The following is a 57,671-nucleotide window of genomic DNA, read 5'->3' as shown; positions in this document are numbered from 1 at the left end:
GATTATAATAATATTTTAATAACTATTGTTATTATAAACCAAATGATTTATAATATTCTTAGCGTAAACTTGGAGGTGCTGTATGACTACGGCAGAAATGATTAAAGAACTGTGTGAGCAAATGAATATAAGTGTTTCCGAACTTGCTAGACGTATTGGACAGACTCCACAGAATTTCAATAAGAAATTACAACGAGAAACGGTAACCTTAGATGAGTTGAAAGCGATTGCTGATGTGCTAGGTGTCAAGTTTGTGCAGGCTTTTATATTGCCTGATGGCAATGAAATAAAGATAGGTAATTAGGAGGTGTAATTTGTATTGAAAATCATAACAATAAATGATGTTGAGTATGCTGTATTTGCTGCTAATGAAGGTACTTCCAAACCACAACCTCATATCATAGAAACGAAATCTGGTACTATTCCAGAAGGAAAACAACTGAGTTTATTAAAAGAATATCTTAAGCAGAATGATATTTCCCCAATAAAAGGAGCAACAACATATTGGTGCATTGACAAGGTTCTTAAGCTTGATTCAAGTAAAGAAAAAACTATAAGTGAAACAATCCATAAACAAAAATACTTATCTTTAACTGAAGAAAATATTGAGAAACAGCATAAGTTTGTAGGTGCAAGCTCTAATTATGGGAAAGAAGGTCTAATAATACATGATGTTTTGAATGCATTTCCTCTTCATAATGATTTAAATACTATTGCGATGAAGATTGCGGTAATTGATGTAACAAATTCAACACATCTTTCTCAATATAAGAGCAGGTTGTCTTTATATGATTTGGCTAAAGTAATTCTGGAGATTCCAAATTTTGATGATCGGTTGGCAAAAGGAGATCCTCGTTGATAAATATTATCGCAAGGAACATTGGTGCAGTTAATATGTTCTCATTTGCATCCAAGTACTGTACATATCATAATGTGGAAGTGTGTGGGAGAGATGATTACTCCATCTTTGATGGTATCGTTAAAAATACTCTTCCACACTATATCCAAGGACTAACTACGAATAAGATTGATACGTGGCGAAGAAGTTTTGATTACGAGGCATTTAACGAATGTGTTGGAAAACTACTTGATGAAAATAATATACATATTCCTTTTAGAAGAAGAAAGTTAGATCACTTCTTGTGGTATGCGAATAGGTAGAATATAAGAAAAAGGCATCGTAAAAGTGATTCTGGATAAAATTAATGGGGGAGGAAATAATAGTGGGATTATTTGATTTTCTAAAGAAAAAACAAGGAAAGGTTAGTAAACACGTTGATTATCAACTGGCTTCTAGTCTATTTCGTACTGGTAAAGTTTTTGCTGAAAAATTGGAAGTGGACATATCAAATGTAGATGAGTTTCGTAAAACTTTTATCGCTTTTGATGTGGAAACAACTGGCCTAAATTCTTCTTCAGATAGAATTGTAGAGATTGGTGCGGTGCTATTTAAAGAAGGAGTTCCAATTCAATCATTCGGAACTCTTGTCAATCCAAAAGTTAGAATTGCAGCCTCAGCTTCGGCAATAAATAATATAACTAATGAAATGCTAAACTCTGCTCCAAATGAGCAGGAAGTTTACCCCCAGTTGGTAGAATTTTTAGGAGATGCACTAGATGGAAAAATCACTATGTGTGCACACAATGCAAGTTTCGATTTTGGATTTTTAAGTAACACATTTTCTAGACTTGGGTATGATGCTAAAATTAAGTATGTTGATACTCTGAGTCTCTCTAGAAAACATATAAAAGGCATTGTAAATCATAAGCAAGAGACTGTAGCGGAATATTTCGGATTAATAAATGACACTGCCCATAGAGCGGAATCAGATGCAGATATATGCGGAAAGATTTTTTGGGGTGTTTTAGATATTATTGAGGAGTCGTTGGAAGAACAAAAAAAGCAAATAGAAAAGATGACTCCAGACATAAAAGAACTTGAAGCTTGTGCTTTTATTCAAGATATTATTGAGAAAAAAGGATGCGACACCAGTTGGATCAGGTATCGAAAAAACAGTAATAATTATGTCGATGTAACTTGTCTATATACATTCTTAAAGTTTAAGTTTGCTAAGAAGGGAAATTACATCATTATTAGAAAAGATGCTACAAATGGAATTGATTTACCTATAGAACCTTGTACTGTAAGTGAAGGCGGTACAACAAATGTGCGAGTCTATTTTCGTAGCCCCTTTGACTTAACGCCTCTTTCAAATTATATTTTCAGTGCTTATAGCGATTGTTATAATTCTATGAATGAATATATGAGTGTTAGTAATTACACTAAAAAAGAAGCAGAGCAAAGCCTTAGTATGCTGAAATCTATTTCAAAATCAGCGATGAAAGAGTTATTATTCGATGCAAAAAATCGTGGATATGATGAGACTGAAGTTAACCTAAATATTGAAAAAGTGATATCTAGAGAAGATGTAATTATTAACGGGTTGCATAATCGAGTTTCATTAAACAAGATACGAAATATAGGGAATTGGGAGAAAGGATTTGATGCAGGTTATCCATATTGGGAACGTGGAGAAACTGCTAGGAAAAATGGCAAAGTAGATGAAGCTATTGCATTTTTTGATAAAGCTCGATATAACGGCTATGATGTTCCTGCGCTATATGATTCTTATGCTAAAGCTTATCGAAAAATTAAGGATTACGATAATGAAATTCTCATTCTTGATGAAGGAATTATGCGTAAAACACGGCACGATGTTGGTACTTTAGAGGCTCGTAGGGATAAGGCAATTAAGCTATTATTTGCTAAACAAGAGGCAGAGCGGATAGCTAAGGAAAAATCTGATTTTCTAAAAGCGAACAAAAAAGAGGATGCGATTAGTGAGCCTAGCAAGAAGCGTGGAAGACAGATTATTCAAATGACTGATGATGGAACAATAATAAAAGAATTCGATACTATAGCTTCTGCTGTAAAAGAAGTTGGCGTTAACTCAAAAAGTATTAGGGATGCTGCAAATGGAGTTCAAAAACATGCTGGAGGATACTGCTGGAAATACAAAGATTAGCAGATAATCTAAGATAACCTAGGATCTTCTTAATAGATACCCGTGGTGCTAGTTAATTTTAATATCCTAAAGAATATCTCAAAGTTCCTTCAAAACGTCGTTGTGCTCGACTTAATAGAACACTGTAAGCCAGTAATATGCTTTCAAATCTACTCTCTAGCACTTTAACAGAACGTGAGTTGAAATTTTGACAACCTAATTTTTCTAAGGAAGAAAAAACAGTCTCAACTATTTTTCTTTGTTTTCCAAGTAAGCTGTGGTCTAGTTTTTCTGATTTATCCATGTTTTTACGTGGCGGAACGGATATAGTAATGCCCATAAGGGCAAGCTTTTCATGGATTTTATGGCTAATATATCCTTTGTCCCCTAGGATATTGGGAAGATTCGCTTCTTCCGATAAAGTCTCTAACACTTTCACGTCATGGACACCTGGATTCGTGATTGAGTAAGTAATCGGAAAGCCAGTCTTAGTAACGATCATATGAATTTTAAGACCATAAAAATAAGATTTTTTTGTTGAGTTATAGCCAACTTTGGCTATTTGATTCAATAGTTTTGCTTGTCTATTTCTAACTAGTTTACATAATGGACTAGGAAAACTATCTATAATTCCGACTAGTTCACCTTTGGTGAGCTTCTTGATGAAAAAGTATCGAATAATCTTGATAGTGTAAGCTAAGTTTGAACTTAAGCGAGTGAATCGACTCCTACTAGGAAAGTCACCATTAGGAAATAAGACGGAACAAACCGCTCTATACGTGGCTCTTTGGCTAGTATAGCCATTAATTATGCCCCATATAACACAAGCAATAATCACTGTATCGCGTTGCTTCAGTTGATCAGTATTTCTTCGGTTTTTAATCTTATCTGGTACACAATTGTGGTATATGTTAGAAACAGTTCTCATAATTTCCTTGAATGTTATAAAAGTATCTGTATAATGTTCAGTATATTTTGATGAACGCATATGTAGTCCTCATTTCTTGGGAGTTTTGAGACTACTCTATGCGTTTTTTTGTTGATTTACCAACATGTTTAGACATTTTCCTCTAGGAAAAAATTAACTAGCACCACGGGTTAAATCTATATTTTGATATACAAATTACAGCTTCAGATACTAAGTTGCATAAACCTTTTCCGGACCCCATACAAAAGGCAATTGATGAATTGGGCATAAAAAATAAGAAACGATTTATATTGGTGATTCATTATATGACATGCAAAGTGCGAAAGCTTGTGGGATAGCATTTGGTTTAGCTAAATGGGGAGCCAAAAATATAGAAAATTTTCAAAGTGTAGATATAATTATTGATTCTCCTCAAGAAATACTTGATTTGTTAGAAAAATAGACAAAGAGCGTGAGATAAGGATAGGGTCTCACGCTCTTTGTTTTTCGCCATTTAAAGATTGAAATTTTTGCCATTTAAAAAGAAAAGTGACAGATAGGAATAAAAACTTATTAAATGTAGTTATGATCTGTTATATTTCATTTCTAATACTAGGTCTTCCACAAGCAGTGTTTCCTGAAGTGTTTTCTGGAGACTGGGGTATTGTCAGCTATTCTATATTAACATTGATTGCTATGGTTTTAGGTACTTCATTTTATAATGCCTTTGTAAGTAAGCATGTTGAGGAATATGAAGTATTAATGTACTTAAAAGAGAAAAAAACAAGTAATTAATATGAGAACACCACGCATAGTTTTTATTTTGAGATATCCTAGAATGAAACACATTAAGAACGAAAGCAAAGCAAAAGACGCCAGAACTTCTACTACCTTCTAAGTTTTTTCATATTTGTTTGTTATGCTATACATAGATCTGCATAATTAGACTTGCGCTGCCCGTTATTGAAGTTTCAGGCAGCGCTCTTTTTGGGGGATCGATAATGGAAGAAGAAAAAATATTTGAGAAACGCTGGCAGCTAGCATCAAGTGAACAAAGAGCAAGATACAATAATTTGATCACCTCCTACCCCACTGTTGACTAGACATATAAGGAAAAGAAATACTTACTTTGGCTGTGCCAGTTAGATATAGATACCTTTGAAACATTTGAAGTGATCCTAGATAAAATTAAACAGAATTGATCAGAAACAAGCGAAGCCTTCTCTCGGTTCGCTTGTTTTGCTATTTATTAGTTGGCTCAGGGCAACTCTAAGCTCGTTTGAAAGAAAACCGATGGATAATCCCCTTGTTTGTACCACTTTAGAATACATGGATGTACGTATTGCCATTGACTCCTATTAGTTACTGAAAAAAAATTTAAACAAGTTGAGTATTGCAGATAAATAGCTCCAGTGAGGTGAATAACTGCTCCACTCAAGGCAATAGATAGCTCCATCCAGGGCAACAAACTGCTCCACTTTCATATTTAATAGATGAATAACCTTCTGTATAATAGAAAGGCATACCTTTCGGTATGACAACTTATACAGGATGTTATTTTATAAAAACTAGTACTACTTGTTATATTATTAGTTATTGCTAGTCTTTATTCTTTTTTGTTTTTTAGTAATACACAAAATATCTCAACTACAGGAGATATCGCTTTTCACTTTTCTAGAATAAAAGGCTTGTCCTCAGTATTTTCTGGTCTAATAAATTTTACCACATTTAATAGTTATGGCGGAGGGGTCAATTTTTTTATCCGTATCTAACACTCTTTCCAGCCGTAATTTTTTACTGGATAACAAATAATTTGATTCTAAGTTACATTTTATACGTTTGGGTATTGAATATTTGTACAATTCTAGTGACCTATCAATATGGCCAAAGGTTCTTTAAGCGAATAGATGCAGCTTTCTTATTTAGCTGTTTGTATAGCTTTTATGGATATCGTTTAATTGATATATATCAGCGTTCTGCAATTTCAGAATCAATTGCGTTGACGATTATACCAGTTATCTTGTATTACACGTATAATCTTCTTTATGAAAGAAAGAACTGTGTGATTCCTTTAGCTATCAGTATGAGTTTGCTAATCTATACCCATGTTCTCTCCACTTTTATGAGTGTGATTGTTATTGGCTTCTTGTTTATCGGCTCTCTTTTCTCTAAGCGAAAAGAGAAAAAAGAAATGTCGGATCTGATATTAAATATGATAAAAGCTGTTGGTTGGACCATTCTTTTAACGGCTTACGTTTGGTATCCGATGTTACAACAAGTCCTACATCAAAAAATTAATCGTCCTTTTCGCACAAATCTTCAAGAAAGGGCATTGAATATTTCTGATAGTTTAATCGGTGCAGTAAATAATGATTTAGTTACGTTTACAATGGGAACAATTGGTGTGGTTTCATTGATTCTTCCACTTTTCTTTTTAAAAAAATTTACCAATAAAGAAAAGATTATTTATTTTTGTGCAGTGACCACTTGGTTTTTATCAACGAATCTTTTTCCATGGGAAATTTTACAAAAAACACCTATTCAAATCATTCAATTTCCGTGGAGAATCTTGGGTTTTCAAGTGCTTTTTGGTTCATTAATCTTAACCATAGTGTTTTTAAAGTGGAAAACAAGCAACAAAAAAAGTATGCGGAGCCTTGTAGGAATAGTTCTTATTATTTTTACTGTGACTGCAGCAACAGAAGCAAATTATTCGTATAAAATTCAGTCGTATAAAGGTCGTTTAGTTATGACCAAAAAAGATGTTACACGTTATACATCCTCAAGAACTGGAGGCCTATATGACTATGCACCATTAGATGCATTGAAATATAAAGATCATTTAAAGAAACATGAAGTAAAAGTTGGTGATCGATGGGAGAATGCATCTCATAAAGCATATAATTCCAAAATAGTCTATACAGTAGAAGATGCCGATGAGCAAAATATCACATTACCTGTATTCAATTATTGGGGAACAGTTGTGAAAGTAAATGGGAAAAAGAGCACTATAGAAAATGACAATGGTTTAGTGTCTATTAAAGGTACGGGAAAAAGAACTATAGTTGAGGTTTCATCTACGTATCCAACTACGATGATTCTATCTTTATTAATTAGTTCAATAACTTTTATATTCTTATTTACACGTTATTTAATAAGATGCTGCGGTTAAATGAAAATAGATTAGATAGATATTATAAATATGTTGATTCTATTTTCATAGCAATGGAGAAAATACATTAGCAATATATAAAAGAAGGTATCAAGAGTCACAGTGAATTTATTCCGAAAAGTGAAAGGAGTAAATATAAAATTTAATAAAAATATAGAACTAAATAGGAAAACGTAGACGTAATTTTCTACGTTTTCCTTTTCATATATATTAAATATTACGGAAAATTATACAAACTAATTTAGTGTTTTGTTTGTAATTCCTAATTTTGCTCCACTTTTAGATAATTTTTAGGTCTATTTAACTCATCAGACATTCTATGCTCATTTTCTCCAAATTTGTTTCAACTCTTTCGTACTTAATTTTGCGTATTTGAAAATTCTTCTTTTAGAGTACTTTTATTACGATACTAGTATGATATATATCTATAGCAAACAGTTAAAATCTTCCTAAAATAAGCGAATAGCATTCCTAAAACCTATAAAATTTTTAGATGAAGCGACAAGTGGACAATTAATAAACTACTTGAACATGAAATTATGGATCACCTTTCAAATTTAGAAAATGGAATTCTTATACTTATTGCGCAACATTTATTGATTACAAAATTATGTGACAAAAAGAACTAGTAGAAGAAGGAATAATGGCTTGATAATAAAGTACTACCTATTAAAGGTAGTACTTTATTTAATTTAGTATAAATTAACATACTACTATATTTTAGGTTTCATATTATATAAATTAATAATAAACTACCATTTGTTGGTAGTATAATTTAAAGGTAATAAGTTATTTTTTTATTACTATGTTTGGGTTTTATAGCAAGGAAAGTTTAATAAGAGTTTGGACCTAGCAAACAATATTAATGAGGTCATTAAATCTTATTATCTTTAATGATATAACGAAATATCTACAGACAAAATTATGATCTTGCGTAAAGTTATAAAATATTAATAAAAATATTTTATTAATGAAAAGCTTGATAGCACGGTTATTCATATGCTAATTCATTTCACTTTATAGTAAGGGGAGTTCTTAGTATATTGTTCAAACTTAAATTTCATATAATTTAATTATGTAAATTAGCTATTCTAAGAACTTCTACGGATAACTGCCCGTCTAAAATTTAAATAAGAGCTTAGAATCTTCATATAAGTAAGGTTAATTTTTTTGTACAAAAAAGTCGGAATATTCTGAGTTACTGAAATGATATAAAATCATAAACTAAACCCCTTGATTTTCTTCACTTTTAACAGAGTATATATATAAGTTCATGATTATGGTAAAATATATATATAATCATGAACTCAGAATATTTTTAAGAAGGGAAACAATAGTGAGCTATAATGTACAACCGTTAAGGACAAATGAAGAGATACAAGATTTTCAGTTTTGGCTAAGAAGAACAAGTAATCCAGAAAGAGATAGTTTTTTATTTTTGTTTGGAATCAATAATGGGTTACGTATGTCAGATATTATAGGATTAAAAGTTGGAGACATACGAGGTAAAAGTAAGCCTATTATTGTTGAACATAAAACAGGTAAGCGAAAACCGATTTTTATAGATAATTTGAGAGAAGAGATTTTATTATATACTGAAGGTAAAGAAGAAAATGATTGGTTATTTCCAAGTCGGCAACAAGGTCGACATATAACAAGGGATCGTGTCTATCAGATATATGCAGATATAGCAGAAAAATTAGGAAGAGATGATATAGGAACACATACATTAAGAAAAACTTTTGGGTATCACTACTACAAGAAAACTAGAGACATTGCTACCTTAATGTTTATTTTTAATCATAGCTCGCAAGCAATTACAAAAAGGTACATTGGTATAACTGAAGATGAAATAGGGGCATCGTTACGTGGTTTTAAATTGGGAGACTAATTGAGATATTAGGATATATTTTTTGTGTATAATGAAAACTTAGAAGGTGAGATTAATGAAGATAACTGAATTTTCGGAAGTATTTAAAACGTTTAGTAACATTTACAATAGAATACCAGAGATAGAACAAAATGTTGTAGTTGATAATGATTATTATATAGAGAATGATTTTAATAAACCAAGAAAATATGACAACCTATACAATTTTATACACAATAGAACAACAATAAATAACAACAGTAACACTCGAGTTTTGATTAATTCAGCATATTTTCATATTAAATATTTAAAGAAATATGAGTATGAATAAGTTGTATTAGATTATGGGCTAAATAGACAGTCATTTTTAATTTATGCAATAAATAACGGAAATTTGCCAAGCAATAAAAAGAACATAATTATTAAAACATATGCCTATCTAGAGGGGGGATCTAAAAAACTAATTAAGTCATGTAATATAGAGTATCAATTATCAATAGGAGAAATTAAATGTGTTTTCGAAGAAGATTTAGAACTTGACTTAAAAAAAATTTTTGCCAGCAATCATGATTATATAGGTTTGATTTATAAAATTATTGAGGATGATAAACAAACTGAGCTTAATATGTGCTATTTTGATAGAGAACAAGATTTTTTTTATTATGGTGGAATGGGTGGAGGATCTATTGTTCCAAAGATAAATTTAGTAGAGTTAGATGTAAATAATTACAGGGAATTATATGTTTTTAATAGTTTAGATTTTGAAATACCTATGAAACAGATGAAAAATATTGACATACATATACTGCCAAGTGAGTCGTGTCAAATAGAATATTCAATCGAATATTTTTACAAAGGTAAAAAAATAAAAAAATGTGACAAGTGTTTTGAATCAGCTGTGGTAAAGGTTCCTCAATTTAAACTAAATCCAGCTGCCTCGATACAATTTCAAGGACATGTATTTGATGTTTTAGCTAAAGATAACATAAAAAAATACAAAAAAGGTAATATATTCCATATGTCAACGGCACCTTTAAAATGTAGGAAAACGGCAATTTAAAATTGTTGGTTTTCCTACATTTTTGTATGCTCTTCTTATCACAAATGAAACGGATGCTCAAGGATGAAAAAAGACATACTTGAAGGAGTGATGATCTACGTAATCAATGAAATCAAACCCAATTATGCTGCGGCAAAACAATACGACTGCGACTACCGAACAGATAAGCATGCTTACGAAGAAGTTCAAGATAACTTAGATCGTAAAGATGAACAGACAAATTGAGTAAAAAAAGTTATGATAAAAGGTGAAATAATCGACTAAATAGAAAAGTATTATGTAATAATATAAACATAATAAAACAAAAATTATCCAAATCTAACATAGGAGGGTGGATATGGAAAATTCTCTATATTTAGTAACAGAACCTAACACTCAGCTGAAAGATTGTTACTTTAATTTTTGTGGGTATTCAAAAACAGAACCTAGACATAGTTTTGGACCAGCTATTCGAGAACAATACTTAATACACATAGTGCTAGAAGGTGAAGGCTATTATTCAATTAATGATCAAAAATATTTTCTGAAGAAAGGCCAAGGATTTGTTATCCCACCAGGAGTATCTACTTTTTATCAAGCAGATGAAAAAAATCCGTGGTCATATGTATGGTTGGGTTTAAGTGGCAATCTTGTAGAATACTATCTAAAAGAAATTGGTGTTGGAAAGAATCATCTTACCTTTAAAGTCGAAAATTTAAATTCATTTAAAGGATTAATTTTTGAAACTTTATCGTATGATCAGGACAATCTAGTCAGTGAATTGTCCAGACAAAAACAAGTTTATAAATTTTTAGAACTCCTCTTAAATTCAGCTAGTTATCTGAACGAAGGGATAATTACTAAAAAGATGAATCCTTTTGTTCGTCAAACAATTGAAATAATACGTGAGAATGCGTATCAAAAATTATCTGTTAAAGATATTGCTGTCAGTCTATCGATACACGAAAATTATTTATCACGATTGTTTAAGAATGATATGGGAATATCAATAAAAGAGTATATTAGTGAAATCAAAATTTCTATTGCAAACGATCTGTTATCATCAACTGAATATTCAATCCAGCAAATCAGTGACAAGATAGGATTCTCAACAGTACAATCTTTTTCTAAAGCCTTTAAGAAAGCAAATGGTGTTTCACCGGGAGTATATCGAAAACGTAGATTAGGTCTAGGAATCATTAATGGTGAATAAACTAAACATTTGATTTTGATAAATATTCGTTACTTTAAACGCTTACTATTTATGTGAGCGTTTTTTATAATGCAATAAAGAAACGGAGGAGAGCTTATGTATAAGGATAATGAAATGAATATTATTTATCGATCAGAAAACCAACAATTTCATTTGTTTAATCAGGAGATAAGTTACATTTTTAAGATATCGGAAGATGGTAAATTATTGCATTTATATTATGGTGAGAACTTACCAGATAATGACTATAGTCATCTAATTGAGATGCATCATCGGCCTATGACCACCTATAGAAATGAAAACGATTTGCTATATTCGTTAGAGCACTTAAAACAAGAATTTCCTGAATATGGTACAACAGATTTTAGACATCCTGCTATTTCATTACTACAGAAAAATGGCTCTCGCTTATCAGATTTTGTCTATCAAGGGTACGAAGTGGAAGAAGGAAAACCTAAACTAGAAGGTTTACCTGCTACCTATGTTGATAATAATGATGAAAGCAAAACATTGAAAGTTTATATTTTAGATTCAGTTACAAATGTTCAAGTAGAATTATTATATACAATTTATAGAGATTATCCTGTTATTACTCGTAGCGCGCGAGTTATGAATAAAGGAAAAGATATTCAAATAATCGAGAATATTAGCAGTTTGTCATTGGATTTACCCGATGCAAATTATGAATGGCAACAATTATCTGGTGCTTGGGGTAGAGAAAGAACTGTTAAGTCACGTACTTTACAACAAGGAATTCAATCAATCGAATCCACTCGAGGTATTTCAAGCCATCAACATAACCCATTCGTTACTTTAAAAAGAAAAAATACTGATGAAAATCAAGGAGAAGCTATTGGTGCAGCACTAGTTTACTCAGGAAACTTCTTAATTCAAGCAGAAGTAGATACATGGGATGTTACTAGACTACAAGTTGGCATCAATCCATTTGGATTTAATTGGAAACTTAATCCAGGAGAAACATTTACAGCACCAGAAGCGATTTTGGTTTATTCAACTAAGGGTTTAAATGCCATGAGTCAAACTTTTCATCAACTATTTAGAAAACGCTTAGCTCGTGGTAAGTGGCGAGAAAAAGACCGTCCTGTCTTAATTAATAATTGGGAAGCAACATATTTTGATTTTGACGAAGAAAAGTTGGTAAATATTGCTAAAAAAGCATTTGATGTTGGTATTGAATTATTTGTATTAGATGATGGCTGGTTTGGAGAAAGAGAAAACGATTGTGCAGGATTAGGAGATTGGCATGTAAATCCTAAAAGACTACCTAGAGGAATCGGCAGCCTTTCAGAAAAAATTCGTAGTTTTGGTATGAAATTTGGTTTATGGTTTGAACCTGAAATGGTGAATAAGGATAGTGATTTATATCGCACACATCCGAATTGGATTATTTCTACACCTAATCGAAAACCTAATCATGGTAGGAACCAATATGTATTAAATTTTGGGTTAGATGAGGTTGTTGAAAATATTTTCGATCAAATGTGTAAAATCATTGATGAATCAAACTTAGATTACATTAAGTGGGATATGAATCGTCCATTGACTGATGTATTTGACAGTCACTTGTCAGCAGATCAACAAGGAGAAGTATTCCACAGATATGTACTAGGCGTATATCGCTTATATGAAAAACTTATAACAAAATATCCTAACATACTATTTGAGTCTTGTTCATCAGGTGGTGGGCGCTTTGATCCGGGAATGCTGTATTATGCACCTCAAGCTTGGGCTAGTGATGATTCAGATGCAATTGAAAGGTTAAAAATTCAATATGGAACTAGTATGCTGTATCCAATTTCGTCTATTGGTGCTCATGTATCAATTGTTCCAAATCATCAAACAAACCGTATAACACCTATAAAAACTAGAGGAAATGTAGCCTTTTTTGGTGCATTCGGATATGAGCTCGACTTAAATGAATTAAGCGAAGGTGATGTAAGGATTGTAAAGGAACAAATAGCCTTTTATAAAAAATATAGAACCATAATTCATAATGGCACTTTTTATAGACTATTATCACCATTCGATGATGATAATCAAACCGCGTGGATGGTTGTTAGTCATGATAAGAAAACGGCTATTGTTGCTCATTATAAAACATTAAATGAGGTAAATGCTCCTTACCGCCGACTGAAATTAAAAGGGTTAGATAATGACGGACTTTATAATGTAGGACAAAATAGTTTGCGATCTGGAATGGAATTGATGAAGGCCGGACTAGTCTGTTCAGATGCATCTAGTGGACAAATAAATGATCAGAATCGACGTCCAGAAACATTTGATTTTGATTCCAAGATTTGGGTTATAACACAGGAGGAAAAGTAGAGATGAATAACCAAAAAAGCTTACTTCAAAAGGGAGCAATCTTAAGTATTTCATTAATGTTAACAAGCTCTCAAGCAATTAATGGTGTTATTCCACAAATGAAACAGTCTTTGGGGATATCACAAAGTCAAAGTGAACTTTTAGGAACTGCACCAAGTATAACTGTTATTTTGTTTATCTTATTATCTAGTTACTTTGCCAAAAGAATAGGAATGAAAAAGACAATAATTTTAGGTTTATTATTAGCTGGTATAGGAGGAATTATTCCAGTATTTACAGCTACCTTCCAAACCGTTCTTATTAGTCGAGTAATATTAGGTGCCGGTTTAGGATTATATAATTCATTGGCTGTGACATATATCAGCTCTTTATACTCTGGCAATACTAGAGCAACGCTATTAGGTATTAGAAATTCAATGGAAGCTTTAGGTCAGACAATCCTTATTTTTCTTGCTGGAGTTTTAGTGAACATTAATTGGACGGCTTCGTTTTTAGTCTATGCAATTGCGTTTCCTGTAGCTCTCTTATTCGCGCTAAAAGTTCCTGAAATTAGAGATGAAAATAGTGACATACCTGAAAATCATGTAAAAGAAAAGATGAATCCAATGGTTTTTGCCCTAGTTCTATTTGCAATCTTACTCGTAATGAATAGTATTGCTATTTCTGTACGATTTGCATCAATTGCAACTGAAATTAAAGGGGTAAACTTTAATGCTAGTAACTATTTAGCTCTAATGCCTATCTTAGGAATACTAGCAGGATTTATGTTTGGACCAATAAATAAGTGGATAGGAAAAGGAACCCTATACTTGGGAATTATATTCTTTATAATTTCAAATTTGTTAATTGCTGTGTCAAACGGTAATATGACGTTCCTGCTAACAGGTTTATTTTTATCAAGTATAACAGGATCATGGTGCTTCCCATTTATCTTTAGTAACTTAGATAAAGTCACTACAAAGAATACAATTAATTTTGCTACTTCATTGATTTTTATTGGCTGTAATATTGGTAATTTTATAGCTCCTATTGCTATGCAATTAGCACAATTTCTAACAAGAAGTACAAATTTGACTGCTCCATTTTTTGTATTCGCAGGAATATTTATTGTGATCCTATTTGTAACATTTTTTGCGACAAATAAAAAAAATACTAGAGTAATAACAAACTAGTAAAAAATTTTTCTCTATATTAAGGAAAGGTTAATAAATCGGTTAGTTAAAATATTGTTTATGATGGTACAAAAAGCATTCCGGTGGAGGAATGCTTTTTGTATATTTATAGTATACTGCCTAATAAAAGTGTTTGAAATACAAGTTTAGCTCACTCTCTACTAAACTATCCCATACATAAATTATGTTAGTAATTTGAAAATAGAGCCTATTGAAAACTCAACAGGCTTTTTTATATTTTTTTGTGTCTTGATTTAAATCAATGCAGATACTTCTTTCTTTTTTTAAAATAAAAATATAAAAAATGGGGAGTGATTTTGTATGACTGATTACAAAAAAATTTATGAAACATCAGCAACTAATACTGGTGGACGAGATGGGGTGAGCTATTTAAATGATGGATCATTTGAAGTGAAAATTTCTACCCCTAAAGAAATGGGTGGGTCTGGAAGTGGAGTTAATCCAGAGCAATTATTTGCGTTAGGATATAGTGCTTGCTTCCATGGTGCATTAGAAATTGTCAAGGCCCAACATAAAATTCACCATCTTTCACAAGTTACACATACTATTAAATTATATAAAAAACCAGATGATGCAGATTTTGTCAACGGCACCTTTAAAATGTAGGAAAACGGCAATTTAAAATTGTTGGTTTACCTACATTTTTGTATGCTCTTCTTATCCCAAATGAAATGGAGGCTCAGGGATGAGAAAAGACATACGCGAAGGAGTGATGATCTACGTGATCAATGAAATCAAACCCAATTATGCTGCACTAGCAAAACAATACGACTGCGACTACCGAACAGTTAAGCATGCTTACGAAGAAGCCCAAGTTAAAGAATCAAAACCTCCAGAACGTAAGAAGCGTCCAAGTAAGTTAGATCCTTACAGAGAAATCATCCAAGACAAAATCAAAGACCAATGCAGTGCTTACAGCATTTTCAAGTTTATTGAGCACAAAGGATTTGGAGGAAGCTACAGTTTAGTAAAGACCTATTGTCGCCAGATTAAGCAGGCGAAAGTACACAAGGCAACCGTCCGAGTCGAACATAGCCCTGGGCTTTCTGCTCAGGTTGACTGGAAGGAAGATATGCGACTAATCAGTAATCAGGGCGAAATTTTTGAGTTCAATATCTTTTTGTACGTCTTGCCATATTCCAAGAAAAAATATGTCACACTAACTTTCGACCGAAAACAAGACACACTCTTTGAGTGCTTAGATGATGCGTTTTATCAAACCGGTGGCGTTCCCAAAGAAATCTGGTTCGATAATATGAAGACAGTCGTTGACCATTCTCGTAGTCAGTTTTCCAAACCGCATTTCAACAAACGTTTTTATGCTTTCAGTAAGGATGCCGGCTTCACACCAATTGCCTGTCGGCCATTTCGTCCGCAAACAAAGGGCTGTGTCGAAGCTTTAGCCAGAACTGTTGACCGCCTACGGGTCTATAATCATGAATTTTATGATGCCGTTGAGCTGTGTCATTTAGTGAATAACCTTTGTGTTGAGTTAAATAACGAGGTTTCTCAATCAACTGATCAAACACCAGATGAACGTTGGCAGACGAACGAAAAAGAGCACCTGCATCCATACCAAAAAAACCTTTTGAATCCCTATTTTGAAGACTTTATTCGCCGTAAAGTCACCAAGGAAGCAATGGTCATTTTCCGTAAATGCAGGTACTCTGTGGCGCCTCGCTATATCGGTAAAGAAGTCGAAATCGAAATCGAACTCTCCGATAAAGAAGACCAAGTACAAATCTATTATAACGGAGAACTGATTCGGTCGCATCCATTAACGACAAAACAGCTGAACTACCACGAGGAAGACTATTTCCAAATCTTGAAATCCGATGTCATGAGTCACAAAGAAGACGATGAAATCAGAGCGTATACTCGTGAAAGTCTCAAGCAATATGATCTGGTGGAGGTTGCCGATGAAGAATAGCCATTACCAAGAACTGATGACCAACTTAGAGACTCTTGGTTTGAATCATATGTGGGAATATGTTCCTAACTACATCGAAGTGGCCAATCGAGAGGAGCTTTCTTTAACGGAAGCTCTTCTCGAGCTGACACGCAGAGAAGTTGATCATCAAAATAAGCAAAAAATGAATCGTGTGGTGGCACGCGCCCGCTTTCCCAAGAGAACCAGCCTGGAAGAGTTTGATTTTGCCTTCCAGCCAAGTATCAATAAGCGCGAAGTGCTAGACTTAAGGCACATGGGCTTTGTGGAAAAACATGAGAACTTGGTTTTTATCGGCAGTCCTGGTGTAGGCAAGACACATCTGACGATTGCATTGGGAATCGAAGCCTGTCGTCAAGGCTATCGGACACTATTCATCACCTGTCATGAGCTGCTTTTGCGTCTGCGAACAGCCTATGAAAAAGGTACCCTAGAGCGTGTTCTCAAACGATACGCTCGCTATGACGTCTTGATTATTGATGAGATTGGCTATCTTCCGATTCAAAAACAGGAAGCTGATTTATTCTTTCAGCTTCTTGCCATGCGCTATGAACACCGCTCTACGATCATTACGACGAACATTGTCTTATCTCGTTGGGGGGAGTTGTTCCAAAGTTCTGAGATCGCAGCTGCCATCCTTGACCGTTTAGTACATCACGTCAAGGTGTTCAAGATCACAGGCAAGTCTTATCGTATGAGAGACAAGATCTAAAGTGTCGATTGTCGACAATTACTATTGCCGAAAACCTACATTTTTATCCTGCCCAAAACCTACAATTTTAAGCTGCCCTTGACACATATTGATATACAAATATCTTCTAATTTAGAAGACATAAAAAAAGCCTTTAAAATTAAAACAATTGGCACTGCTCCTAATTTTAAATAACAAAAAAATTACTAGATAATCTAAAAACAGGATGGCATTATGAGAACAATAACTAAACTTCCTATATCACATATTTTGTAATTAGTGAAAAGCAAATTGACTACTATCATAAGTTAATGACTCTCATCTTAATATTTAAAATATATTCATATTTTTCTACTTTATCTAAATGCGATTTTCATATCTAATAATAGAAAAATAAACAATTAACAATAAAAAAGTCTTCATTTATTGTTAAAGGAAATAAGGATATTTCTCCTTTTATTATGTTATTATTGTTGAATGTTTTTTAATTATTTTTTTCGATTTTTCAATCTTTGTTTAAAAGATTTTATATCAATTATGCCGATTGGCGACTGGTAATTTAGTAATATAAAAATGATAATGAAGCTTGCCTTTAAAGTTGGGCTTTTATCTAATTTTAGAGACAGGCTTCATTATTATACTATTTTTTACTACATTTACAAAGCGTTCAAAGCATCAATTGTAGCTGCATTGTCTATATGAGTATATAAAGTTGTTGTATTTGTACTTGAATGTCCCAATTGTTGGGCAGTTAATACCAATGAATTTGTCTGTTGATAGAGTCTAGTAGCCAAAGTATGACGTAATTTATGTGGACTGACTTGGACTCTGAATCCTTTTGAATATTTTGCTACCATCCGTTCGATTGCAATACCGGATATACGCTTGGCTTCTCCTTGATAAATTGCTAGAAATAAAGCTTTTTCGTTTTCTGTTACTTTGTATCGTTCTTTCCGAATAGCTAGATAATTAGCTAAATATTCCATTGCAAATGCTGCTATATTTACTGCGTCTCTCTTATTTCCTTTTCTAGTTACTACCACATTATTCTTTTCTAAAGATAGGTCATCTAAATTAATATTTACAACCTCGGAGAGTCTTAATCCAGATCCTAAAATCAATGCATTGATCGCCAGGTCTCTTTCTACATCTCGTTGATAATAGATCAAAGCTCGTTTGCTCAAAGTTTTTTTATATTCATTGGCAATATAATCTAGATAATTTTGTGTATCTTCGTCTAGAAATAATTTTTTCTCGATTGCGTTTGCACGGGCAGCTAACGTAGTTTTATCTGTGATAGTTGCTACTTGATCCATAGGATTATTTTCTAAGTATGGTTTTCCTAAAGGATTATTGGAACTTTTCGAAAGATATTTAAATAGAACCTTTAATGCTGTGATATTTCTATTGATAGTAGAAGTAGATAGACCTAAGTTATTATTATCTTTGAGCTTAGTTTTTGTTGTCTCTTTTTTTACATTTTCCTTTGTGCGACGTTTCAAATGAGATTTGTACAAGTTTAGATCATAGGCAGTTAACTGTCTTATCGAGGTGATTGAAGTATCAGGAACGATAGACTCACTCAGAAGCCATTCATAAAAGAGCTTATAATTTTTTAGATATTCTAAAGTAGTTCGAGGTGATTGATCTTTATCCTCACGATCTTGAACAAAATCTTTTATATAATCGGGCATATGAAGTATGATTGTATCTATTTTTTGATATATTTCTGTATTTTTCATGTTATTCATCCTTTCGATAAGTAGGGGAGAGGAGTATCTCTATAATTGGACTATACCAATTATAGAGTGTTTTGTCAATTGGTATACTCTGAAATTTATTAATTTATTTCAAAAAAGCAGATAAATAGGTATAGATTTAATAATTTAAAATAAATGGTATACATGAATAGGAAAGGAAACAGAAGGAAGCAATCTTAATTTTTTAAATTGTCTAAATTATATAGAAAGAACAATCTTTCTATATAATTGCAAAGAAGGATTTTTATGATTATAACCGTAAACTACTAGCGGGCAGGACAATGGTTTTCTTTTATGTTTCTATGTTAGTTAACGAATAAGCTTGCTATAAACCTAATTTTTTGAAGTGAAGTTCAAATAAAATATAAAATTAAAACTATTTGAAGTTATCTTCAAATAATGTATAATAAGAGATATATTTGAATACTTCATTAGGAAGGATGGAACTGATGTTTCAAAGACCGTATTATTTATCAAAACTAATCGAATTTAAAGATACAGATTTTATCAAAATTATTACTGGAGTAAGACGTTCAGGAAAATCAGTTCTCTTAATGCTTTATAAAGAATATTTGATTAAAAATGGGATTGATAAAGATCATATAATATATATAAACTTTGAGAGTTTTAATTATCAGACAATTAACAATGAAAATATGTTGAGAGAGGCTCTGGCTGAATTAATACCTCACGATGATAACAAAATTTATTTTTTGTTTGATGAAATACAACTTGTTGAAGGGTGGCAACGCGTAATAAATGGATTACGTGTTAGCTTTAACAGCGATTTAGTAGCTACTGGCTCTAATGCAAATATGCTTTCTGGAGAAATAGCTACACTATTAAGTGGTAGATATATCGAAATTCCTATTTATCCATTATCCTTTAGTGAGTTTTTAATGTTCAAGAACATTGATAAGAACTCAAGATTCATTGATCAAGCATATGAAGAATATGAAAAATATGGTGGGTTTCCAAGTGTTGTTCTCGCTGATGAAAACATAAAAGATACAATCTTATCTGGCATATTTGATACAATTGTTTTAAACGATGTCGCATTACGCTCAGGTATAAAAGATCCTGCTGTTTTAAAAGCTATTATTCGTTTTTTAGCCGATAATGTTGGTCAGCTAGTCAATTCTTCTAAAATAGCTAACACACTTAAAAGTGAAGGAATAAAAACAAGTGTGCATACCGTCAATCGATATTTAGATATGTTAGAAAATGGTTACTTGTTTTATCGTGTACAACAATATGATATTAGAGGAAGAGATTACCTGAAGACAAATGGTAAATATTTCATAATTGATTCGGGACTACGCAGAAATGCCATAGGTAGAAAAGATGGTAATTATAGCAATAGACTAGAGAATATTGTTTATATTGAATTACTTAAACGAGGGTATACTATAGATGTCGGTAGACTTGATAATAAAGAAATTGATTTTATTGCAAAAAAATTAGATGAAACAATCTACATTCAAGTTACTTATGAATTACCCCAAAATAACCATGAAACTGATAATTTACTTCATATAAAAGATAATTACAAAAAAATAGTTATCACAGGACGTTATTATGATACTACTCAAATCGATGGAATTCATATCATATATATTGTTGACTGGTTACTTGGAAAACAATAGGACTCTTTTTGGTAAACAAAATTTATCACAAATAAAAGCATATAATAAGCCCTATCTGATAGGTATGGGTTATTATATGCTTTTTAATTTATAGATTTCCAAGTATATAGAAAACGTAAATTTTCTATATACTTGGATATGCTGGAATGTTTAAGAGAATAATTACATTTCTAGAAAATACAATAAAAATTACAGGATAATTAGCCATATCCTACCTCCTCTAGCAGTTGCTCAAAAGTTAGCACTAAGTAACTTCTTTTTTGTTGCTGGTAACAATTTATCAATACTAAAATAGCGTTTAAGTATCTAATAAATACTAATTTTAAAGCTCTTAATTATTATGAAACACGATATAACAATATTGCTATATCGTGCTATTGTAATATTATACATTTGAAGACAGCGTATTCTTGTTCTAATATCAGGAATTTTTTATAAATATCAGTCATATTAAGACTCAAAATTTATTGGTATGTTCCTCTGTATAGAGTTTGACCGTCTACCATTATATAGCAATTATTATCATTGTTGTCTTGCACCAATATACCGTTAAGGGTAGCACTAGGAGTAGTAACAATCACTGGAAACTCATGAGAAAGCTCGGTCATTTTTCCTGTTCTGCTAGAATCGTGTTCTATTGTCAAGCCATTTACTATAAACGTGAATACTTTACTTCCTATTGTTATAGTAGCTTTTTGAGAAACAGTTTCTGTAGCTGGAGCTGTGCTTCTTTCCGAATTTGTTAGGGTTTCACTGGATTCATTGCTATAAACAATTGTAGAGGATTCTACGGCTTCTTGAGTGTCCACGTTGGTGCTGCTAGCTTCATCTAGCTTCCTTTTGTATTGTTCGTTACTGATTGCTAAGCTTTCCCGTTGGTCATCAAGCTTATTCATTTCTGTAATGGTATAAAATAATCCTCCTGCTAGTGCTATATTAACAACTAAACTAACCGCAAATAATACCTTTTTCATTCTTCCTTCTCTTCTTTCTCTTTTTGTAATTCCTTACTTTTGGATAGGCTACAATTAACTAGACAGAAAAATTAAGGTGTGTAGACTAGAAGAAAACATACCAGGAGGAATTTTTATGTCTAAGAGAACACGAAGAACTTTTTCACAAGAATTCAAGCAACAAATCGTCAATCTTTACTTAGCTGGAAAGCCACGTGTAGAAATCATTCGAGAATATGAACTAACGGCTTCAGCATTTGACAAATGGGTAAAGCAATCTAAAACGAGTGGTTCATTCAAAGAAAAAGATAATCTTACGCCTGAACAAAAAGAATTGTTAGAACTACGTAAAAGAAACCAGCAATTAGAAATGGAAAATGATATTTTAAAGCAAGCAGCGCTGATATTCGGACGAAGAGACAAGTAATCGATGCGAATAAGCATCTTTACCCTATATCAGCGATGTGCAGAATATTAGGTCTATCACGTCAGTCCTATTATTATCAATCAAAACCAAAGAAAGACGAATCAGAACTTGAAGAAGCAGTCGCTGAAGAATTTATCCGCAGCCGAAAGGCCTATGGCTCAAGAAAAATAAAAAAAGCCTTATCAAAACGAGGCATTCAGATCAGCCGACGAAAAATTAGTAGAATCATGAAAAATAGAGGATTAAAATCGAGCTATACTGTTGCTTATTTTAAAGTACATCATTCTACTTGCAATGAAGCCAAAACGACAAACGTATTGAATCGTAAATTCTTAAGAGACAACCCATTAGAAGCGATCCTAACAGACTTGACTTATGTACGAGTCGGGAAAAAATGGAATTATGTCTGTTTCATTTTGGATCTGTTCAATCGAGAAATTCTCGGCTATTCTTGTGGAGAACATAAAGATGCCGTTCTAGTAAAAAAAGCATTTAGCCGTATCAAACAACCTCTGACAGAGGTTGAGATTTTTCATACTGATCGTGGAAAAGAGTTTGATAACCAAGCTATTGATGAATTATTAACAACTTTTGACATCAATCGATCATTGAGTCATAAAGGCTGTCCTTTTGATAATGCCGTAGCTGAATCAACTTATAAGTCGTTGAAAGTAGAATTTGTCTATCAATACACATTTGAAACCTTACAACAATTGGATTTGGAGTTATTTGACTATGTCAATTGGTGGAACCACCTTCGGTTGCACGGTACACTTGGCTACGAGACACCGGTTGGTTACCGTAACCAGAGATTGGCGCAGCGAATCCTTGATAATGAGCTCGGATGTGCTAACGCTAGCGAGGCAGTCTAACTTTAACTGTTAGCTCCTGCCGAAGATCGTCACATCCGAGGAGGCTCATTGTCAAGGACAATCGGAATAGCATACGGAAAGAAGTTCTGCACCTTATAAAATTTGTCAAAAAAACTGTTGCCATTCCACAACTTCAATACGTTTTTCCAATACTTCTTTTGCTTGTTTTGGATTACATACTTCTAATACCTCAAAATTTGTAGGGAAATCTAACCCTTTAGATTTAATTTTTTCTTTAAAATTAACTTGATACAATACACCAAATTCTCTTTCTTTGAGTTTCTCAATGAGTGCTTCTGTTGCCGCTTGGAATGATTTAGTTGTTTTAACTTCATACATAAAGTTCACTTATATTCCTCCATTTTTCATTTCATGTATATTTTGTGGAATCGACTTTTTTAGAATCTGCTTTGAATATTTTATCTATTAAAGCTTCTTTGATAATAGTGTCCATGATTTGGAATTCTTATTGGATAGAAATTTCTTTCTAGAACATGATTTCGTCGAAAGTTCTCATTGGTTGAGGATAGGCATGTTCAAAACAATCAGTCCGATATCCTTTTAATCCAGTTGCTGCACTATATAAAAAATTTCATCATAGTTTCGCCCTAGTCGTTCCAAAGATTCGATGACAAAAATATCCTTCTTCCTTAAAAAATGAAGTTCTTTTTGCAATTATTCTCGTGAGGTCTTCTTTTAACTACATAAAATTGTAACCACTGGTTTTAAGAGTAGTGTATCATCCCAAATCATATAATTAATTGACTGCGATTGTTATAAAACTCACGGTAAGCCATATAACTAGCAATAAATGAAGAAATCGCAGTAACTGAAATCAACATAAACATCACAACAATTTGGTAACGAATCGCTTGAACAGGATCAATTCCCGCAAAAATCAACCCTGACATCATACCTGGTAGGCTGACAAGTCCAACCGTTTTTGTTCGGTCAATAGAAGGAGCCATGCCCGTTTTGACGCTTTCTCTTACAATACTCATGGACGCTTGTTTTTTATTGGCTCCCAATGCCAATTTTTCCAATACCTGTTGGCGTTGGTCCGTAAATTTTGAATTCAAAGACCGATAGGTCACTCCAATCGCAGTCATGGCGTTGCTGGCAATCATGCCTGTAATTGGAACGATTTGGGAAGGGGTCCAGTCAATGACTCCTGAAAAAACAAGAATGAGTAAGGACAAGGCTGTTCCTACTCCAATAGCCGTCGTTGAAATTTTAAAAGAGCGGTTGATCCCCTCACTGCGTGTATGGGCGTTATAAGAAGCGTTGAACACAATGAACAAAACCATCGCTAAAGTGAGAAAGTTGTTATCCACTCGTAATACGTAGCTCAATACATATCCAATAAGGAATAATTGAACGACAGCGCGAATTCCCGCAATAAAAATGTCGTTTCCTAATCCCAATTTCTCTTTGTAATCAATCAACAAGGCAACTATCAAGAGGACAGAGGATAAAAGCAAAGAAAGATTACTGATTTCCAAATTGTTTGTCATTTCGATTCCTCCATTTTTCCACCTTTGATAGTAATCAGACGAGAAGCTTGGTCGATTTCTTCCTGGTTGTGAGTGACGGCCAACACCGTAGTTTGTTGGTCTTTCATCATGTCTCGGACTAAATCAAGGACAATCGCCCTGTTTTCTTGGTCCAATGAACTGGTAACTTCATCCAGGAGCAACACTTTCGGTTGATACATCAAATTTCGGACCAATGCAACCCGTTGTTTTTCCCCTCCTGATAGTTCCTTGACCTCTTTCGATAAGTAAGTTTCAGGCATTTGAACTCGTTCTAACAATTTTTTTGCACGTTCCCGATCAAATCCTTCTTCTCTTATGCGGGCAGGAAAAGACAAGTTCTCTTGAACTGTCTCATCGAATAGAGAAGCGTTTTGAAAGAAATAAGAGACTTCTTTTCTATACTCCACAGGATCGATTTTTTGCAGATCCGTACCTCGATAATAAATTTTTCCGGAAGTTGGGGAAAGCAGCGTACCAATTAATTTCAAAAGGGTACTTTTTCCACTTCCAGAAGGACCAGAAAAAACAATCACTTCCCCTTTGTTTACTGTAAAAGAGATATCTTGAAGGATTTGGTTTCCGTTTGCCTGAAAACCAACCTTCTCTAATTGAAACAATGAATCACTCATACCACTTCTCTCCTTTATAAAAAAGACCTGCACCAGTGGACCATCCATACGGGTGCAGGGCTTTTGTTTCATCCTAGTGTACCTCAGTGTTCGTTTGGATCGTTTTTGGCGTCTTCATGAGTAGGGTGAACCGTTCCTTCAAGGTGATCTGGACCAGCATAAATGGTATACAGTCTGAGCGGCTTATCACCGGTGTTTTCGATGTTGTGCCACATGTCCGCCGGAACAAATACGGCGTCATCATCCATCACTTTTTGTTGAACATGTAAGTTATCTTTAGAAGGCCCCATTTTACACACGCCTTCTCCTTCTTCAATACGGATAAATTGGTCAATGCCTTCGTGCACTTCCAAACCGATGTCATCGCCCGGTTGAATGGACATTACGGTGACTTGCAGTTTACTGCCTGTCCAAATGGTCGTCCGGTAATTATCATTTCCTGTGGTGGCGTCTTCAATATTAATGATATACGGCTTCTTCCCATGATCCTTGTAGTCTATTTCCATCTTCCATTCCTCCTAGTCTTTGTACTGAAACAATGATACCTACTTATTATTTATAATAATTCTAATTAATGGTACCACATCTAAAAATTCTATGCAAAAAAATTGGCTTTTTGGAGAGCGATTCTAAACAAAGACCATATAACGCGCAATTACAATTGGTACCCCTTAATCCTCAGCACATAAAGGAAAAAATATGGAATCAAAAAATAACCGATATGTACTCTGGTTATGACTTGAATTAGGGAGAATTTCAGAGACGACACATCATACTTTTTTAGTTTACACTTGTAAACTAACTAGCGTACATTAAGTTTATGCTCACTATCAAGCGTTGCCAATCCTTTAGACTCTTATCAATTTCGAAAGAAAGTAGCAAGGTTATTGATTGTGACTGTAAAAGTGGGGTGTTCCTATAAGCACATTAAACTATCTTCTCTAATTTATCATGCTATTTAAATTCTGTTTTTTCATGAGAATTTTTGGATAGCGTAAAATATTTTGTGTAAATAGAAATTTTAGGTAGATAAAAAGAAAGTCCATTCTGTAAAATTAAAGTTACCACAACCGAAATTTTATAGGAGGACTTTCTCATGACTAATTTTACTACAGAAATTATGGAAACACTAATCAATAAAGGTGATTTGGATGACTTATTCCGTCGTCATCTAGAATTAGCTATCAATACACTGCTACAAGCTGAATTAACGGCTTTTCTTGATTATGAGAAATATAATCGCACTGGTTTTAATTCAGGTAATTCCCGAAATGGGAATTATTCTCGTTCATTTAAAACAGAGTTTGGAGAATTAAATTTGGCAATTCCTAGAGATAGAAACGGAGAGTTTTCTCAACAAACGTTGCCTGCTTATAAAAGAAGTAACGACTCTTTAGAAACCACCATTATCCAATTATTTCAAAAAGGAATCACTATGTCTGAAATCTCTGAGTTGATTGAAAAAATATATGGTCATTACTATACGCCACAAACCATTTCCAATATCACTCAAATAGTATCTGAAGATGTTGTTGCTTTTAAAGAAAGGTCCTTAGAATCCCAATACTCAATCATTTTTATGGATGCTACTCACATTCCTTTAAAAAGACAAACTGTCTCAAAAGAAGCTGTATATATTGTCATAGGTATCCGACTAGATGGGACCAAAGAGGTTCTTGGGTTTAGTATTGCTCCAACTGGGTCTTCGTATGTTTGGAAAGAAATACTTCAAGACTTAAAAGACCGTGGTTTAGAAGAGGTTTTATTAGTTGTAACTGATGGTTTAAGCGGCATTAACGATAGTATCCATAGTATTTATCCAAATGCTCAATTTCAACAATGTTGTGTCCATATCTCTAGAAACATTGCTCATAAGGTTCGTGTTAGTGACCGACAAGAAGTCTGTAATGATTTTAAATTGGTTTATCAAGCAGCTTCAAAAGAAGAAGCTATGAATCAAATAAGTTTTATGATAGATAAATGGAAAAAGCAGTATCCACGAGTAGTTAAATTACTCATGAATCCTGCTATATTAACCTTTTATAATTTTCCTCCATCAATCAGAAGAACCATTTATTCAACTAACTTGATTGAAGGTTTTAACAAACAATTAAAAAAATATACAAAAAGAAAAGAACAATTTCCTAATGAAGAATCTCTGGAGAGATTCTTAGTTTCTCAATTCAACAACTATAATCAGAAGTTTTTGTGTCGGATTCATAAAGGTTTTAAAGAAATACAAGATACATTAGAATCAATGTTTTAACTTAACCGACAGAATGGTTTTTTCCATTTACACATAATTCTTGACGCAACCGAAATTACTAATAACCATATCTTATATTAGATATAGACATCAATTCTTTTAATTTTTTTGATTGCTTTGCATTTAAAGATACACCGTCTTTTTTTATTGCATTTGATATTTCTAAATTCATACGACTTAAAATTAAAGGTACTGAAGTTCCTTCATTTTTCAGATTTCCAAGGTAGGTGTGCAATATCATTCGAAGGGAATCATTTCCTAAATCTGTCTCTAAATCATCTAATAATTCAGTAATAATTATTTCTGCTCTTTTGCTTCGATCATCTCCGCCAGAAAACCATTTTAAATTACTCATTTATTAATCCTCCTTAATTTTAATTTACTTTTAAATAATTTTATTATAATTTCTCGAAGTCACTTTTTATCTAAATCAATTATCAAATCGCACTTGTTTATTAAGTTAAGGTTATGGGATATCATTATTAATGTCTTATTAGAGTATGTTAATAACTTATCAAAAATTCGCATTTCAGTTTTAGAATCTAGAGCACTCGTAGCTTCATCTAACAATAAAACTTTACTTTCTGATAATAAAACTCTTGCTAGAGCTATTCTTTGCTTTTGACCACCTGATAAATTCGTTCTATTTTCTTCTAGATACGTATCAAGACCCAGAGGAAGCTCATTAATAAAACTCCACAAACAAGTATCTTTCAATACTTTATCAAATTCTTTTTCATTAGGGACACTTTCTAAACCTAAAACTAAATTATCTTTAATGGATCCACTCACAATAAAAGATTCTTGAGGAACATAAGTAATTAATTTACGTAAGTCTTTTCTATTAATATTTTCAATATTTTTCTCATTTATACAAATTTTCCCGCTATCTGGTACATAAAATCCAGCTAGAAGTTGTGCTAAAGTTGACTTTCCCACACCACTATCACCTTTTATTCCTGGTGTTAGTATCAAATCTTAGACAGCTTTTCGTAGAGACAAGAATAAATTAAACTTATCTACGAGAGGATGAATTTTTATGACCCGATATGAAGAAAATTTTAAACAAATGATTGTTGAACTGAATCAAACTGGACGTTCTGTTCAAGGGTTAGCGAAAGAATATGGCTTATCTGAAGCAACGATTTACAAATGGAAGAATTTATATTTACCTGATCAGTCCACAGGACTGACTGGAAAATAAGTAGCTGAACTGAGAAAAGAAAATGCTCATTTAAATGAGGAACTTGAAATCTTAAAAAAAGCCGCAGCCATATTCTCTCGGAAAACCTAAATTCGCTTGTTCAATTTATTGAAAAATGGTGTAAGGATTACACTGTTTCTTTGTTGTGTCGGTTATTAGAAATCCCTAGAAGTGTCTATTATTTTTATAAGAATAAACCGTTGACAGCTACAGAAATCAGAAATAATAAGTTGAAAAAGAAGATTTCAACAATTTTTTTTTACGAATAAACAACGCTATGGTGCCACAAAGATCCATCAAGTTTTATTAAAAGAAGGGATTTCAGTATCTCTTAAACATGTCCAAAAGCTAATGAAACAATTAAATTTAAGGTCGATTGTAGTTAAAAAATATAGACCTCAAAGGTCTAATAAACCGATCATTTCAAAAGAGAATCTCTTAAATCAGGACTTTTCTACTGAAACGATCTGTGAGAAATGGGCAGCTGACATTACGTACATTCCTACTAAGAAAAATGGTTGGTGTTACTTATCTTCAATCATGGATTTACACACGAAAAAAATTATTAGTTATACATTTTCAAAACGAATGACTGTGGATTGTGTCATTCAAACATTGAATAAAGCAAAAATACATTATCACATTCCAGAAGGAATGATTCTACACACTGACTTGGGCAGCCAATACACAGCAAGAGAAGTGGAACAATGGCTTAAAACCAACAAAATAAGGCATTCTTATAGTAGAAAAGGAACACCTTATGATAATGCTGGAATCGAATCTTTCCATGCCTCATTGAAAAAAGAAGAAGTCTACACGACTAGCTACTCAGATTTTGAAGAAGCAAATCGAGCGCTACTTAGCTACATTGAAGGATTTTATAACCGAAATCGAATCCATAGCTCGATTCACTATCTAACCCCACAGGAATTTGAAGAATTAGCAAAAGAAAAAATGGCTTAACCGTCTCTACTAAAATGTGTCCAAGATATTGACTCAAATCCAAATTGAAGAAATGAAAAAGTTCGGCGCAGAAAAAATTTTCATCGAGAAACAATCTGGAGCAACGATTACTCATCGACCGATTTTCCAGGAAGCTTTAGAGTTTGTCCGAGACCAAGATATTTTTATTGTCGAAGCAATCGACCGACTTGGAAGAAATTACGACGAAATCATTGCTTCAGTCAATTACCTAAAGAAGAAAAACGTGCAGCTGATCATCACCAGTCTACCGATCATGGCTGAAGCAATTGGCAATCCTCTTTTGGATAAATTCATTAAAGATTTAATCATCCAAATTTTGGCCATGATTGCAGAGCAAGAGCGTACCGAATCTAAACGACGCCAGGCGCAAGGCATTAAAATTGCAAAAGCAAATGGCGTCTATAAAGGTCGTCCAAAACTCTATAGTGCAGATACAAAAAATCCTCAACGACGTTTAGTTTATGAAAACATCGTTAAGGATTTAAATGAGGGCATAGCTATTTCAAAAATTGCTAAAAACTACAATATTACTAGACAAACTATTTACAGAATTAAGAATGATATTGAGTATAACAGTAATCAAATGAATTAAAAAAGTTCTTTATACATTAAAATTTCTTCTTTTAACTCATCAATTCTAGGAGATCTAACATCAGAATCAGCAATTGCATTTAATAACTCATCAATATTTTCTTTATTCGCTAGTAAAGGATCATAGTATTTTATATTCTTTTTAATTAATTCCAGAGTTTTTATATTTTGTTCTTTGTAATTAGCTAGAATTTCTTCTACAGTTTCGCCTGAAATCATAGCCATATCTGAACCAGTATTGATTCCTTTGAATGGATAAGGTTCTTTATCATATGCCTTTATCATTTCTACTAAATCATCATATCCTAAGTGTTCTTTAACATACAGCATAAAATTTATTAATGTAAAAAATGGCATTGAAGAATAGTCTGGAAATATAAATTGAAACAGTTTGTTCGCAAAATATTTATCATCATCATTGCTTTCTGGTGACACTGACAGGCTGCTAAGCCACTTTAAATACAATTCAAATATAATTATTTGTTTTTGTGAATTATCTTCATTCTCATCATAAATAAGTTTATCGGGTAAAAGATTATCTAAGTTATCTACTAAAGATAGGCTATTAGCTTTCTTGGCATAAGATATTAATTTTAAAATATTATTATTTAGGAATAATCTATATTCTTCTCCAGATAATTCTTCTAAAAATTGTGATAGGAATTGATTATATCTGTTACTAGAATTCCAATTAAAAATAGAGTTTTTTGTATAGATATCGAAAAAATCATTTACTTTTTTTATATCTATATTCTTTCCTTCAAGATACACACATTTTATTTCGGAATAAATAAATTTGGATAAACGCTCATAAACATCATAATCGATAGTATTGTACGTATTTATTTCATCAAATTTATTCATGTCTATACTAGTGAAAAAGATAGACATAAATTTTAATTTTTTTTCATAGTCTTTATTTTCTTCACATTGATCTATATACATATCCATCAGATCGATTTCTTCTATCTCTCCATGTTGATCCACTGAATCCCATATGAGAGACCATATTTCTTTCTGAACAGCTTCATTCTTGGATAAGTTACTAATATATCTTTTCCTACATTCTGTTCTATATTTAACGGTTTCACTAGAATTGTTTTTTGAATAAGTACGCTTGTTAATAATCCAAAAATAGCACCTAACTAACGATAGAATAGATAAGCTTATGCCGATTACATATAAAAGAAGTACTATACAGTTAAGTTTTCTATAAAACTCATTACTTGCTGAATTTGTTTGATAGAAAAGTAAAGGCAATGTTAACAATATTAGTCCAAAAGACAGTTTTTTTATTTTTATAACTTGATCAAATACTACCATTTTATCCCAATCAACAGCATTCTCATTTTCAAATAAAAATGTAGCAATTGGTATAAATAATGCCAACACTGTACTTGTTATATTCCATAAAAATCCCGAATCCATAATTATTTTCCTCCTATATAAAATTTGTAAAATGTAAATATAATTACTCAATTATCTTTTTAAAAGCTTCCTCCATTAATATAATATTATCATCCAAATCGTCGATGTTTGGAGCGTCAATAATTTTGTGTAAATAACTCGTCCTTCTGCAAAATAATGGGTTACTCAGTAAACATTGAAGCTAATGTATCCGTCACTTGTTGGAAGCCTTTATGGCTTCTATTTAAGAATTTTTGATTGTATGTATCAAAGATGGATACTAGGAAACGCTCTAGTGATTCTTCATTTTGAAACTGATCTTTTCTGCGGCTGTATTTCTTGATTTGTTTATTGAAAGATTCGATTAAATTAGTTGAGTAAATGCTTCGGCGGATACCAGGCGGAAACTCATAAAAAGTCAATAAATCTTGATTTTTTATCAGTGACTGCGTCACTTTAGGATAAGTTTTCTGCCACTTCTCAATCATACTCCCTAAAAAGGTATTTGCCTCTTCCTTTGAGCTAGCTTGATAAACAGCCTTAAAATCATCACAGATTTCTTTTCGATCTTTGACACGTACTTTATGAGCAATATTACGGGAAACGTGAACACAGCAATGTTGGTATTTAGCTTTAGGATAAATCTGGTGAATCGTATCTTTCATGCCTTTTAAGCCATCGGTAATAAACAGTAAGACATCATGAACCCCTCTGGAGTAAATGTCCTGTAACAACTCATTCCAAACGTAGGTCGATTCAGTCGGAGCAATCGCATAACTTAGTACTTCTTTAGTGCCGTCTTCTCGTATACCAATGGCAATATAGATTGCTTCTTTGGAGACGGTTTGCCGTTTTAAAGGAATATAAGTAGCATCCATGAAAATAGCGACATACTTATCATTTAGAGTTCTAACTTTAAATGCATTTACTTCTTCAGTCTCAGTCAGCACTTTAGTCATGTTGGACATGGTTTGGAGCGTGTAGTGATGCCCATACATTTTCTCAATCAAGTCTGCGATTTCCGACATGGTAATACCTTTTCGGAAGAGGTGAATGACGGTCTCCTCTAACGTGTCATTCGTCCGTCTATAAGCAGGAACAGTCTGTTGCTTGAACTCGCCATTGCGGTCGCGCGGAATCTGGAGATGAAGTTCCCCATACTCGGTCTTGACCGTACGGTCATAGGAGCCGTTACGAGAATTACCCGTGTTAAAACCAATGCGATCATACTTTTCGTAATCTAGGAAAGCCGTTAACTCCGTTTTGAGAAGCGTATTGACTGCTTTTTCCAAATGGACACGGAATAATTCATTCAAATCGCCTTTGTTCGCTAGAGTCTTTAGAATTTCTGTAGTAAAATCGTTCATATGGAAGTCCTCTTTTCTGTGAATGTGTTGTGGTAACTCTATTCTACAGAAGGGACTTCCTTTTTTCTATTTACACAAAATATTTTACACTCTCTCGATGTTACATCTATAGAATTCTTTTATTACTTTCAAAGTATCTAAAGTTATCACAAATGATAGTTTTTCCAATACATGTATTTGTAACGCTGATTCTATTCCAATATTTGATGCAATATGATTAATAGTGCCAGTTCCATGAACATCCATTGATCCAATTCCATATATAGAAAAATATAGAGATTTGTCGATATTAAGTCTTTTCATCAACTTCAGTATGCTTGTTTTCTTTTCTTGGTCTAAATCGTACCAATGCCTATTGTCCCATCTTTTTGTTCCTTTATACTTAAATAATTTTTTCTGTTCATTCTTGTAATACGTAATTATATCATATGATTTGTCAAATTAAGCTAGAATAAAATGCTTCTTGTACATAGCTCAAAAATATTTCGATTGGTGTTCTGTAATTCAATGATTTTCTTGGAATATGATTACGTTGATTGCTGACACTGGAAATAAATGTCTGATTCACTTCTCTAAAATCCATTGATTTCGGCAGTCCATTACGACGCAGAATCCCGTTAGAATTCTCGTTTAATGGGCGTTGAGAAGGTGTTCCAGGGTCCGCAAAATATATATCAATATCATGTTGGTTACTAATGGCTTTCCAGTTAGAAAATTCTTTTCCACAGTCAAACGTAATAGATTTAAAGAAGTTTTTAGGGAAGCGAGAAAACCATTGATTAAGGGCAGTTTCAATATCTAATGCCTTAGGGCCGTTGGGTTTAATCGTGATAATGACTTTAGATAATCTTTCAACTAAAGTAATGACGGCACTTTTATGATGAATGCCAACGATCGTATCACCTTCAAGGTGACCAAACTCAGAATTGAAATCAGGATAATTATCAGGTCGATCATGGATTGAGCGCTGATACTGTTGTTTTCCCCGTTTTTCCTGATGGCCATTGGTTTTTCTTTTACCTTTCATCGGTAGTGTGTCAATATCAAATATTCCTTTAGAAAATAAACGATAAAGTGTTCTCATACCGCATGAAACAGGCCTTTCTTTTCGCCCGATAATGACGTCAGGCGTCCAACCAAGAGTGACTTTCTCTTTAATGTAATCTACTTCATGAGCAGGTAATTGAATGACTTTTCTACCACATTTTTTCTTATTTTCTTTATACTGGTGCCAATAATCAAGAGCAGTCTTGCCTTGGTTGAACTTATTGACTACACTATAAATAGTTTGTATAGCACGTCCCATTCGGTTAGCGATTTCAACCGGCTTATTATGTTGAAGATAATATGATTCTATCATTGTCAGTTCGTCTATGGTAAGATGTTTGTAGGTCATTTATGGTTACACTCCTTTGTTTTCTTTCGTCGGAAATACAATTTGAGTGTACCATAAATGCCTTTTTATTTTTCTAACTTAATTTTACAATTCGCGTATTCAAAAAAAATAGCACAATGGCAAAGATCATAAGAGAGATCATAAACCCCAATGAATGACTAAAAAGAAAAGCAGAATCACATGCCATATCATCCAATATTTCTTCAAGAAAATAAATAAGCGGGAAAAAGGGAAGGAATAGTAGAACATCGATCCAGCACCATTTTTTTCTTCTTTTGAAATAACATAAAACAATAAACATGAACGTGCAGGGAAGTAAAAACAAAGCTTTACTCATAACTAACAAAATACCAGCTCCTTTTATTTTTTTCTCCCCCACATTCAAAGAGTCACAATGGTATGTACTTAATAATAGAAAAATGGATCAACTTGTATGAATATCAGCTGAAAAGATCTGCACCAAATAAAAAACTTCCAGCCAAAACTGACTGGAAGTTTATTTTTTTCTGAAATATTCTAACACAAATATGAAAAAGATGGCCGAAGCTAATAAGCCGATTTCGTAGCAAAACAATGAGCTACCAGAGTCGTAATAATAAAATCCTCTAATCTTATGAATAAAATAGATCATCGGACAAGCAGATAAGAGTAAGTATTTATTAGGCCTTTTGAATAAGTAAAAGAAAGCACTGGTCATTATGATAAATGGTGTCCAAAACAAAAGTTTACTTAAGACAATCAAATGATCAACTCCCATATTTTTTACCAAGAGAGATCATAACATCTTTATCGTAAAAACAAAATATTTTTTTGCTCATTTTGAAAATTTAAACATACTCGTTCTTATCCAAATATATAAAAATCGCCCCTCATCCATCGAGAGGCGATAAGTTCTAATTTAACTCAATTTTTTTTGTTTCTTTTGGCTGATGAGCTGTTTTAGGTAATACTAATTTCAGCACACCGTTTTTAAAGGTTCCAGTGATTTTTTCTTCATCAACATTAGGAAGATAGAATGAACGTTTGTAAGAGACCGAATGTCTTTCTTTCCGTACATAGTTGCCATCTTCTTTATCTTCTGTATGGGACTCATGATTGGCGGAGATCGTCAAAGTATTATCTGAATATTCAACTGTCGTGTCTTCTTTGTCATAGCCAGGCATATCAGCAGTTAGTTTGTATTCCTTTTCATTTTCGACTAAATCCACTTTTGGATAACTTGAAACACCTAAAAAATCATTGAATGCTGGACTAAACACGTCATTGAAATCAGGGAACATGTCGCGAATGCTAGGTACATTTGCCATTTTTAATCATCCTTTCAATAAGTATTTTTTATTAATAAAGTTAAAATAAAGTTAATGCAATAGCATCTAAAGTTTTCATTAGAATTCTCCTTTCTTAAATGATAAAAAAATTATATATCAAAAAGAGAAACATTGCTTATATAACGCTTAGGAATTTTAGCAATCTATGCAAAAAGATGAAAATTTTTTTTGCTCTTCCATTAGTACACATTTTTTAGCTGAAGCTGTAAATTTCATGTCTTAATTTTTTTAGTGAGCTTTTATACTGGATTTGTAAGAAAAAAGAAGGAGAGGATCACATATGTCGGATTGGTTGGATATTGCAGGTGGATTTGAGTCAATATCTTGGACACATTTTAGTAGAGACGGTTAAGCCATTTTTTCTTTTGCTAATTCTTCAAATTCCTGTGGGGTTAGATAGTGAATCGAGCTATGGATTCGATTTCGGTTATAAAATCCTTCAATGTAGCTAAGTAGCGCTCGATTTGCTTCTTCAAAATCTGAGTAGCTAGTCGTGTAGACTTCTTCTTTTTTCAATGAGGCATGGAAAGATTCGATTCCAGCATTATCATAAGGTGTTCCTTTTCTACTATAAGAATGCCTTATTTTGTTGGTTTTAAGCCATTGTTCCACTTCTCTTGCTGTGTATTGGCTGCCCAAGTCAGTGTGTAGAATCATTCCTTCTGGAATGTGATAATGTATTTTTGCTTTATTCAATGTTTGAATGACACAATCCACAGTCATTCGTTTTGAAAATGTATAACTAATAATTTTTTTCGTGTGTAAATCCATGATTGAAGATAAGTAACACCAACCATTTTTCTTAGTAGGAATGTACGTAATGTCAGCTGCCCATTTCTCACAGATCGTTTCAGTAGAAAAGTCCTGATTTAAGAGATTCTCTTTTGAAATGATCGGTTTATTAGACCTTTGAGGTCTATATTTTTTAACTACAATCGACCTTAAATTTAATTGTTTCATTAGCTTTTGGACATGTTTAAGAGATACTGAAATCCCTTCTTTTAATAAAACTTGATGGATCTTTGTGGCACCATAGCGTTGTTTATTCGTAAAAAAAATTGTTGAAATCTTCTTTTTCAACTTATTATTTCTGATTTCTGTAGCTGTCAACGGTTTATTCTTATAAAAATAATAGACACTTCTAGGGATTTCTAATAACCGACACAACAAAGAAACAGTGTAATCCTTACACCATTTTTCAATAAATTGAACAAGCGAATTTAGGTTTTCCGAGAGAATATGGCTGCGGCTTTTTTTAAGATTTCAAGTTCCTCATTTAAACGAGCATTTTCTTTTCTCAGTTCAGCTACTTCTTTTCCAGTCAGTCCTGTGGACTGATCAGGTAAATATAAATTCTTCCATTTGTGAATCGTTGCTTCAGATAAGCCATATTCTTTCGCTAACCCTCGAACAGAACGTCCAGTTTGATTCAGTTCAATAATCATTTGTTTAAAATTTTCTTCATATCGGGTCATAAAAATTCATCCTCTCGTAGATAAGTTTAATTTATTCTTGTCTCTACGAAAAGCTGTCTAAGATTTGATACTAACACCATTAAAAATGTGGGCACAATACCTAACAAACGTACTAAATATTTACATGGATGATCAACTTAATGAAAAACAGAATCGATTAAATAAATTAAATCAAATCGTAACAAATTGGCACAATTTATTGCCATCCAGTCATTTGGTAGAAGGTCTACACGGCGCTTTCCAACGTTTATCTGACAGAAACGGTGATCGTCCAAACAACATTCATATTCCACCTGTATACATTTTAAAGCCATAGGAAAAAGCCTAGTATCTATTGCTAGGCTCTTTTGTATACCTCTACACATTCATTTCCTTCTTCCAGCATTCATAAGACTCAACAGTTGCACTTTTTTTCATTCTCCTACAAATTCCACTAAACAACGACCACTTATAGTCATCCAAAATAGCAGTACCTACTCCCCCTAATCCTAAGAAAAACAGTAAAAGTAAATACAAAAATAGCATCATATTATATGTACGGAGGCATTTCATTTACACAAGATTCTTGACGCTACCCATATTACTCAATAGATTAATATCAAATGGTGAAAATCAACGAAAAAAGGAGATCTATCAAGCAATCTCCTTCCCAATAAATCTCCTCTTATATAAAGTTATTTATGAACACTGATTTAAGCTAAGCTGCCGATATCACAATCTCATCATCCACTAAATCAGCCTTCAAGTTTTTGACATCTAAGTGGTCAAGGTAGAAATCCGTTACCTTATCACGAATTTGTCGTTCAATTACTCGCCGTAATGGCCGCGCACCCATTGCTTCATCATAGCCTTGTTCCATCAGCCAATCTTTAGCCGCTTTAGTTACCTCAAGTTTGATGGATTTTTTGGCTAAAGTTTTTTGTACATCCGCCAACATCAAATCGACAATTTGACTTAAGTCTTGCTTAGTCAGATGTGAAAATTCCACGATTCCATTAAAACGGTTCAGAAATTCTGGGCGGAAAAATGGTGCTAACTTATCCATTAATGACTGATCTCGTTGCTTGTCACCACTTAATGCTTCATTACCAAAGCCAGCATTAGAAGTAGCAATAATAATCGTATTTTTGAAATTAATGACATTGCCTTGTCCATCCGTTAAGCGCCCATCATCCATCACTTGTAACAGTAACGTTAATACTTGTGGATGAGCCTTTTCAATTTCATCTAATAATACAATGGAATATGGATTACGCCGAACCCGTTCAGTTAGAGTATTAGCATTATCTTCATAGCCTACGTATCCAGCCGAGGTACCAATTAATTTCGACACAGCTGTACGATCAGCATATTCACTCATATCTAGCCGAATAATCGCATTTTCATTTCCAAACATATCTAAGGCTAATTGCTTAGCTAATTCAGTCTTTCCTACGCCAGTTGGGCCCACAAACAGAAAACTTCCAATCGGCTGATCACCCTCTGAAAAGCCCGCACGGTTACGCCGAATTGCTCTTGCTACCATTTCAACCGCTTCATCTTGACCGATTACCTTACTTTTCAGACGCTTATCAAGATTTTTCAAGCGCTCAATATCATTAGCGCCCATATCAGAAACTGGTATACCAGTTAAACGTTCAACCGATTGTGCCACATCATCAATCGTGGCAGTGATTTTTTCTTTTTGATCCGTTTCTTTAATTTTTTGCTTGGTTTCCTCGATCGACTTCTTGATATCAGCGGCTTTTGTAAAGTCCTCCGCTTTAATGGCGGCCTCCTTAGCTGCCTCTAATTTTTTAAGGCGTTGATCCAATGTCTCAACATCAGTTTGCGAATTTTTAGACGCTAAATGAGCCGCAGTCATGTCGATCAAATCGATAGCTTTATCTGGCAAAGTGCGTTGTGGTATATATTGGATTGAATAATCCACAGCCGCCTTCAAAACATCATCTGGTAATACAACATGATGATGTTTTTCGTACAGCTCTTTAACACCTTGTAATATACGTAAAGTGTCAGCGGCAGTCGGTTCATTAATCACAACATCATTGAATCGCCGTGCCAAAGCCGCATTTTTCAAAATAGTATTGCGATATTCATCTTGAGTCGTAGCCCCGATTACACTCAGCTCGCCACGTGACAAAGCAGGTTTAATGATATCAGCCAATCCTTTGCCACCATCTTCACCACCAGTAGCACCCGTGCCGAGAATCTGATGAATTTCATCGAAGAATAGAATAATATTACCAGCTGCTTTAACTTCCTCTACCAGCTGTTTAATATTTTCTTCAAAAGAACCGCGATATTGAGTTCCCGCTTCCAAAGACGATAAATCAATCGAATAGATTTCTTTATCTTGAATCGTTTCTGGAACTTTACCAGCCACAATTGCCTGTGCCAGACCTTCGACGACTGCAGTTTTACCTACACCGGCATCACCAACTAAGATTGCATTATTTTTCGTTCTACGACTCAAAATTTCTGCAGTTTCTTGAATCTCTTTCTCACGTCCAATCACTGGATCTAGTAATCCATCACGAGCCTGTTCCGTCAAATTAGTCCCTAACTTTTCTAAAATCCCTCCTTTTTTAACAGCCTGTTTACCATCTTTAGATACTTCTATTGTTTTATTATTTTGGGGTAGCTTACCAGTTGCTCGGTATTGAGCAAACTCATCCGGTGTCAACGATTGTCCATTAACTAAATACCGTGCACGCTCCGAATTTTGATTATTCATGCGCCGAAATAATTGATTGAAAACATCATCCATATCATTGTTGAAAAAAGGATCATTTCCGTAAAAATTTGCCATATTACAACACCCCCATAAAAATTTATATGTGTAACTTAGTGACCATAATATCCTTTAAAACTATAACTGAATTGTATCACAATTTTTATGTATCGCTAAGTAAGGTGCTTATAGAATCAATTAGAAATAATTAGGATAATTTTGTTTAAACAATAGTAAAGAAGTGTTAAGCGTATCAGACTAAGACTTTGCTTTTTCGTGGGCTTCGATTGCCAGAACGTCCTTTGAAACTTCGTTCAATTCATTACCTCATTTCTTTTATTATTTATGATACGGATTAAAGCGTACTCTTTGCCCAAAAAAAAATTGTTAATAGGAACTTGATACAGATTAGACAGCTCATTTAAAAGAGAAAATGGAATATCAGAACTATCTATTTCATATTTGGACAACGTTTGAAAATGCACATCAGCAGCTTTAGCGGCTTCTTTGCTAGTGAATCCAGCATTAACGCGCGCTGCCTTTAACGACATAGCAGATTATTTTGGCGTATTGAAGTCTACGATTGATCCGCGGTATGGCGAGATACCGAAAAATTTAATACCTGTTAAAAAATATAGACAGATTCCTGTTTTGGGAGAAATTGCTTGTGGAGATCCTATTTTAGCTGAAGAAAATATTGAAGAATATAGAGAAGAGATAGACGAAAACTTGCCCACTGGTGAAGTCTTTTATTTAAAAATCAGAGGTAATAGCATGGTTCCTACAATCCCTTCTGATAGTTACGTGTTGATTCGAAGACAACCAGTTGTGGAAGATGGAGAAATTGCACCAGTTATAGTAAACGGCGACTCTGAAGCGACTCTCAAAAGAGTTAAACATGTTAATGATGTTGTAATGCTAATGCCCGATAATAATGATTATCATCCTTATATCATTGATGAAAATAATCCAGCAAGAATTTTGGGTAAAGCGGCAAAAGTAAGTTTTGACCTATAAAAAATACCCCATTCGCAGTTGGAGCTGCGGCTAGGGTTCTCATTTCCGAGACTGTGTATATTATTATATCAGAGATGGGGATGAAAAATGAAAATATTGTACGAATATTATTACTTTCAATAGGCGCTTTTCTTGTATTTATAGGTTTATTTGGTGGAATCATAGCAAGTGGAGATTTTTTATCAGGTGGATTTTCTGTCGTGGTAGGAATTCTTTTCTTGAGTTTTTCTCATAAAATGAAAGAAATCATCAAAGAACAAACGATAGAAAAAAATGAAGATGCTACTATTCAAAACCTTGATAAAGAAAACGTTATCGAAAACAAAATAGATATTGATGATTTGATTAAAAAATCAGTAAATATAACCGATCCTACCCCTCCCTCGAATTGTATGATCAACTTATTCTACCATTTTATTAATTAATTTGAAAATCTAATAAAAACTCTCACTCTAAAAGAGTGAGAGACTGCAAATTAGAGTACGGACTTTTTTGGAGTTCCGTTCCTTAATATTAACAAATGAATAAAATCCTTACAACATTTGAGAATAACTTATCAGTAGACACTTACAAAATATTCTCATACTATTTCCTCCATCATTAGTTTTTGTCTATATAAGTTATACTCAAAATCCTAAATATTAGGGATAAAGAATTCTCCTATACAATCAAAAATTTCCTTTATTTCGAACTCCGGTCACCTAACTCTGTTGATCTCTTACAAGCCAAAGAATATCTCTATACTACAAAGAAACAATAGGGTGCCTGGTTGGTCTCTTTGTGTTTTATTTTAGAATCTAGAACGTAAATATTCTTGTCATTCTGATTTTATCTAAGAATATCAATTAAATCTTTTTTTGCAGCCTCTGAAGCGGGCATTACAGAAAAGACCAGTCCAATAACCGAAGATACCCCAACCGCTAGTAAAATAGTAAATAGATCAAGTGACACGTTTACCTTTATCAAAGAACCAACACTATAAGCAAGAGCCATTCCTAATAAATAGCCAATTAACCCTCCTGAAAGAGTTAAAATCAAACCTTCTAAAAGGAACTGCAGCATAATCGATTTTCGAGTAGCTCCTAGGGCTCTTCTTATACCGATCTCTTTTGTTCGTTCAGATACAGATATATACATCATGTTCATTACACCTACCCCTGCGATAAATAAAGATATACCTGCTACAGCTGTTATAAAATAAGTGATCGTACTGAGGATTTGACCAATTCCTTTCGTTAACATAGCCGTATCTAACACTTCATATTCCCCCAAATGTTTCAAACTACCTTTTTCTTTCAATTGGTTTATCACTTTAGAGGTCACCTTGTCAGGTTCAACTCCTTCCTCTAAAGTTAACGTTAGAGACGATGTATCCTTTTCAGACTTAAAATAATAGTGATACGTAGCTTTTGGAATTTCAATGTTTATATTTGATAAGGAAAACAAATTATCTTGTTCTTCTCCTGGAAAAACGCCCACAATCCTAAATAATTCTTGCTTGATTTCAATTCCTTTACCTAATGCTTGCTCAGATGTATCAAATAGCTCTTTGGCAGTAACTGAATCAATCGCTGCGACTTTATTTGACAATTCACTATCTTGACTTGTTAAATTTCGTCCTATAGAAACTTTTTCACCTTCAGAACCTATAAGTTTGATTTGTTTGTTTGTTTTTTTTCCCTTAATTATCAAATCTTTGTAGATTTGCTCTTCGTCTATTTTAGAATAGTCAACTTTTTTAACCCCTTCTACATTTCCTATTATAGATAAATCTGCGTCTTGAAAAAAATCTGTATTTGTATCATACAAAGAAGTATCATTAGGTGTAAAATTTAGTTGAATTTCTACGTTTTTAGAATCGCTCTTAGTAAGATTTTTTATAGTGTCCTTCTCAAAACCCCTTCCAATAGCTAAAATTGTTATAACAGAAGAGATTCCTATTATGATCCCTATCATAGTTAATATACTACGCTTACGATTATTTTTAATCGCTTGCCAAGCTGAACGAAAATTTACATAGACGTTCATTGTACCAACTCCTTATCTTCAATAATGGCACCATCTCTAATCTTAATTAGTCGGTGACAATAAGGAACGACTTCAGGGTTGTGCGTAACCATAATAAGAGTCACGTCATCTTCTTTATTTAAAGTAGCAAACAGCTGCATAATTGCCTCTGATGTATTCGTATCTAAAGCTCCTGTAGGCTCATCTGCTATAATAAATTTTGGTTTGTTAATAAGTGCTCTAGCGATAGCAACTCGCTGCTGTTGACCTCCTGATAACTGCTTTGGGTATTTATATTCTTTTCCTCTTAAGCCAACTCTTTCCAATACTGAAAATACTTTTTCTTTGGTTTGAAAGGGAGAGATTCCATTATAAAGAAGCGGTAATTCTACATTTTCATAGACTGTATTACTCTCAATTAAACTAAAATTTTGGAAAATAAAGCCTACTGTCTGATTCCTTATTCTAGATAGAATATCATCTGTTGTATTAATCAGAGACTTACCTTCAAACAAGTATTCTCCTTCAAATTTACGATCAATAAAGCCTAAAAGATTAATTAACGTTGACTTTCCAGATCCTGAAGGACCCATAATAGCAATCATTTCCCCCTTTTTGACGGATAAATGAATATCTTTTAATACATGAAGAGATTCCTCTTCGTTGGTATAATATTTATTTACGTTATTAAGCTCAATCATTGTTTCACCGTCACTTCTTGTCCATCTTTCAAGCGTACACCAGGATTTTCGATGATTGAATCATTCTCTTTAAGCCCTGTCTTTACTAAGTATTTTCCATTTTCTTCCTTTACTTCTACTTTTTGTTTAATAGCTTTTCTATCTCTATAAATAAAAACAAATACTTCATTGTTTTCTTTAATCGTATTCTTTTTAGCTAATTCTAAATGATTCGTTGGCACATTTATTTGGACGTTATAACCATAATGAATAGGTTCTTTAGGGCTGACCATGAACGTGAAGGTGGAAACTGTATTATTTTTATCTGAGGATATATTAGTTTGTGTACTTACTTCCATATCTTCAGGTAATGCATTAACATCAGTGATTGTTCCTTCTATTGATTTTTCTTCATTGAGCAGATTAATATTTACTACTTGCCCTACTTTTACTTTATTATAGTCATATTCCGTAACGGTTCCTTTTATAACTTTATCTGGACTAACAATAGTTGCATACGGTACTGCTGCGTCTGTCTTGCCTTTATCGTTAATATAGACAATTCCTTTAATTGGTGCGGTTACCGTATTTGTAATTTTCTTTTTTGTTTGTTCAATAGTATTATTTACACTTGATAGATCAACATTCGCTTCATCTAGTACCTGTTTTGCTTGTGAGACTGCATCTTTTTGTGCATCTAAGGCTTGTTGTGCAGCTTCTATTTTATTCTCATCTTCAGCTTTCTCCGCTTTTTTCATTTCTTCATCTATTTTTTTATTTGTAATTGCAGCATGTTCATTTTTAGCAGCAGTTAAGCGAGTTTCTAATTCTTGTTGTTTTTGTGTTGCATTTTCAAGATTTATTTGAGCATTTGTAACAGCCAAATTCAACTTTTCTAGCGATTGCGTTTGTTCTTCCGCTTGATCCTCAATAGTTGTATTTTGATAAGTAGCAATTACGTCATTTTCATTGATCTCTTGACCATTTTTAACGGAAATAGCACTGATTTTGCCGAGCGTCTGATCTAAATTTAAGTAACTAGTATTTTTGGGTTGAACAATCCCTTTTAAAACTAAGGGTTCACTCTTTTTTACTTTAACTAGTTTATAAGAATCTTCTTCCACAATAGGGTTACTCAATTTGTAAATAACAGCACCCCCAATTAATAAAAAGCTGATTACTCCACCCATAATACTCAAATAAATTTGTTGTCGTTTAGTCATTTTTTTAGTCATTCTCTTCTCCTAGATCTAGTTTAAAAATACCAATTAAGACCATTACGACCGGTATCTTTAACAAAAATATAAAAAATATCGTAAATAATAGCATACCTAGGTTAAACGAAGAAACGCCTGTATTACTATCTAGGTTGTTAGTGGTTAATACAGTAAATAAAACGACAATAACGGTCCATACTAGATTTAAAAAGTAAGGATATTTTTTTATAATCTTTTTATTCTTTAAATTTTTATTAGCATAAAAAAACATTATAAAAAAAGCAATAGCCATCAACAAATTCAAAAGTGTAAATATTTTAATTGGCGCACTATTTAATTGATTAAAAATTTTAATTCCCTCGTCACCTAATTTTTGATAAGCAGCTTTATCTGGATTAAGTGATACTGGTAGATCAAAAATAGATAATACTATTTCAACAGCACATAATATTAATGCTATAAAATTCCATCTCTTTATTTTTTTAATTTTTACGTTGTAGTTTTCCATGCTATCCTCCTACTGAATGGCTGTTATTTACATTTTTTTCTTCAATACTTAACTCACTAAAAACATTCAATACTTGTGTCTTAGTGATCCCACGTAATACATATTTTTTTGAAGGTAAATTATTGGAGTTTAGTATAAGTTTGTACTTTTTAAACATACATATATTAGAATACTTAATAGTTTCTATTCCATTTGATAAAATCAATACTTTTCGATTAAAAAATACGCCAGGAATAACTAAGCACACACCTCGTTTTTCTTTAACTTGAATAGAAATAAAAAAACTATCAGAATATTTCTTACATATAGTGACTAACAGTAAAAAAATGTAGTACCTATAACCATGTAAGTACCCAAAATATACAATCCCTAAGAAAAAAAATATATATAAGATATTGAGGCACAAGAAACAAAGACTATACTTAGAAGATTGTTTCTCCAATATAGTCTCGAATTTTTTTAGTTGTAAATTTTCTTGAATTATATTTTTAAAAATATCGTATTTAATATATGGGAACAGCATATTTTTAAATTCATTTTTAGAACTATCATTTTTGGTAGTCAAACAGTATATGTTAAATATTTTCAAATATCGCATAAATACATTCTGGTACATAATCATGGTATTAATGTTATCAATATCAAGTTCTTTACTACTATAATCCAATATTCCATTTTTTTTATACAAATACTTGTTAGTGCTTTCCACTGAATAATTGCCATATCTTAATATCTGCACTAAAATAATTATAATGAACGCACCAAGTGTTAACGCAACTATTAAATAGGTATTCATTGTTACATCTTTATAGGAAATATTCAGATAACTAAAGTTATCTATAAAATCCAATGAAGATAAGACGACAAAAATTATATTTGCTGAAAAAAAAGACATTATTACTATGTCTTTTTTCATAGGTTTAAATATTAAATCAATCTTCTCCTCTTCTTTGTCCGTTACACCTACTTCAAAAAAAGAATTAAAGATCCATTTTTCAGTTTTATTTATACATCTAATAACTATTTTTTTATCTTCTTCTTCTTTTAAATTCAAAATGACTTTATATTTATTTAAAGCTTTATATAAAAACGACTGAGTAAATTCAATACTGTCGACATACTTTAAGTCTTGTTTATCTATTTTTAAAATGCTTTTATTAAAAATACCTTTTTCTAAAATAAAGTAAGTTTCAAAAAATCCATATCTAACACTAAAATACTCGGTTATTTTTTGGAATATTACATATACAAGGTAAAGAAGATACATAAAAAAAAGAAAAGTTAAGTTTTTATTTATTAGAAAAATAGAAAACGGAATAGATATAATTAAACTTCTAGCTATAGAAATAGTATTTATTAAAAAAATACATTTATTTAACTTTTTCATCTAATAACCTCTTCTTTTATTTTTCTAACATCATGTAAATTTACTCCTAGCAACTTATAATCCTTTACAATTGTTTTTAGCTCAACTTTTTTCCAATATTTTTTAAAAAACATATAGTCAGTCTCAATCACTGTATATACTTTAACTTTTGGAATTACAGTTATCTTTCTTATAATAAATCCTTCAAAAATGTATATATTCTTATAATCTATTTTAATTGAATATTTCTTTACATACATATACTCGTAAAAGATATCAAAAGGGATCAAGGTAACAACTAAGAGCAAGACAATCAAAAAAAATTTTTGATTCACAAAAATTTGGATCAAACCTGCAATGCCTATAACTAAGATTGACCCGATTACATTTTTAACTATTGAAAATAATAAATAATTATGATGCATCATAAATTCAAATTCATTTTTCATTGAAAAATTTCTCTTTTAAATGCTTATTTTGCTTCTCGTTCTTTATTCTGTCCCACTGACTTAATCCTGCCATATAATAAATAAAGAATCCTAACATCAACCCCATAACTATTAATAAACTTAGTTTTTCTCTAAAAACATATAAACTTAATGCAACAAAAATACCGGGAATTAAAAACAATAAATGCTTATTATTTAATTTAGGCATTAACCATGTTTGTACTGCCAATAGCCCTAATAATACAATTACTTCTACACTCATCTATAACGCCTCCTTATGCTTTTTATAAATCAAGCTAGCGATCTCTGGAAATAAAATATCTTCAGAAACAAGAATATCTAAATACACTTTTAATGCATCCTCTGTATATCTATCTTTTCCTATGGATAGGCTACAATTAACTAGACAGAAAAATTAAGGTGTGTAGACTAGAAGAAAACATACCAGGAGGAATTTTTATGTCTAAGAGAACACGAAGAACTTTTTCACAAGAATTCAAGCAACAAATCGTCAATCTTTACTTAGCTGGAAAGCCACGTGTAGAAATCATTCGAGAATATGAACTAACGGCTTCAGCATTTGACAAATGGGTAAAGCAATCTAAAACGAGTGGTTCATTCAAAGAAAAAGATAATCTTACGCCTGAACAAAAAGAATTGTTAGAACTACGTAAAAGAAACCAGCAATTAGAAATGGAAAATGATATTTTAAAGCAAGCAGCGCTGATATTCGGACGAAGAGACAAGTAATCGATGCGAATAAGCATCTTTACCCTATATCAGCGATGTGCAGAATATTAGGTCTATCACGTCAGTCCTATTATTATCAATCAAAACCAAAGAAAGACGAATCAGAACTTGAAGAAGTAGTCGCTGAAGAATTTATCCGCAGCCGAAAGGCCTACGGCTCAAGAAAAATAAAAAAAGCCTTATCAAAACGAGGCATTCAGATCAGCCGACGAAAAATTAGTAGAATCATGAAAAATAGAGGATTAAAATCGAGCTATACTGTTGCTTATTTTAAAGTACATCATTCTACTTGCAATGAAGCCAAAACGACAAACGTATTGAATCGTAAATTCTTAAGAGACAACCCATTAGAAGCGATCGTAACAGACTTGACTTATGTACGAGTCGGGAAAAAATGGAATTATGTCTGTTTCATTTTGGATCTGTTCAATCGAGAAATTCTCGGCTATTCTTGTGGAGAACATAAAGATGCCGTTCTAGTAAAAAAAGCATTTAGCCGTATCAAACAACCTCTGACAGAGGTTGAGATTTTTCATACTGATCGTGGAAAAGAGTTTGATAACCAAGCTATTGATGAATTATTAACAACTTTTGACATCAATCGATCATTGAGTCATAAAGGCTGTCCTTTTGATAATGCCGTAGCTGAATCAACTTATAAGTCGTTGAAAGTAGAATTTGTCTATCAATACACATTTGAAACCTTACAACAATTGGATTTGGAGTTATTTGACTATGTCAATTGGTGGAACCACCTTCGGTTGCACGGTACACTTGGCTACGAGACACCGGTTGGTTACCGTAACCAGAGATTGGCGCAGCGAATCCTTGATAATGAGCTCGGATGTGCTAACGCTAGCGAGGCAGTCTAACTTTAACTGTTAGCTCCTGCCGAAGATCGTCACATCCGAGGAGGCTCATTGTCAAGGACAATCGGAATAGCATACGGAAAGAAGTTCTGCACCTTATAAAATTTGTCAAAAAAACTGTTGCCATTCCACCTATTTTTTCATTAATACATTGTAGTTTCTTTTTTACTTTTGAATATGAATATCCTTTTTTACACATTCTTGATATATTACCTTCAGATAATAAAAAATCAATCATAAAATTTTGATCTTCTAAACTAAAATTAGAGAAATAATTTTCCATTTTTACCTCCTATAATAGACCCCCTACAGTCTCCCTTCCTTTCTGTTTTTAAGACACCCTATACCATTACATCAAACGACATTAAAGTATAAATAAAAAAATTCCTGCTAAATTGACTATATCATACAAAATAACTGAGTTTATTTTTGACTAATAAAAGCTTCTTTTGGACTCATAACCGTTAAAAAATATTGATATTTGGATAAATCATATTTGTAGAAGCTCTTAAACAAAAGAAAGAATCAAAATAGTAGAATGATTTTATATAATATAGGCTTGATATAGTTACATTTCATCAAATATTTTAATGTCAACTAATATTAAATGTTAAAATTTTTACTTATTTTAAAAAATTTTTCTTCTAAGAGAAAAAAATTTAATTGTGGAAAGCTAGTATTTGCAACAATACATCTTCTATGCATAAATATATATTTTGTCAAATATTTTTTTTGTTTTTGTGTGATATACAATTATTATGAACAAAAAAATGATTGGAGGAGTTATATTATGGGAGCAATCGCAAAATTAGTAGCAAAGTTTGGGTGGCCTATTGTTAAAAAGTATTACAAACAAATTATGCAGTTTATTGGAGAAGGATGGGCAATTAACAAAATCATTGAGTGGATTAAAAAACATATTTAAAATAAGGATGTGTTAGTATATGGGAGCAATCGCAAAACTAGTGACAAAGTTTGGGTGGCCACTAATCAAAAAATTCTACAAACAAATCATGCAATTTATTGGACAAGGATGGACAATAGATCAAATTGAAAAATGGCTAAAAAGACATTAATGTTTAAACTAAACTAAATTTTGAAAAAAGACTATAAAGTTATAAGGATATCCTTGTATTCTTTGTAGTTTTTTGTTGTGTAAACATTCGGCTTAACGCTAGATAATAATTACTATTTTATTTTTTTGAGGATAACCCTATATCAGTATACGGTTCTGTTGCAAAGTTTTAAATAAAGAATAAAATCCCTTACGGTATCTATGATTTAAGCTGGGATTCCCAATAATACCTTGATTTCAGTACAGACCGAAAACCCGAAGAGAGTGCCTTCTTTTCGGGTTTTCTTATATAATCCTCGAATGGCTTCCATGCCTTTAATCGTGGTAGAGGCGGTGCGTAAACTTCGATAGAATTTATTGCGTCTCTTTACTGGACGATGGTCTTGTTCAATCAAATTATTCAGGTATTTAATGGTACGATGTTCTGTCCCTTGATAAAAGCCGCCGTATTCTTTTAGTTTCTTAAAGGCACTTGTAATAGAGGGGGCTTTATCTGTGACTACAACCTTCGGTTCATCAAACTGCTTCACTAACCGCTTAAGAAAAGCATACGCTGCTTGTGTGTCCCGTTTTTTACGTAACCAAATATCCAAGGTTAAACCATCTGCATCGATGGCTCGATACAAATAATGCCATTTTCCTTTAATTTTGATGTACGTTTCATCCATTTTCCATGAATAAAAGGATTTTTTATTTTTCTTTTTCCAAATTTGATAGAGTAGTTTGCCATATTCTTGCACCCAACGATAAATCGTCGTATGAGAAACGTTAATGCCACGATCATATAAGATTTCTTGAACTTCACGATAGCTAAGGTTATAACGAAGATAGTAGCCCACGGCTACAATAATCACATCCTGCTGAAATTGCTTTCCTTTAAAATGATTCATCGTCATTCCTCCTGCTATCTTTTTCTATTATTCTACCTTATTTGATAGTAGATTTAAAACTTTGCAACAGAACCGTTACATCGCTTCTGAAAAGGATCGGATCATCGACTATTTAGCCGATAAAGATTACGATTTAAAATTACTCAGTGTGCATCATAATGGTCAATTTGATTATTTAGATGACGAAGTCAAAGATATGGATCCTGCTATTGTGATTCCTCAGTATTTTGCACAACTTTCAGAAGCACTAGTTGTTATAGAAGCAGATGTCTTTGCTCATTTTGACTATGGTTTTCGGGTATTTGGTCTATCCGTTGCTGAATTTAAACAATATGAAGCGTAGTTTTTACCGATTCTAGATCAAGTAATCAAAAATAAATTGGCATTCGAATTAAATGCTAAGAGCGCTTACTTGTATGACAATTTAGCGTTATATGAATATGTCATCGATTTATATCTTTCACGTGGTGGTACCTTGTTTAGTGTTGGATCAGATGGGCATTACCTTGAACATTTCCGTTTCCATTTCGATGATCTTTTTGCTCTGTTAAAAGCAAAAGGTGTGACGGAATTAGCGATTTATCAAAAAGGAAAGCGAATTATGGTTCCATTACCAGTCTAAAAAAACGTCCTCAGCATCAAAAGTGAGGACGTTTTTTTAGATTTCTTTTTCTAAAATCGGACAAATACGATCTTGTTTTCCTAAAGGAAAATGTTTGATCCCGATTTTTTTAAATCCATGACGTTCATAAAAACGAATACCTGCATGATTTTTTTCATAAACAGTCAAACGTAAATAACGTTTTTGTTTCGTTTTAGCATAACGATTCGCTTCATCGAGTAACCGTTGCCCTAACCCTTTGTTTTGATAATCTTTGAGCAGATAGAGCCGTTGAATCTCTATAGCATCTTTTTCATCATTGACTTTCATATAACCAATGAGTATTTGATGATCCTTAATACCAATAAATTTACTGGTTGACTGTGCCAATTCTACTGCCAATATTTCAGTTGTCAATTGTGTCTGTAAATATCCTTGCATATCAAGTGGATCTGCGCCATCGATAAACGATTCATAAAAACTGACAACACTTACAACTTGTAAAGCATCTAGATCATCATAATCTAAATACGCTAGTGTGATTTGATTGTTCATCTAACTCCTCCTTTTGACATAGTATACTATAAATCACCCGTGGTGCTAGTTAATTTTAATATCCTAAAGAATATCTCAAAGTTCCTTCAAAACGTCGTTGTGCTCGACTTAATAGAACACTGTAAGCCAGTAATATGCTTTCAAATCTACTCTCTAGCCCTTTAACAGAACGTGAGTTGAAATTTTGACAACCTAATTTTTCTAAGGAAGAAAAAACAGTCTCAACTGTTTTTCTTTGTTTTCCAAGTAAGCTGTGGTCTAGTTTTTCTGATTTATCCATGTTTTTACGTGGCAGAACGGATATAGTAATGCCCTTAAGGGCAAGCTTTTCATGGATTTTATGGCTAATATATCCTTTGTCCCCTAGGATATTGGGAAGATTCACTTCTTCCGATAAAGTCTCTAACACTTTCACGTCATGGACACCTGGATTCGTGATTGAGTAAGTAATAGGAAAGCCAGTCTTAGTAACGATCATATGAATTTTAAGACCATAAAAATAAGATTTTTTTGTTGAGTTATAGCCAACTTTGGCTATTTGATTTAATAGTTTTGCTTGTCTATTTCTAACTGGTTTACATAATGGACTAGGAAAACTATCTATAATTCCGACTAGTTCACCTTTGGTGAGCTTCTTGATGAAAAAGTATCGAATAATCTTGATAGTGTAAGCTAAGTTTGAACTTAAGCGAGTGAATCGACTCCTACTAGGAAAATCACCATTAGGAAATAAGACGGAACAAACCGCTCTATACGTGGCTCTTTGGCTAGTATAGCCATTAATTATGCCCCATACAACACAAGCAATAATCACTGTATCGCGTTGCTTCAGTTTATCAGTATTTCTTCGGTTTTTAATCTTATCTGGTACACAATTGTGGTATATGCCATTTATCTAGAAAAATGACAGAAATTTTAAGAGGTCAACAACGTTAGGTAATTGAATTTTAAAATAATGCAATAAAAGAAAAATAAACTGATACGATAGGAAGTGGTCAATTTATAATGAATTGTGTATCAAACAAGTTTTAATGAAGTCAAATAGGATTAGGTGATATAATAATTTTATATAGATAAGGGGAAGGAATTAGTGAGAATAGTATGACAAGAAAAAATCCAAAAGTGTTTATATCATACTCATGGGAAAGTGATGAAAATAAAGAATGGGCTAAGGAACTAGCAGACAAATTACTTGAAAATGGGATTGAAGCGTATATAGATCAGTATGATTTACATTTAGGTGATAGACTACCTTATTTTATGGAACAGCAAATAATTGATTCAGATTTTGTTTTAATTATATGTACAAAAGTTTATAAAGAAAAAGCAGATAATCGTATAAGTGGAGTTGGATATGAAGGGCATATTATTTCAGCAGAATTACTTTCTGGTAATAATGAACGAAAATTTATTCCAATAATTAAAGAAGGAAATCCAAAAGAAGTTTTACCAACTTTCCTTGATGGTAAACTTGGAATTGATTTAGCAGATGAGCGACATTACAGTGAAAATTTTAATGATTTAATTACAACAATATTTGGTGTTAAGAGGAAGCCAGAAGTAGGTTTTATACCTAAAAGTATTAAAAAAAGTCCGCTGCTACCTATAGAACAGAACAAAAATAAAGATGTCAAAATATTAGGAATCATTACTGATAAAGTAACTGTACCTAAAATGGATGGATCTAGAGGTTCTGCATTATATAAAATTCCATTCCGATTAAATAGAATTCCCAGTCCGTTATGGAAAGAGCTATTTGTTAGAAATTGGAATTCACCACCACGATTTACTACAATGCACAGACCAGGAATTGCTTCTGTAGAGGGAGATGAAATCTTGTTGAATGGAACGACTATTGAAGAAGTTCGAGATTATCATCGTGAAACTTTGAATCTTTGTATCGAGAAAAGTAATATAGACGAAAAAAATTTTTTGATACAGGAGGAACAGAGACGAAAAAGAGAAAATGAACGAATTAGGGAACATGAAGAAAGCATTCAGAAATTAGCCGATGAATTGGAATTTTAGCTAATTAAAAAGGCAATTATAATTCTATAACCGAGGTCATTAAAAGAGTATTATTATTATGGAATGATATTGATTAAAATAATATTTTAACTAGTGAATAGTTTTTTATTGGACACACAGTTTGTAAGGAGTGTATTTGTAAGTGGTTGGTAATGAATTTATTAAATGTAATATGTGTGATACTACTATTAATCTTAGAATGCAACTGGGGTACTTTGATATTCCATTTCATTTGAATTGTCCAAAGTGTAAAACTTCTATTGAGGGTAAAATACTACTTGAAAATGTTGAACACTATGAAGTTAGGGTCAATAATGCCTATTTGGTAAACGAATACGATTCTAACTTTTATTCTGTAGAATTATCCGCCGAGTTTCCAACGAGGAAAATAAAGAAAAAAAATATGGAAGCAAATTTTTATGAAATATCACCTTATATGAGATCACTCCAATGGTATCACAATGCCAAAGAACCTCAACAAATTATGGGAAATACAATGTTTTTTGCTAGATATTATAAAACCAATTGGTATGAACTAAAATCATATTTCGAGCTTTTTTGGAATGGTCAAAATCATATTTTATATAAAAAAATAAAAAAAGAACTGCCTAGATATCCTTACTTAGGTGTTAAAAACGTAGTTAATAACCTGGACGCTTGTGTTTGCCTACACCAATTGTTAATTACAACTACAGGAATTAGTAATATCTTAGACAAAGATTCTTTACAAAAATACATTGAGATAGGACACACTATTCTAAGCGATAAAGATAATATATTAGCATATGAAGAATTTATAGAAAAAGTAGAAAAAAATTTTACTGTCGCAGAAAAAAAGGCTTTTAATCTAATAGAGTCCTTTGCCAAAATATATGAACAATTAATTCCTGTTATAATACTAAAGCAAGCTAATACTCTTGGTAGAGTTGACAAGGAAGAATATGGCATAATGACTGCTGATTTTGAAGAATTAACTTCATTTTATGCAAAAAGTTATGAATGGATACTTGAAAATTTAGATTTTGTCATAGGATTAAACAATATAGCTGTAAGAGGTAATTATAATGTGTTTAGAAAAGAAAACAAAACATATGAAGACTATCTTAAACTTTTCAAGGGAAATAAATTAGGCTGGATGAATAAAGAGGAACCATTTAGTATACCTATACAGAGTTTAGATTCCAAAAAAAGGAATGCTATCCAGCATTTTGATAGTGAAATTAACTATGTTACACAAGAAATAGTATTTAAAGATAGAGATAATATACAAAGTATGTATCTCATTGAGTTTGCTTCGCTTTGTATTGATAATTTTGAATTAATATTTTATATACTAGAGTTGGTGTATAACTTAAGAAAAATCCACTATATAAAACAAAACTTTGTGCCGCATTTTAAGGAAGTTTCATTGTCTAAGCCTCCACGAAAGAACCCAAAGCCAGAAAAGGTAGGAAGAAATTCTCCTTGTCCATGTGGTAGCGGAAAAAAATATAAGAAGTGTTGTTTGAAATAAACTCATCATTTTAACTAATAATTTCCTTTTTTATTCTATGATTTGTCAAATTAAGCTAGAATAAAATGCTTCTTGTACATAGCTCAAAAATATTTCGATTGGTGTTCTGTAATTCAATGATTTTCTTGGAATATGATTACGTTGATTGCTGACACTGGAAATAAATGTCTGATTCACTTCTCTAAAATCCATTGATTTCGGCAGTCCATTACGACGCAGAATCCCGTTAGAATTCTCGTTTAATGGGCGTTGAGAAGGTGTTCCAGGGTCCGCAAAATATATATCAATATCATGTTGGTTACTAATGGCTTTCCAGTTAGAAAATTCTTTTCCACAGTCAAACGTAATAGATTTAAAGAAGTTTTTAGGGAAGCGAGAAAACCATTGATTAAGGGCAGTTTCAATATCTAATGCCTTAGGGCCGTTGGGTTTAATCGTGATAATGACTTTAGATAATCTTTCAACTAAAGTAATGACGGCACTTTTATGATGAATGCCAACGATCGTATCACCTTCAAGGTGACCAAACTCAGAATTGAAATCAGGATAATTATCAGGTCGATCATGGATTGAGCGCTGATACTGTTGTTTTCCCCGTTTTTCCTGATGGCCATTGGGTTTTCTTTTACCTTTCATCGGTAGTGTGTCAATATCAAATATTCCTTTATAAAATAAACGATAAAGTGTTCTCATACCGCATGAAACAAGCCTTTCTTTTCGCCCGATAATGACGTCAGGCGTCCAACCAAGAGTGACTTTCTCTTTAATGTAATCTACTTCATGAGCAGGTAATTGAATGACTTTTCTACCACATTTTTTCTTATTTTCTTTATACTGGTGCCAATAATCAAGAGCAGTCTTGCCTTGCTTGAACTTATTGACTACATTATAAATAGTTTGTATAGCACGTCCCATTCGGTTAGCGATTTCAACCGGCTTATTATGTTGAAGATAATATGATTCTATCATTGTCAGTTCGTCTATGGTAAGATGTTTGTAGGTCATTTATGGTTACACTCCTTTGTTTTCTTTCGTCGGAAATACAATTTGAGTGTACCATAAATGCCTTTTTATTTTTCTAACTTAATTTTACAATTCGCGTTTTAATGCTACTCCATGAAGCAACAATCAATTTGTCAGTAAAATTTCACTCTAACCAGTCTTTCGTAATAGTTTTTGGGAAGCTTTCAGAATTCAAACGTTTTTCACTTGATACTTTAGCAGCTATTGGTTTTTCGATAAACCAATTTTTTACATAGACAAAAATCAGGTTCTGGATATTTTCAACTTTTTCGGTTTTTAATTTTTGATAGGCTTTTAGCAGTGTCGAGTATAATTCCTGTTCTGCATTGACATAATAACTATCGAGTTCTTCAAAAATTATTGAAATACCACTTTCTGTTTCGGCTTTTTTCTTTGCATTATGAATAGTCTGGACAGTTTTTTGAGCTTCACTGTAACTTGAAGAAAATGTTTTTATTAAATTTAATACTCGTTCAGGGACAAATGTAGCAATGCTGTCGTTTGTCATGATTGTCTCAAAATTGTCTAACAACAATTGATCTTGTAGGCGGTCTTTTTCAGTGTCTATATTGTGTCTATTAGTGTCTAATATATTATTATTAAGTTCTGGTATGATTTTCATACCCTCTGATTTATCAACGTTTTGGCACGGTATGATTTTCATACCCTTTTGAGCCCCAAGGGATTCAGCGTCTGATTTTTCGTCGGGGGTGGGTATGATTTTCATACCCTCTGATTTATCAACGTTTTCCCTATTTTCTCTATCAAATTTTTCGAGTAAATAGATATCATTTTCTGAGACTTTTAATTCTGCTAGATATAGTCTATTAGGATTATTTTTCCCTAACTGTTTGTTAAATCCCATCTGCTTTTGTAATAATAAACCAAAGGATTCCAACTCTTTTTTGATTGCTATTGCTTTTTGTTTTTGGCAGTTTAATACGCTGCATAATTCATTTGTCGTATAAGTAAAATAAACATTACCTTCTTCATCGATTTGCCGTTTACTGATTGCAATCTCTAATCTTGCTTTTAAAAGCATATAGGCAATCTTAGTTGAATCTTTCATTTTTTTGTATTCGTCAGAAACAATAAAGACTTTTGGAAATTGATAAAATAATTCGTTGTAAACTCTATCCGCCTTAAAAAAATTAAAATCAGCCAT

At 32.6% G+C, this 57,671-nt stretch carries 52 protein-coding genes and 7 pseudogenes; 28 read left to right on the top strand and 31 right to left on the bottom strand.

The window, feature by feature from the left end; all coding sequences use genetic code 11:
- Positions 1 to 82 precede the first annotated feature (82 nt).
- The 3 genes from IGK53_RS13015 (at position 83) to IGK53_RS13005 (ending at position 3,026) form a co-directional block, all read left to right on the top strand.
- Positions 83 to 304: a helix-turn-helix domain-containing protein gene (locus IGK53_RS13015; protein WP_002331328.1), complete on the top strand. Its 222-nt coding sequence runs from the start codon at positions 83 to 85 to the stop codon at positions 302 to 304.
- Positions 305 to 319: 15 nt separating this feature from the next.
- Positions 320 to 859, top strand: coding sequence for a hypothetical protein (locus IGK53_RS13010; protein WP_277891362.1), 540 nt, complete (start codon positions 320 to 322; stop codon positions 857 to 859).
- A gap of 364 nt (positions 860 to 1,223) precedes the next feature.
- Positions 1,224 to 3,026 (top strand): exonuclease domain-containing protein, encoded by a 1,803-nt coding sequence (locus tag IGK53_RS13005; RefSeq protein ID WP_430605054.1) that lies wholly within the window; start codon positions 1,224 to 1,226, stop codon positions 3,024 to 3,026.
- A 58-nt stretch (positions 3,027 to 3,084) separates the two neighbouring features.
- Here IGK53_RS13005 and IGK53_RS13000 read toward each other — a convergent pair whose 3' ends face one another.
- A complete protein-coding gene (locus IGK53_RS13000) occupies positions 3,085 to 3,993 on the bottom strand; it encodes an IS982-like element ISEfm1 family transposase (protein ID WP_430605053.1) in 909 nt (302 codons plus the stop codon).
- Between the two features lie 155 nt (positions 3,994 to 4,148).
- On the opposite strand from IGK53_RS13000, the gene IGK53_RS12995 reads away from it, so the two are divergent.
- The 12 genes and pseudogenes from IGK53_RS12995 to istB all read left to right on the top strand — a co-directional run bounded on the left by IGK53_RS12995 (position 4,149) and on the right by istB (position 17,405).
- Entirely contained in the window at positions 4,149 to 4,271 is a 123-nt protein-coding gene (locus IGK53_RS12995; RefSeq protein ID WP_228780300.1) for a hypothetical protein, read from the top strand.
- 642 nt (positions 4,272 to 4,913) lie between these two features.
- Positions 4,914 to 5,114 (top strand): annotated as a pseudogene (locus tag IGK53_RS12990) (hypothetical protein).
- A gap of 381 nt (positions 5,115 to 5,495) precedes the next feature.
- A pseudogene (locus IGK53_RS12985) lies at positions 5,496 to 7,084 on the top strand (hypothetical protein).
- 1,336 nt (positions 7,085 to 8,420) lie between these two features.
- Positions 8,421 to 8,975 (top strand): tyrosine-type recombinase/integrase, encoded by a 555-nt coding sequence (locus IGK53_RS12980; RefSeq protein ID WP_195219795.1) that lies wholly within the window; start codon positions 8,421 to 8,423, stop codon positions 8,973 to 8,975.
- A 373-nt stretch (positions 8,976 to 9,348) separates the two neighbouring features.
- Positions 9,349 to 10,014 (top strand): hypothetical protein, encoded by a 666-nt coding sequence (locus tag IGK53_RS12975; protein WP_229038681.1) that lies wholly within the window; start codon positions 9,349 to 9,351, stop codon positions 10,012 to 10,014.
- A 63-nt stretch (positions 10,015 to 10,077) separates the two neighbouring features.
- Complete coding sequence (locus tag IGK53_RS12970) at positions 10,078 to 10,239, top strand: hypothetical protein (protein ID WP_229038682.1); 162 nt, start codon at positions 10,078 to 10,080, stop codon at positions 10,237 to 10,239.
- 112 nt (positions 10,240 to 10,351) lie between these two features.
- On the top strand, positions 10,352 to 11,206 hold the full coding sequence (locus tag IGK53_RS12965) for an AraC family transcriptional regulator (RefSeq protein ID WP_123840477.1): 855 nt from the start codon (positions 10,352 to 10,354) through the stop codon (positions 11,204 to 11,206).
- 96 nt (positions 11,207 to 11,302) lie between these two features.
- Positions 11,303 to 13,552 (top strand): alpha-galactosidase, encoded by a 2,250-nt coding sequence (locus IGK53_RS12960; protein ID WP_195219796.1) that lies wholly within the window; start codon positions 11,303 to 11,305, stop codon positions 13,550 to 13,552.
- Between the two features lie 2 nt (positions 13,553 to 13,554).
- Entirely contained in the window at positions 13,555 to 14,724 is a 1,170-nt protein-coding gene (locus IGK53_RS12955) for an MFS transporter (protein ID WP_129276142.1), read from the top strand.
- A 321-nt stretch (positions 14,725 to 15,045) separates the two neighbouring features.
- Positions 15,046 to 15,327, top strand: a pseudogene (locus IGK53_RS12950) (Ohr family peroxiredoxin); the annotation flags it as partial.
- A gap of 103 nt (positions 15,328 to 15,430) precedes the next feature.
- Positions 15,431 to 16,675 carry an IS21 family transposase gene (istA, locus tag IGK53_RS12945; RefSeq protein ID WP_195219797.1) on the top strand — a complete coding sequence of 415 codons (1,245 nt, stop codon included), beginning with the start codon at positions 15,431 to 15,433 and terminating at the stop codon, positions 16,673 to 16,675.
- Complete coding sequence (gene istB / locus IGK53_RS12940) at positions 16,665 to 17,405, top strand: IS21-like element helper ATPase IstB (RefSeq protein ID WP_195219798.1); 741 nt, start codon at positions 16,665 to 16,667, stop codon at positions 17,403 to 17,405. The genes istA and istB overlap by 11 nt, the downstream gene beginning before the upstream one ends.
- A 635-nt stretch (positions 17,406 to 18,040) precedes the next feature.
- Here the strand turns inward: istB and xerS are convergent.
- On the bottom strand, positions 18,041 to 19,126 hold the full coding sequence (gene xerS, locus IGK53_RS12935; RefSeq protein WP_195219799.1) for a tyrosine recombinase XerS: 1,086 nt from the start codon (positions 19,124 to 19,126) through the stop codon (positions 18,041 to 18,043).
- Between the two features lie 467 nt (positions 19,127 to 19,593).
- Between xerS and IGK53_RS12930 the strand changes: the two genes are divergently transcribed.
- Positions 19,594 to 20,790: an ATP-binding protein gene (locus tag IGK53_RS12930; protein ID WP_195219800.1), complete on the top strand. Its 1,197-nt coding sequence runs from the start codon at positions 19,594 to 19,596 to the stop codon at positions 20,788 to 20,790.
- Between the two features lie 464 nt (positions 20,791 to 21,254).
- On the opposite strand, the gene IGK53_RS12925 is transcribed toward IGK53_RS12930, so the two are convergent.
- Positions 21,255 to 21,764, bottom strand: coding sequence for a hypothetical protein (locus tag IGK53_RS12925; RefSeq protein WP_002295345.1), 510 nt, complete (start codon positions 21,762 to 21,764; stop codon positions 21,255 to 21,257).
- A 115-nt stretch (positions 21,765 to 21,879) separates the two neighbouring features.
- Here IGK53_RS12925 and IGK53_RS12920 point away from each other — a divergent pair.
- A protein-coding gene (locus IGK53_RS12920) for an IS3 family transposase (protein ID WP_430605052.1) occupies positions 21,880 to 23,042 on the top strand; the annotation gives its coding sequence in 2 pieces (ribosomal slippage) (positions 21,880 to 22,156 and positions 22,156 to 23,042; 1,164 coding nt in all).
- A gap of 105 nt (positions 23,043 to 23,147) precedes the next feature.
- Here IGK53_RS12920 and IGK53_RS12915 read toward each other — a convergent pair.
- The 4 genes from IGK53_RS12915 to IGK53_RS12900 all read right to left on the bottom strand — a co-directional run bounded on the left by IGK53_RS12915 (position 23,148) and on the right by IGK53_RS12900 (position 25,712).
- On the bottom strand, positions 23,148 to 23,381 hold the full coding sequence (locus IGK53_RS12915) for a DUF302 domain-containing protein (protein ID WP_154507466.1): 234 nt from the start codon (positions 23,379 to 23,381) through the stop codon (positions 23,148 to 23,150).
- Between the two features lie 410 nt (positions 23,382 to 23,791).
- Complete coding sequence (locus IGK53_RS12910) at positions 23,792 to 24,556, bottom strand: ABC transporter permease (RefSeq protein WP_002311027.1); 765 nt, start codon at positions 24,554 to 24,556, stop codon at positions 23,792 to 23,794.
- Positions 24,553 to 25,206 (bottom strand): ABC transporter ATP-binding protein, encoded by a 654-nt coding sequence (locus IGK53_RS12905; RefSeq protein ID WP_430605051.1) that lies wholly within the window; start codon positions 25,204 to 25,206, stop codon positions 24,553 to 24,555. Before IGK53_RS12905 ends, IGK53_RS12910 begins: the two co-directional genes overlap by 4 nt.
- 83 nt (positions 25,207 to 25,289) lie before the next feature.
- Entirely contained in the window at positions 25,290 to 25,712 is a 423-nt protein-coding gene (locus tag IGK53_RS12900) for a cupin domain-containing protein (RefSeq protein WP_002307506.1), read from the bottom strand.
- Between the two features lie 590 nt (positions 25,713 to 26,302).
- On the opposite strand from IGK53_RS12900, the gene IGK53_RS12895 reads away from it, so the two are divergent.
- Positions 26,303 to 27,472, top strand: coding sequence for an IS256 family transposase (locus IGK53_RS12895; protein ID WP_002329896.1), 1,170 nt, complete (start codon positions 26,303 to 26,305; stop codon positions 27,470 to 27,472).
- A gap of 58 nt (positions 27,473 to 27,530) precedes the next feature.
- On the opposite strand, the gene IGK53_RS12890 is transcribed toward IGK53_RS12895, so the two are convergent.
- Positions 27,531 to 27,827: a bacteriocin immunity protein gene (locus IGK53_RS12890; protein ID WP_002293180.1), complete on the bottom strand. Its 297-nt coding sequence runs from the start codon at positions 27,825 to 27,827 to the stop codon at positions 27,531 to 27,533.
- 59 nt (positions 27,828 to 27,886) lie between these two features.
- On the bottom strand, positions 27,887 to 28,411 hold the full coding sequence (locus tag IGK53_RS12885; RefSeq protein WP_002329895.1) for an ATP-binding cassette domain-containing protein: 525 nt from the start codon (positions 28,409 to 28,411) through the stop codon (positions 27,887 to 27,889).
- Between the two features lie 100 nt (positions 28,412 to 28,511).
- Between IGK53_RS12885 and IGK53_RS12880 the strand changes: the two are divergent.
- Both IGK53_RS12880 and IGK53_RS12875 read left to right on the top strand, forming a co-directional pair.
- Positions 28,512 to 29,639 (top strand): annotated as a pseudogene (locus IGK53_RS12880) (IS3 family transposase).
- A gap of 52 nt (positions 29,640 to 29,691) precedes the next feature.
- Entirely contained in the window at positions 29,692 to 30,252 is a 561-nt protein-coding gene (locus tag IGK53_RS12875; protein ID WP_002362392.1) for a recombinase family protein, read from the top strand.
- Here IGK53_RS12875 and IGK53_RS12870 read toward each other — a convergent pair.
- From IGK53_RS12870 to IGK53_RS12830, 9 genes are all read right to left on the bottom strand, one after another.
- Entirely contained in the window at positions 30,249 to 31,679 is a 1,431-nt protein-coding gene (locus tag IGK53_RS12870) for a hypothetical protein (RefSeq protein WP_002292444.1), read from the bottom strand. The two genes, IGK53_RS12875 and IGK53_RS12870, sit on opposite strands and share 4 nt — an antisense overlap.
- Before the next feature lie 161 nt (positions 31,680 to 31,840).
- On the bottom strand, positions 31,841 to 33,025 hold the full coding sequence (locus IGK53_RS12865) for an IS256-like element ISEfm2 family transposase (protein ID WP_002329891.1): 1,185 nt from the start codon (positions 33,023 to 33,025) through the stop codon (positions 31,841 to 31,843).
- Positions 33,026 to 33,461: 436 nt separating this feature from the next.
- Positions 33,462 to 34,421: an IS30-like element IS6770 family transposase gene (locus IGK53_RS12860; protein WP_430605050.1), complete on the bottom strand. Its 960-nt coding sequence runs from the start codon at positions 34,419 to 34,421 to the stop codon at positions 33,462 to 33,464.
- A 73-nt stretch (positions 34,422 to 34,494) separates the two neighbouring features.
- The gene (locus IGK53_RS12855; protein WP_025479026.1) at positions 34,495 to 34,800 is read right to left on the bottom strand and encodes a hypothetical protein; all 306 of its coding nucleotides are present in this window, start codon (positions 34,798 to 34,800) and stop codon (positions 34,495 to 34,497) included.
- A 117-nt stretch (positions 34,801 to 34,917) separates the two neighbouring features.
- A complete protein-coding gene (locus tag IGK53_RS12850) occupies positions 34,918 to 35,178 on the bottom strand; it encodes a hypothetical protein (protein ID WP_080001472.1) in 261 nt (86 codons plus the stop codon).
- Positions 35,179 to 35,314: 136 nt separating this feature from the next.
- Positions 35,315 to 35,728 (bottom strand): Hsp20/alpha crystallin family protein, encoded by a 414-nt coding sequence (locus IGK53_RS12845; RefSeq protein WP_002292906.1) that lies wholly within the window; start codon positions 35,726 to 35,728, stop codon positions 35,315 to 35,317.
- Positions 35,729 to 36,097: 369 nt separating this feature from the next.
- A protein-coding gene (locus IGK53_RS12840) for an IS3 family transposase (protein WP_149029034.1) occupies positions 36,098 to 37,224 on the bottom strand; the annotation gives its coding sequence in 2 pieces (ribosomal slippage) (positions 36,098 to 36,996 and positions 36,996 to 37,224; 1,128 coding nt in all).
- Between the two features lie 697 nt (positions 37,225 to 37,921).
- On the bottom strand, positions 37,922 to 40,036 hold the full coding sequence (gene clpL / locus IGK53_RS12835; protein WP_002293196.1) for an ATP-dependent protease ClpL: 2,115 nt from the start codon (positions 40,034 to 40,036) through the stop codon (positions 37,922 to 37,924).
- A 236-nt stretch (positions 40,037 to 40,272) separates the two neighbouring features.
- A complete protein-coding gene (locus IGK53_RS12830) occupies positions 40,273 to 40,509 on the bottom strand; it encodes a helix-turn-helix domain-containing protein (RefSeq protein ID WP_080001477.1) in 237 nt (78 codons plus the stop codon).
- Between IGK53_RS12830 and IGK53_RS12825 the strand changes: the two genes are divergently transcribed.
- Together IGK53_RS12825 and IGK53_RS12820 are read left to right on the top strand one after the other, a co-directional pair.
- A complete protein-coding gene (locus IGK53_RS12825) occupies positions 40,472 to 40,975 on the top strand; it encodes a LexA family protein (RefSeq protein WP_025477540.1) in 504 nt (167 codons plus the stop codon). The two genes, IGK53_RS12830 and IGK53_RS12825, sit on opposite strands and share 38 nt — an antisense overlap.
- Before the next feature lie 80 nt (positions 40,976 to 41,055).
- Positions 41,056 to 41,361 (top strand): annotated as a pseudogene (locus IGK53_RS12820) (DNA polymerase III subunit epsilon); the annotation flags it as partial.
- A gap of 442 nt (positions 41,362 to 41,803) precedes the next feature.
- On the opposite strand, the gene IGK53_RS12815 reads toward IGK53_RS12820, so the two are convergent.
- Genes IGK53_RS12815 through IGK53_RS12785 form a run of 7 tightly spaced genes read right to left on the bottom strand, consistent with a single transcriptional unit; the run spans position 41,804 to position 47,464 of the window.
- Positions 41,804 to 43,003, bottom strand: a complete 1,200-nt coding sequence (locus tag IGK53_RS12815; RefSeq protein WP_277904216.1) for an ABC transporter permease — start codon at positions 43,001 to 43,003, stop codon at positions 41,804 to 41,806.
- Positions 43,000 to 43,683 carry an ABC transporter ATP-binding protein gene (locus IGK53_RS12810; protein ID WP_002293192.1) on the bottom strand — a complete coding sequence of 228 codons (684 nt, stop codon included), beginning with the start codon at positions 43,681 to 43,683 and terminating at the stop codon, positions 43,000 to 43,002. Before IGK53_RS12810 ends, IGK53_RS12815 begins: the two co-directional genes overlap by 4 nt.
- Positions 43,680 to 44,897 (bottom strand): efflux RND transporter periplasmic adaptor subunit, encoded by a 1,218-nt coding sequence (locus IGK53_RS12805; protein ID WP_002293190.1) that lies wholly within the window; start codon positions 44,895 to 44,897, stop codon positions 43,680 to 43,682. Before IGK53_RS12805 ends, IGK53_RS12810 begins: the two co-directional genes overlap by 4 nt.
- Positions 44,890 to 45,387, bottom strand: a complete 498-nt coding sequence (locus IGK53_RS12800; protein WP_002293189.1) for a hypothetical protein — start codon at positions 45,385 to 45,387, stop codon at positions 44,890 to 44,892. The genes IGK53_RS12805 and IGK53_RS12800 overlap by 8 nt, the downstream gene beginning before the upstream one ends.
- Position 45,388: 1 nt before the next feature.
- Positions 45,389 to 46,774 carry a hypothetical protein gene (locus IGK53_RS12795; RefSeq protein WP_002293188.1) on the bottom strand — a complete coding sequence of 462 codons (1,386 nt, stop codon included), beginning with the start codon at positions 46,772 to 46,774 and terminating at the stop codon, positions 45,389 to 45,391.
- Complete coding sequence (locus tag IGK53_RS12790) at positions 46,771 to 47,202, bottom strand: hypothetical protein (RefSeq protein ID WP_002293187.1); 432 nt, start codon at positions 47,200 to 47,202, stop codon at positions 46,771 to 46,773. The genes IGK53_RS12795 and IGK53_RS12790 overlap by 4 nt, the downstream gene beginning before the upstream one ends.
- On the bottom strand, positions 47,192 to 47,464 hold the full coding sequence (locus IGK53_RS12785) for a hypothetical protein (RefSeq protein WP_002293186.1): 273 nt from the start codon (positions 47,462 to 47,464) through the stop codon (positions 47,192 to 47,194). The genes IGK53_RS12790 and IGK53_RS12785 overlap by 11 nt, the downstream gene beginning before the upstream one ends.
- A gap of 197 nt (positions 47,465 to 47,661) precedes the next feature.
- On the opposite strand from IGK53_RS12785, the gene IGK53_RS12780 reads away from it, so the two are divergent.
- Positions 47,662 to 48,824, top strand: a protein-coding gene (locus IGK53_RS12780; RefSeq protein WP_086956687.1) for an IS3 family transposase whose coding sequence is annotated in 2 segments (ribosomal slippage) — positions 47,662 to 47,938 and positions 47,938 to 48,824 — 1,164 coding nt in all. Because the reading frame shifts where the segments join, the coding sequence is not laid out codon by codon here.
- Here IGK53_RS12780 and IGK53_RS12775 read toward each other — a convergent pair.
- The gene (locus IGK53_RS12775; RefSeq protein WP_430605049.1) at positions 48,808 to 49,104 is read right to left on the bottom strand and encodes a hypothetical protein; all 297 of its coding nucleotides are present in this window, start codon (positions 49,102 to 49,104) and stop codon (positions 48,808 to 48,810) included. The genes IGK53_RS12780 and IGK53_RS12775 overlap by 17 nt on opposite strands.
- Before the next feature lie 507 nt (positions 49,105 to 49,611).
- Here IGK53_RS12775 and IGK53_RS12770 point away from each other — a divergent pair.
- Both IGK53_RS12770 and IGK53_RS12765 read left to right on the top strand, forming a co-directional pair.
- The gene (locus IGK53_RS12770; protein ID WP_002293184.1) at positions 49,612 to 49,746 is read left to right on the top strand and encodes an enterocin L50 family leaderless bacteriocin; all 135 of its coding nucleotides are present in this window, start codon (positions 49,612 to 49,614) and stop codon (positions 49,744 to 49,746) included.
- Between the two features lie 19 nt (positions 49,747 to 49,765).
- Complete coding sequence (locus IGK53_RS12765; RefSeq protein WP_002293183.1) at positions 49,766 to 49,897, top strand: enterocin L50 family leaderless bacteriocin; 132 nt, start codon at positions 49,766 to 49,768, stop codon at positions 49,895 to 49,897.
- 205 nt (positions 49,898 to 50,102) lie between these two features.
- On the opposite strand, the gene IGK53_RS12760 is transcribed toward IGK53_RS12765, so the two are convergent.
- The gene (locus tag IGK53_RS12760) at positions 50,103 to 50,786 is read right to left on the bottom strand and encodes an IS6-like element IS1216 family transposase (protein WP_002329884.1); all 684 of its coding nucleotides are present in this window, start codon (positions 50,784 to 50,786) and stop codon (positions 50,103 to 50,105) included.
- A 76-nt stretch (positions 50,787 to 50,862) separates the two neighbouring features.
- Between IGK53_RS12760 and IGK53_RS12755 the strand changes: the two are divergent.
- Positions 50,863 to 51,408 (top strand): annotated as a pseudogene (locus IGK53_RS12755) (hypothetical protein); the annotation flags it as partial.
- Positions 51,409 to 51,444: 36 nt separating this feature from the next.
- On the opposite strand, the gene IGK53_RS12750 reads toward IGK53_RS12755, so the two are convergent.
- Both IGK53_RS12750 and IGK53_RS12745 read right to left on the bottom strand, forming a co-directional pair.
- On the bottom strand, positions 51,445 to 51,942 hold the full coding sequence (locus tag IGK53_RS12750) for a GNAT family N-acetyltransferase (protein ID WP_002295755.1): 498 nt from the start codon (positions 51,940 to 51,942) through the stop codon (positions 51,445 to 51,447).
- A gap of 55 nt (positions 51,943 to 51,997) precedes the next feature.
- Positions 51,998 to 52,837 (bottom strand): annotated as a pseudogene (locus tag IGK53_RS12745) (IS982 family transposase); the annotation flags it as partial.
- A gap of 206 nt (positions 52,838 to 53,043) precedes the next feature.
- Here IGK53_RS12745 and IGK53_RS12740 point away from each other — a divergent pair.
- Positions 53,044 to 53,970 carry a toll/interleukin-1 receptor domain-containing protein gene (locus tag IGK53_RS12740; RefSeq protein ID WP_269399562.1) on the top strand — a complete coding sequence of 309 codons (927 nt, stop codon included), beginning with the start codon at positions 53,044 to 53,046 and terminating at the stop codon, positions 53,968 to 53,970.
- A gap of 142 nt (positions 53,971 to 54,112) precedes the next feature.
- On the top strand, positions 54,113 to 55,483 hold the full coding sequence (locus IGK53_RS12735; protein ID WP_002329843.1) for a YecA family protein: 1,371 nt from the start codon (positions 54,113 to 54,115) through the stop codon (positions 55,481 to 55,483).
- A gap of 45 nt (positions 55,484 to 55,528) precedes the next feature.
- Here the strand turns inward: IGK53_RS12735 and IGK53_RS12730 are convergent, their stop codons facing one another.
- Both IGK53_RS12730 and IGK53_RS12725 read right to left on the bottom strand, forming a co-directional pair.
- Positions 55,529 to 56,488 carry an IS30-like element IS6770 family transposase gene (locus tag IGK53_RS12730; RefSeq protein ID WP_430605048.1) on the bottom strand — a complete coding sequence of 320 codons (960 nt, stop codon included), beginning with the start codon at positions 56,486 to 56,488 and terminating at the stop codon, positions 55,529 to 55,531.
- Positions 56,489 to 56,630: 142 nt separating this feature from the next.
- On the bottom strand, positions 56,631 to 57,671 hold the full coding sequence (locus IGK53_RS12725; protein WP_430605047.1) for a replication initiator protein A: 1,041 nt from the start codon (positions 57,669 to 57,671) through the stop codon (positions 56,631 to 56,633).

Source organism: Enterococcus sp. DIV1224, assembly GCF_050555455.1.
Classification (GTDB): domain Bacteria; phylum Bacillota; class Bacilli; order Lactobacillales; family Enterococcaceae; genus Enterococcus_B; species Enterococcus_B lactis.
Note: the sequence above shows the minus strand (reverse complement) of the source record. Positions and strands in the feature narration are given on the sequence as shown.

Coding starts and splice junctions, on each gene's coding strand:
- IGK53_RS12830 (WP_080001477.1), bottom strand. CDS start 40,509: ATGTCGTTAAAGGCAGCGCGCGTTAATGCTGGATTCACTAGCAAAGAA.
- xerS (WP_195219799.1), bottom strand. CDS start 19,126: ATGAAAAATACAGAAATATATCAAAAAATAGATACAATCATACTTCAT.
- IGK53_RS12750 (WP_002295755.1), bottom strand. CDS start 51,942: ATGAACAATCAAATCACACTAGCGTATTTAGATTATGATGATCTAGAT.
- IGK53_RS12765 (WP_002293183.1), top strand. CDS start 49,766: ATGGGAGCAATCGCAAAACTAGTGACAAAGTTTGGGTGGCCACTAATC.
- IGK53_RS12960 (WP_195219796.1), top strand. CDS start 11,303: ATGTATAAGGATAATGAAATGAATATTATTTATCGATCAGAAAACCAA.
- IGK53_RS12790 (WP_002293187.1), bottom strand. CDS start 47,202: ATGAAAAATGAATTTGAATTTATGATGCATCATAATTATTTATTATTT.
- IGK53_RS12900 (WP_002307506.1), bottom strand. CDS start 25,712: ATGGAAATAGACTACAAGGATCATGGGAAGAAGCCGTATATCATTAAT.
- IGK53_RS12875 (WP_002362392.1), top strand. CDS start 29,692: ATGAAAAAGTTCGGCGCAGAAAAAATTTTCATCGAGAAACAATCTGGA.
- IGK53_RS12915 (WP_154507466.1), bottom strand. CDS start 23,381: ATGTATGAAGTTAAAACAACTAAATCATTCCAAGCGGCAACAGAAGCA.
- IGK53_RS12895 (WP_002329896.1), top strand. CDS start 26,303: ATGACTAATTTTACTACAGAAATTATGGAAACACTAATCAATAAAGGT.
- IGK53_RS12795 (WP_002293188.1), bottom strand. CDS start 46,774: ATGAAAAAGTTAAATAAATGTATTTTTTTAATAAATACTATTTCTATA.
- IGK53_RS13015 (WP_002331328.1), top strand. CDS start 83: ATGACTACGGCAGAAATGATTAAAGAACTGTGTGAGCAAATGAATATA.
- IGK53_RS12965 (WP_123840477.1), top strand. CDS start 10,352: ATGGAAAATTCTCTATATTTAGTAACAGAACCTAACACTCAGCTGAAA.
- IGK53_RS12815 (WP_277904216.1), bottom strand. CDS start 43,003: ATGAACGTCTATGTAAATTTTCGTTCAGCTTGGCAAGCGATTAAAAAT.
- IGK53_RS12955 (WP_129276142.1), top strand. CDS start 13,555: ATGAATAACCAAAAAAGCTTACTTCAAAAGGGAGCAATCTTAAGTATT.
- IGK53_RS13000 (WP_430605053.1), bottom strand. CDS start 3,993: ATGCGTTCATCAAAATATACTGAACATTATACAGATACTTTTATAACA.
- IGK53_RS12785 (WP_002293186.1), bottom strand. CDS start 47,464: ATGAGTGTAGAAGTAATTGTATTATTAGGGCTATTGGCAGTACAAACA.
- IGK53_RS12800 (WP_002293189.1), bottom strand. CDS start 45,387: ATGGAAAACTACAACGTAAAAATTAAAAAAATAAAGAGATGGAATTTT.
- IGK53_RS12890 (WP_002293180.1), bottom strand. CDS start 27,827: ATGAGTAATTTAAAATGGTTTTCTGGCGGAGATGATCGAAGCAAAAGA.
- clpL (WP_002293196.1), bottom strand. CDS start 40,036: ATGGCAAATTTTTACGGAAATGATCCTTTTTTCAACAATGATATGGAT.
- IGK53_RS12970 (WP_229038682.1), top strand. CDS start 10,078: ATGAAAAAAGACATACTTGAAGGAGTGATGATCTACGTAATCAATGAA.
- IGK53_RS12725 (WP_430605047.1), bottom strand. CDS start 57,671: ATGGCTGATTTTAATTTTTTTAAGGCGGATAGAGTTTACAACGAATTA.
- IGK53_RS12930 (WP_195219800.1), top strand. CDS start 19,594: ATGTTTCAAAGACCGTATTATTTATCAAAACTAATCGAATTTAAAGAT.
- IGK53_RS12775 (WP_430605049.1), bottom strand. CDS start 49,104: ATGGAAAATTATTTCTCTAATTTTAGTTTAGAAGATCAAAATTTTATG.
- IGK53_RS12860 (WP_430605050.1), bottom strand. CDS start 34,421: ATGACCTACAAACATCTTACCATAGACGAACTGACAATGATAGAATCA.
- IGK53_RS12865 (WP_002329891.1), bottom strand. CDS start 33,025: ATGAACGATTTTACTACAGAAATTCTAAAGACTCTAGCGAACAAAGGC.
- IGK53_RS12925 (WP_002295345.1), bottom strand. CDS start 21,764: ATGAAAAAGGTATTATTTGCGGTTAGTTTAGTTGTTAATATAGCACTA.
- IGK53_RS12845 (WP_002292906.1), bottom strand. CDS start 35,728: ATGGCAAATGTACCTAGCATTCGCGACATGTTCCCTGATTTCAATGAC.
- IGK53_RS12810 (WP_002293192.1), bottom strand. CDS start 43,683: ATGATTGAGCTTAATAACGTAAATAAATATTATACCAACGAAGAGGAA.
- IGK53_RS12730 (WP_430605048.1), bottom strand. CDS start 56,488: ATGACCTACAAACATCTTACCATAGACGAACTGACAATGATAGAATCA.
- IGK53_RS12740 (WP_269399562.1), top strand. CDS start 53,044: ATGACAAGAAAAAATCCAAAAGTGTTTATATCATACTCATGGGAAAGT.
- IGK53_RS12905 (WP_430605051.1), bottom strand. CDS start 25,206: ATGAGTGATTCATTGTTTCAATTAGAGAAGGTTGGTTTTCAGGCAAAC.
- IGK53_RS12760 (WP_002329884.1), bottom strand. CDS start 50,786: ATGAATCATTTTAAAGGAAAGCAATTTCAGCAGGATGTGATTATTGTA.
- IGK53_RS12770 (WP_002293184.1), top strand. CDS start 49,612: ATGGGAGCAATCGCAAAATTAGTAGCAAAGTTTGGGTGGCCTATTGTT.
- IGK53_RS12910 (WP_002311027.1), bottom strand. CDS start 24,556: ATGACAAACAATTTGGAAATCAGTAATCTTTCTTTGCTTTTATCCTCT.
- istA (WP_195219797.1), top strand. CDS start 15,431: ATGAGAAAAGACATACGCGAAGGAGTGATGATCTACGTGATCAATGAA.
- IGK53_RS12850 (WP_080001472.1), bottom strand. CDS start 35,178: ATGGGAGTTGATCATTTGATTGTCTTAAGTAAACTTTTGTTTTGGACA.
- istB (WP_195219798.1), top strand. CDS start 16,665: ATGAAGAATAGCCATTACCAAGAACTGATGACCAACTTAGAGACTCTT.
- IGK53_RS12870 (WP_002292444.1), bottom strand. CDS start 31,679: ATGGATTCGGGATTTTTATGGAATATAACAAGTACAGTGTTGGCATTA.
- IGK53_RS12805 (WP_002293190.1), bottom strand. CDS start 44,897: ATGACTAAAAAAATGACTAAACGACAACAAATTTATTTGAGTATTATG.